The sequence below is a fragment of the Glutamicibacter sp. V16R2B1 genome (genome assembly GCF_005774635.1).
GTDB classification, from domain to species: domain Bacteria; phylum Actinomycetota; class Actinomycetes; order Actinomycetales; family Micrococcaceae; genus Glutamicibacter; species Glutamicibacter creatinolyticus.
This window is the reverse complement of record NZ_VATX01000001.1, coordinates 57672-114940: the sequence shown is the minus strand read 5'-3', so window position 1 is coordinate 114940 and position 57269 is coordinate 57672. Positions and strand designations below refer to the sequence as shown.

At 66.2% G+C, this 57269-nt stretch carries 51 protein-coding genes, 1 tRNA gene and 1 pseudogene (2 of these 53 cut by a window edge); 14 read left to right on the top strand and 39 right to left on the bottom strand.

The annotated features are described in order from the left end of the window. Both FDN03_RS00515 and FDN03_RS00510 read left to right on the top strand, forming a co-directional pair. Positions 1-1104, top strand: partial view of a nicotinate phosphoribosyltransferase gene (locus FDN03_RS00515; protein ID WP_281283958.1) — the 3' portion only. The gene continues 222 nt to the left of window position 1, outside the view; 1104 of the gene's 1326 nt are visible here — the last part of the coding sequence; its start codon lies beyond the left edge, outside the window; its stop codon occupies positions 1102-1104. An 8-nt stretch (positions 1105-1112) separates the two neighbouring features. Next, positions 1113-1706, top strand: coding sequence for an isochorismatase family protein (locus FDN03_RS00510; protein WP_138173058.1), 594 nt, complete (start codon positions 1113-1115; stop codon positions 1704-1706). Between the two features lie 113 nt (positions 1707-1819). Here FDN03_RS00510 and FDN03_RS00505 read toward each other — a convergent pair whose 3' ends face one another. From FDN03_RS00505 to FDN03_RS00490, 4 genes are all read right to left on the bottom strand, one after another. Next, positions 1820-3586, bottom strand: coding sequence for a DEAD/DEAH box helicase (locus tag FDN03_RS00505; RefSeq protein ID WP_138173056.1), 1767 nt, complete (start codon positions 3584-3586; stop codon positions 1820-1822). 74 nt (positions 3587-3660) lie between these two features. Beyond that, positions 3661-3915, bottom strand: a complete 255-nt coding sequence (locus tag FDN03_RS00500; protein ID WP_054821750.1) for a DUF3039 domain-containing protein — start codon at positions 3913-3915, stop codon at positions 3661-3663. 261 nt (positions 3916-4176) lie between these two features. Beyond that, on the bottom strand, positions 4177-5739 hold the full coding sequence (locus FDN03_RS00495) for a transporter (protein ID WP_138173054.1): 1563 nt from the start codon (positions 5737-5739) through the stop codon (positions 4177-4179). Next, complete coding sequence (locus FDN03_RS00490; protein ID WP_138173052.1) at positions 5715-6479, bottom strand: ABC transporter ATP-binding protein; 765 nt, start codon at positions 6477-6479, stop codon at positions 5715-5717. The genes FDN03_RS00495 and FDN03_RS00490 overlap by 25 nt, the downstream gene beginning before the upstream one ends. A gap of 466 nt (positions 6480-6945) precedes the next feature. On the opposite strand from FDN03_RS00490, the gene FDN03_RS00485 reads away from it, so the two are divergent. Genes FDN03_RS00485 through FDN03_RS00475 form a run of 3 tightly spaced genes read left to right on the top strand, consistent with a single transcriptional unit; the run spans position 6946 to position 11118 of the window. Continuing rightward, complete coding sequence (locus tag FDN03_RS00485) at positions 6946-8439, top strand: sodium:solute symporter family protein (RefSeq protein ID WP_212743846.1); 1494 nt, start codon at positions 6946-6948, stop codon at positions 8437-8439. Positions 8440-8491: 52 nt separating this feature from the next. After that, positions 8492-10171, top strand: coding sequence for an amidohydrolase (locus FDN03_RS00480; protein WP_138173048.1), 1680 nt, complete (start codon positions 8492-8494; stop codon positions 10169-10171). Next, positions 10168-11118, top strand: a complete 951-nt coding sequence (locus FDN03_RS00475) for a GTP-binding protein (RefSeq protein WP_138173046.1) — start codon at positions 10168-10170, stop codon at positions 11116-11118. The genes FDN03_RS00480 and FDN03_RS00475 overlap by 4 nt, the downstream gene beginning before the upstream one ends. Positions 11119-11296: 178 nt before the next feature. On the opposite strand, the gene FDN03_RS00470 is transcribed toward FDN03_RS00475, so the two are convergent. Both FDN03_RS00470 and FDN03_RS00465 read right to left on the bottom strand, forming a co-directional pair. Next, positions 11297-12205: a tetratricopeptide repeat protein gene (locus FDN03_RS00470; RefSeq protein ID WP_138173044.1), complete on the bottom strand. Its 909-nt coding sequence runs from the start codon at positions 12203-12205 to the stop codon at positions 11297-11299. Beyond that, the gene (locus FDN03_RS00465) at positions 12205-13923 is read right to left on the bottom strand and encodes a hypothetical protein (RefSeq protein ID WP_138173042.1); all 1719 of its coding nucleotides are present in this window, start codon (positions 13921-13923) and stop codon (positions 12205-12207) included. Before FDN03_RS00465 ends, FDN03_RS00470 begins: the two co-directional genes overlap by 1 nt. 152 nt (positions 13924-14075) lie before the next feature. On the opposite strand from FDN03_RS00465, the gene FDN03_RS00460 reads away from it, so the two are divergent. After that, a complete protein-coding gene (locus FDN03_RS00460; RefSeq protein WP_138173040.1) occupies positions 14076-15317 on the top strand; it encodes an AI-2E family transporter in 1242 nt (413 codons plus the stop codon). 4 nt (positions 15318-15321) lie between these two features. Here FDN03_RS00460 and crcB read toward each other — a convergent pair whose 3' ends face one another. From crcB to FDN03_RS00445, 3 genes are all read right to left on the bottom strand, one after another. Further along, on the bottom strand, positions 15322-15699 hold the full coding sequence (crcB, locus tag FDN03_RS00455; RefSeq protein ID WP_138173038.1) for a fluoride efflux transporter CrcB: 378 nt from the start codon (positions 15697-15699) through the stop codon (positions 15322-15324). 1 nt (position 15700) lies between these two features. Further along, a complete protein-coding gene (locus FDN03_RS00450; RefSeq protein ID WP_138173036.1) occupies positions 15701-16201 on the bottom strand; it encodes a CrcB family protein in 501 nt (166 codons plus the stop codon). Between the two features lie 257 nt (positions 16202-16458). Beyond that, a complete protein-coding gene (locus FDN03_RS00445; RefSeq protein ID WP_138173034.1) occupies positions 16459-16800 on the bottom strand; it encodes an ATP/GTP-binding protein in 342 nt (113 codons plus the stop codon). Between the two features lie 126 nt (positions 16801-16926). On the opposite strand from FDN03_RS00445, the gene nucS reads away from it, so the two are divergent. Then, on the top strand, positions 16927-17622 hold the full coding sequence (gene nucS, locus FDN03_RS00440; protein ID WP_138173032.1) for an endonuclease NucS: 696 nt from the start codon (positions 16927-16929) through the stop codon (positions 17620-17622). An 18-nt stretch (positions 17623-17640) separates the two neighbouring features. Here the strand turns inward: nucS and FDN03_RS00435 are convergent, their stop codons facing one another. Continuing rightward, positions 17641-18003: a hypothetical protein gene (locus FDN03_RS00435; protein WP_138173030.1), complete on the bottom strand. Its 363-nt coding sequence runs from the start codon at positions 18001-18003 to the stop codon at positions 17641-17643. Between the two features lie 240 nt (positions 18004-18243). Here FDN03_RS00435 and FDN03_RS00430 point away from each other — a divergent pair, with 240 nt between their 5' ends. Next, the gene (locus FDN03_RS00430) at positions 18244-19464 is read left to right on the top strand and encodes an amidohydrolase family protein (RefSeq protein ID WP_138173028.1); all 1221 of its coding nucleotides are present in this window, start codon (positions 18244-18246) and stop codon (positions 19462-19464) included. 113 nt (positions 19465-19577) lie between these two features. Here the strand turns inward: FDN03_RS00430 and FDN03_RS00425 are convergent, their stop codons facing one another. The 20 genes from FDN03_RS00425 to argS all read right to left on the bottom strand — a co-directional run bounded on the left by FDN03_RS00425 (position 19578) and on the right by argS (position 41198). After that, on the bottom strand, positions 19578-20006 hold the full coding sequence (locus FDN03_RS00425; RefSeq protein ID WP_138173026.1) for a DUF2550 domain-containing protein: 429 nt from the start codon (positions 20004-20006) through the stop codon (positions 19578-19580). Between the two features lie 6 nt (positions 20007-20012). Next, on the bottom strand, positions 20013-20279 hold the full coding sequence (locus FDN03_RS00420; RefSeq protein WP_054821357.1) for a F0F1 ATP synthase subunit epsilon: 267 nt from the start codon (positions 20277-20279) through the stop codon (positions 20013-20015). 1 nt (position 20280) lies between these two features. Beyond that, entirely contained in the window at positions 20281-21729 is a 1449-nt protein-coding gene (gene atpD / locus FDN03_RS00415) for a F0F1 ATP synthase subunit beta (protein WP_138173024.1), read from the bottom strand. 36 nt (positions 21730-21765) lie between these two features. Beyond that, positions 21766-22659 (bottom strand): F0F1 ATP synthase subunit gamma, encoded by an 894-nt coding sequence (locus FDN03_RS00410; RefSeq protein ID WP_054821356.1) that lies wholly within the window; start codon positions 22657-22659, stop codon positions 21766-21768. Positions 22660-22732: 73 nt separating this feature from the next. Next, on the bottom strand, positions 22733-24370 hold the full coding sequence (gene atpA, locus FDN03_RS00405; RefSeq protein WP_138173022.1) for a F0F1 ATP synthase subunit alpha: 1638 nt from the start codon (positions 24368-24370) through the stop codon (positions 22733-22735). 109 nt (positions 24371-24479) lie between these two features. Beyond that, positions 24480-25292, bottom strand: a complete 813-nt coding sequence (locus tag FDN03_RS00400) for a F0F1 ATP synthase subunit delta (protein ID WP_138173020.1) — start codon at positions 25290-25292, stop codon at positions 24480-24482. Continuing rightward, positions 25292-25846: a F0F1 ATP synthase subunit B gene (locus FDN03_RS00395; RefSeq protein ID WP_138173018.1), complete on the bottom strand. Its 555-nt coding sequence runs from the start codon at positions 25844-25846 to the stop codon at positions 25292-25294. The genes FDN03_RS00400 and FDN03_RS00395 overlap by 1 nt, the downstream gene beginning before the upstream one ends. Positions 25847-25927: 81 nt before the next feature. Continuing rightward, positions 25928-26137 carry an ATP synthase subunit C gene (locus tag FDN03_RS00390; protein WP_054821307.1) on the bottom strand — a complete coding sequence of 70 codons (210 nt, stop codon included), beginning with the start codon at positions 26135-26137 and terminating at the stop codon, positions 25928-25930. 100 nt (positions 26138-26237) lie between these two features. After that, complete coding sequence (gene atpB / locus FDN03_RS00385; protein ID WP_054821306.1) at positions 26238-27050, bottom strand: F0F1 ATP synthase subunit A; 813 nt, start codon at positions 27048-27050, stop codon at positions 26238-26240. A 268-nt stretch (positions 27051-27318) separates the two neighbouring features. Further along, complete coding sequence (locus tag FDN03_RS00380; protein ID WP_138173014.1) at positions 27319-27759, bottom strand: hypothetical protein; 441 nt, start codon at positions 27757-27759, stop codon at positions 27319-27321. A 155-nt stretch (positions 27760-27914) separates the two neighbouring features. Next, entirely contained in the window at positions 27915-29036 is a 1122-nt protein-coding gene (locus FDN03_RS00375; protein ID WP_054821304.1) for an MraY family glycosyltransferase, read from the bottom strand. Continuing rightward, entirely contained in the window at positions 29033-29722 is a 690-nt protein-coding gene (locus FDN03_RS00370; protein ID WP_342773590.1) for an L-threonylcarbamoyladenylate synthase, read from the bottom strand. The genes FDN03_RS00375 and FDN03_RS00370 overlap by 4 nt, the downstream gene beginning before the upstream one ends. Positions 29723-29736: 14 nt before the next feature. Beyond that, on the bottom strand, positions 29737-30594 hold the full coding sequence (gene prmC, locus FDN03_RS00365; protein WP_138173010.1) for a peptide chain release factor N(5)-glutamine methyltransferase: 858 nt from the start codon (positions 30592-30594) through the stop codon (positions 29737-29739). A gap of 4 nt (positions 30595-30598) precedes the next feature. Further along, positions 30599-31675 carry a peptide chain release factor 1 gene (prfA, locus tag FDN03_RS00360; RefSeq protein ID WP_138173008.1) on the bottom strand — a complete coding sequence of 359 codons (1077 nt, stop codon included), beginning with the start codon at positions 31673-31675 and terminating at the stop codon, positions 30599-30601. Between the two features lie 143 nt (positions 31676-31818). Then, positions 31819-34275: a transcription termination factor Rho gene (gene rho, locus FDN03_RS00355; protein ID WP_138173006.1), complete on the bottom strand. Its 2457-nt coding sequence runs from the start codon at positions 34273-34275 to the stop codon at positions 31819-31821. Positions 34276-34620: 345 nt separating this feature from the next. Continuing rightward, positions 34621-35553, bottom strand: coding sequence for a homoserine kinase (thrB, locus tag FDN03_RS00350; protein ID WP_138173004.1), 933 nt, complete (start codon positions 35551-35553; stop codon positions 34621-34623). Between the two features lie 131 nt (positions 35554-35684). Then, complete coding sequence (gene thrC, locus FDN03_RS00345; protein WP_138173002.1) at positions 35685-36785, bottom strand: threonine synthase; 1101 nt, start codon at positions 36783-36785, stop codon at positions 35685-35687. Position 36786: 1 nt separating this feature from the next. Next, a complete protein-coding gene (locus tag FDN03_RS00340; RefSeq protein ID WP_246049866.1) occupies positions 36787-38055 on the bottom strand; it encodes a homoserine dehydrogenase in 1269 nt (422 codons plus the stop codon). Positions 38056-38127: 72 nt separating this feature from the next. Further along, the gene (lysA, locus tag FDN03_RS00335; RefSeq protein ID WP_138172998.1) at positions 38128-39549 is read right to left on the bottom strand and encodes a diaminopimelate decarboxylase; all 1422 of its coding nucleotides are present in this window, start codon (positions 39547-39549) and stop codon (positions 38128-38130) included. 2 nt (positions 39550-39551) lie between these two features. After that, positions 39552-41198, bottom strand: a complete 1647-nt coding sequence (argS, locus tag FDN03_RS00330; RefSeq protein WP_138172996.1) for an arginine--tRNA ligase — start codon at positions 41196-41198, stop codon at positions 39552-39554. 159 nt (positions 41199-41357) lie between these two features. Here argS and FDN03_RS00325 point away from each other — a divergent pair. Together FDN03_RS00325 and FDN03_RS16680 are read left to right on the top strand one after the other, a co-directional pair. Next, a tRNA-Arg gene (locus FDN03_RS00325) sits at positions 41358-41433 on the top strand. Between the two features lie 225 nt (positions 41434-41658). Continuing rightward, positions 41659-41781: pseudogene (locus FDN03_RS16680) on the top strand (sugar O-acetyltransferase); the annotation flags it as partial. Positions 41782-41875: 94 nt separating this feature from the next. Here FDN03_RS16680 and FDN03_RS00315 read toward each other — a convergent pair. The 3 genes from FDN03_RS00315 to FDN03_RS00305 all read right to left on the bottom strand — a co-directional run bounded on the left by FDN03_RS00315 (position 41876) and on the right by FDN03_RS00305 (position 44681). Beyond that, positions 41876-42667, bottom strand: coding sequence for an ABC transporter ATP-binding protein (locus tag FDN03_RS00315; RefSeq protein ID WP_138172994.1), 792 nt, complete (start codon positions 42665-42667; stop codon positions 41876-41878). Continuing rightward, entirely contained in the window at positions 42660-43589 is a 930-nt protein-coding gene (locus tag FDN03_RS00310; RefSeq protein WP_138172992.1) for an ABC transporter permease, read from the bottom strand. The genes FDN03_RS00315 and FDN03_RS00310 overlap by 8 nt, the downstream gene beginning before the upstream one ends. 93 nt (positions 43590-43682) lie before the next feature. Then, complete coding sequence (locus FDN03_RS00305; RefSeq protein ID WP_138172990.1) at positions 43683-44681, bottom strand: ABC transporter substrate-binding protein; 999 nt, start codon at positions 44679-44681, stop codon at positions 43683-43685. 420 nt (positions 44682-45101) lie between these two features. On the opposite strand from FDN03_RS00305, the gene hrpA reads away from it, so the two are divergent. From hrpA to FDN03_RS00290, 3 genes are all read left to right on the top strand, one after another. Continuing rightward, the gene (gene hrpA, locus FDN03_RS00300; protein WP_138172988.1) at positions 45102-49061 is read left to right on the top strand and encodes an ATP-dependent RNA helicase HrpA; all 3960 of its coding nucleotides are present in this window, start codon (positions 45102-45104) and stop codon (positions 49059-49061) included. Between the two features lie 225 nt (positions 49062-49286). Next, positions 49287-51548 carry an HNH endonuclease signature motif containing protein gene (locus FDN03_RS00295; RefSeq protein WP_138172986.1) on the top strand — a complete coding sequence of 754 codons (2262 nt, stop codon included), beginning with the start codon at positions 49287-49289 and terminating at the stop codon, positions 51546-51548. 15 nt (positions 51549-51563) lie between these two features. Further along, positions 51564-52217 (top strand): class I SAM-dependent methyltransferase, encoded by a 654-nt coding sequence (locus FDN03_RS00290; protein WP_246049786.1) that lies wholly within the window; start codon positions 51564-51566, stop codon positions 52215-52217. A gap of 193 nt (positions 52218-52410) precedes the next feature. On the opposite strand, the gene FDN03_RS00285 is transcribed toward FDN03_RS00290, so the two are convergent. From FDN03_RS00285 to FDN03_RS00275, 3 genes are all read right to left on the bottom strand, one after another. Continuing rightward, complete coding sequence (locus FDN03_RS00285) at positions 52411-52836, bottom strand: HIT family protein (protein ID WP_138172984.1); 426 nt, start codon at positions 52834-52836, stop codon at positions 52411-52413. Between the two features lie 75 nt (positions 52837-52911). Next, on the bottom strand, positions 52912-53751 hold the full coding sequence (locus FDN03_RS00280; protein WP_138172982.1) for a sulfurtransferase: 840 nt from the start codon (positions 53749-53751) through the stop codon (positions 52912-52914). Next, positions 53748-54437 carry an MBL fold metallo-hydrolase gene (locus FDN03_RS00275; protein WP_138172980.1) on the bottom strand — a complete coding sequence of 230 codons (690 nt, stop codon included), beginning with the start codon at positions 54435-54437 and terminating at the stop codon, positions 53748-53750. Before FDN03_RS00275 ends, FDN03_RS00280 begins: the two co-directional genes overlap by 4 nt. Before the next feature lie 136 nt (positions 54438-54573). Here FDN03_RS00275 and FDN03_RS00270 point away from each other — a divergent pair, with 136 nt between their 5' ends. Further along, positions 54574-55023, top strand: a complete 450-nt coding sequence (locus FDN03_RS00270; RefSeq protein ID WP_138172978.1) for a Fur family transcriptional regulator — start codon at positions 54574-54576, stop codon at positions 55021-55023. Between the two features lie 65 nt (positions 55024-55088). On the opposite strand, the gene FDN03_RS00265 is transcribed toward FDN03_RS00270, so the two are convergent. From FDN03_RS00265 to FDN03_RS00255, 3 genes are all read right to left on the bottom strand, one after another. Then, positions 55089-55946: a metal ABC transporter permease gene (locus FDN03_RS00265; RefSeq protein WP_138172976.1), complete on the bottom strand. Its 858-nt coding sequence runs from the start codon at positions 55944-55946 to the stop codon at positions 55089-55091. A gap of 2 nt (positions 55947-55948) precedes the next feature. Beyond that, on the bottom strand, positions 55949-56824 hold the full coding sequence (locus FDN03_RS00260; protein ID WP_138172974.1) for a metal ABC transporter ATP-binding protein: 876 nt from the start codon (positions 56822-56824) through the stop codon (positions 55949-55951). 148 nt (positions 56825-56972) lie between these two features. Continuing rightward, on the bottom strand, positions 56973-57269 hold the end of the coding sequence (locus tag FDN03_RS00255) for a hemolysin family protein (RefSeq protein WP_054821503.1). Its footprint extends 798 nt past the window's final position; only the last 297 of its 1095 coding nucleotides appear in the window; its start codon lies off the right edge, out of view; its stop codon occupies positions 56973-56975.

The window sequence follows — 57269 nt, the reverse complement described above, 5'->3', positions numbered from 1 at the left end:
CTGAAGTTCCTGTCCGACAACAAGGTCGTGAACAAGGAGACCCTGGACTACCTGGAGAACTTCAAGTTCACCGGCAACATCACCGGCTACGCCGAAGGTGAGCTCTATTTCCCGAACTCGCCGCTGCTGACCGTGGAGTCCACGTTCGCCGAGGCCTGCGTCATCGAGACCTTCGTGCTCTCCACGCTGAACCACGATTCGGCCATCGCCTCCGCCGCCTCTCGCATGATCGCCGCCGCCGGCGAGCGCCCCTGCATTGAGATGGGCTCGCGGCGCACCCACGAGGAGGCCGCCGTGGCCGCGGCCCGCGCCGCCGCCATCGCCGGGTTCGACTCCACCTCCAACCTGGAGGCCGGGGCCCGCTACGACATCCCGACCGTGGGCACCAGCGCCCACTCCTTCACACTGCTGCATGAAAGCGAACGCGAGGCGTTCCAGGCACAGGTCGATGCCCTGGGCGTGGACACCACGTTGCTGGTGGACACCTACGACGTCGAGCAGGGCGTGCGCACCGCGGTGGAGGTCGCCGGCGCCGAACTGGGTGCGGTCCGGCTGGACTCCGGGGACCTGGTCCAGCAGGCCACCTGGGTGCGCGAGCTGCTCGATGACCTGGGCAACTGGAACACCAAGATCACCGTCACCAGCGACCTGGACGAGTACGCGATCGCCGCCCTGGCCAGCGCCCCGGTGGACTCCTACGGGGTGGGCACCGCACTGGTCACCGGTTCCGGGCACCCCACCGCCTCCATGGTCTACAAGCTGGTGGCCCGTCAGGACACCTCCGGCGAATGGATCCCGGTGGCCAAGGCCGCCACCAACAAGGCCAGCACCGGCGGACGCAAGAGCGGCGTGCGCCAGCTCAATGAGCGGAACCGTGCGGTCAACGAGATCGTTGTACTGGGTGAACACACCACCGAAGGCCCGGAACGCTTGCTAACCGTCCCGCTGGTCACGCATGGTGAGATTGACGAAAAGTATGTCTCAGCCTCCGGCGTGCAGCTGGCCCGCCAGCGGCACCACGCCTCGATCCAGGAGATGCCAGGCATCGCCCGCAAACTGCAGCGCGGTGAACCGGTGATCCCCACGATCCTCGTGAATGAATAGGAAGCACTATGTCCCGCGCACTGCTGATCATTGACGTACAACCGGACTTCTGCGAAGGCGGCCCGCTGGGCGTGCAGGGCGGCAATGCCGTTGCCTCGGCCATTGCCGCGGATGTGGCCGAACGCCGCGACTCCTACACCGCGGTCGCCACCACCCAGGACTGGCATATCGATCCGGGCCGGCATTTCTCTAAGAACCCGAACTATGTGGATACCTGGCCGGTGCACTGCGTGGCCGGAACACCCGGCGCGGCCCTGCATCCGCAGATCGCCGACCTGGAGGTGGACGGCCACTTCGCCAAGGGCCGGTATTCGGATGGCTATTCGGGCTTCGAGGCCCGGCTGCTGAATCCGGCCGCGGACCTGGAGGACGAATCCGGTCCGCTGCTGGAGGACTGGCTGAAGCAGCGGCAGGTGACCGCAGTGGACGTGGTGGGTATCGCCACCGACCACTGCGTGCGCGCCACCGCGCTGGATGCGGCCAAGGCCGGCTTCGCCACCACCGTGATCACCCCGCTGACCGCGGCGGTCTCCCCCGAGAACCTGCCAAGCCTTTACAGCGAACTGCGTGAATCAGGGGTCACCGTCCTGACCCTGGGCTAGAAACCGGGTCGGAACACGGGCATTGACAAAGAGGAAGAGGCCGCCGTGGCGGCCTCTTCCTCTCTGGTTTGGGTGCGGCGTCCCGCTCCTACCGGGACTGCGGTCACCGCTGGCTACTTGCGCCCGACGAACCAGTCCTGCAGCTTCTCAATGCGGGCGCGCAGCTGGTCCGCGTTGGCCTGCGGCACGGCCGGTCCACCGCACACGCTGCGCAGCTTCGTGTGGATCTGCGCGTGCGGGGTGCCGGTGCGCGCCGCCCACGCCGAAACGTTCTTGGACAGCTGGCTGCGCAGGTCCATCAGCTGGCGGTGGTCGGAAACCGGGGCGGGTTTGGAGGCCCCGCCCTTGATCTGCTTGCTCTGCTGTTCGCGCAGCAGCGCCGAGACCTGTTCGGGCTCCAGCAGCCCGGGGATCCCCAGGAAGCCGAGCTCCTCATCGCTGCCAATGTCCGCGCCGGTGCCGAACTCGCCGCCGTCAAAGAGCACGCGATCGAATGAGGCCTGGGAGTTCAGCGCCTCAAACTTGTTGCGCACCAGCTCGTCGCTGGCCTTCTCCTCACGGTTGGCTTCCTCCAGGGCCGCGTCATCCAGCCCGTCCTCCACCTTGGAGCCTTCGCGGTCCAGCGCGTGGTCGCGTTCGACCTCCATCTCGTTGGCCAGAGCCATCAGGATCGGCACGGAGGGCAGGAACACGCTGGCCACTTCACCGCGCTTGCGGCTTCGCACGAAGCGGCCGACAGCCTGGGCGAAGAACAGCGGGGTCGAGGTCGAGGTGGCGTACACGCCCACGCACAGCCGGGGCACGTCCACGCCCTCGGACACCATGCGCACCGCCACCATCCAGCGTGAATCTCCTTCGGAGAACTCATCGATCTTCTGCGAGGCGGTAGGGTCATCGGAGAGGATCGTGGTGACCTTCTGCCCGCAGATTGCCTCCAGCTGCTGGGCGTAGGCCTTGGCGTCATCGATGTCGGTGGCGATCACCAGCCCGCCGGCGTCCTTCACGGTGCGCCGTACCTCGGACAGGCGGCGGTCGGCGGCGCGCAGCACCGAGGGGATCCAGTCCCCCGCCGGGTCCAGCGCCGTGCGCCAGGCGTGGGCGGTGATGTCCTTGGTGGCCCCGGCACCGAGCTGGGCCTCCATTTCCTCGCCGGCGGCGGTGCGCCAGCGCATGTTGCCCGAGTAGGCCATGAACAGCACCGGGCGCACCACGTGGTCGGTCAGCGCGTTGCCGTAGCCGTAGGTGTAGTCGGCCTTGGAGCGGCGGATCCCATCCCCCTCGTCGGTGTACTGCACGAACGGGATCGGGGCGGTGTCCGAACGGAACGGGGTGCCGGTCAGCGCCAGCCGGCGGGTGGCCGGTTCGAAGGCCTCGCGGATACCATCGCCCCAGGACAGCGCGTCACCGGCGTGGTGGACCTCGTCCATGATCACCAAGGTGCGCGCGTCCTCGGTCTTGGCCCGGTGCACGGCCGGCTTCTGGGCGACCTGTGCGTAGGTGACCACGACCCCGAGGTAGTGATCGCCATGGCGGCCATCGGAGTTCTTGTAGTTCGGGTCCAGCGCCAGCCCGACACGGCCGGCCGCGTCGGCCCACTGCTTCTTCAGGTGGTCGGTGGGCGCGACCACGATCATCCGGTTGATCTTCTTGGAGTCCACCAGCACCTTGGCCAGGCGCAGTGCGAACGTGGTCTTACCGGCACCGGGGGTCGCCACCGCCAGGAAGTCCTTGGGTTCGGTGTCGAAGTAGAGGGCAAGCGCCTCGGCCTGCCAGGCACGCAGCTTCGGCCCGGTGCCCCAGGCCGCGCGTTCCGGATATGCCACCGGCAGCTTGTCTTCCAGCGGAAGCTTGTCACCAATGTCGAAAAGTGTGTCGGTCATCTATCCTCTCCCGGCGCGGACCACGAATCTATGCCCAGCAGCCGTGCGGCTGCCGGGCGTGAAGGCAGGGTCGGTTAGTCGCCCTGCATGGATTCGTAGATTTCCTTGCACTCCGGGCAGACCGGGAACTTCTTGGGGTCACGGCCGGGAGTCCAGACCTTGCCGCACAGGGCGATCACCGGTTCCCCGGACAGGGCCGATTCCATGATCTTTTCCTTGCGCACATAGTGTGCGAAGCGCTCGTGATCGCCGGCCTCAACGTTCTGCTGCGTCTCGGTCCGCTCGATTGTTGCTGTTCCGCCGCGGGTTTCTTGTGACTCTTCAACCATGGCATCCAGTCTAGTACTTTTCGCGCTCCACCCAAGCCCCCACAGCACGCCCAACCAGCCCGCCGCAGCCCCGGAAATCCGCTCGATTACCGGGCTGACCTGCCGACTTGCCGCGCACCGCGGATGGCTTTGAACACCGTGTGAAGTTCCGGGCACCGGCAGGGGGTTGCGGACATGGCAAAGCCCCGGTAGCCGGGTGCTGGAGGTGATCCAGCACCGGCACACCGGGGCTTGGGTGGGGCGCCATGGCCGTCGAGGCCGCTACTTGTTCAGCAGCACCGCCTGCATCAGCTCCGGCAGGCGGGCATCCATCCACTTGCCGCCCACCCGCACACCGATCAACAGCAGGATCCCGCCGTAGACGAATGCGCCGGCCAGGGTCACCCAACCCAGCGGCTGGATACGGCCGAAGATCGCAAACAGGTACGGGATCACCAGCGGCAGCAAGAGCAGCCCCATCCCGCCAAAGGTCAGCAGCTGGGTCAGCGCCACGCGCACCCCGTTGCCCGGCGGGGTCTTCATCGGGTTCTCCCCCGGCAGGGGGACCGCGTAGGTGTAGCGGGCCGAGACCACCGAGGAGATCGCCAGGGCCACCAGCAGCGCACCGAGCGAGAGGCCCACATCGGCCGGGATGCGCCAGTACTGGCTGGTCAGCGCGCCGGGCAGAATCGCCCCGAGCAGCACCGGCACCAGGCCCACCAGCAGGCAGGCGAGCATGCGCCCGATCCGGTCATCGCGGCCCCGCACCCCGGTGAGCACGTGCAGGGAGAACGCGGTGTTGTCGTAGGAGACGTCGGCGGAGATGGAAAAGCCCATCAGGATCCCGAAGATCGGGCCGAGCAGGAACATCATCGCGTAGCTGCCGGACTGCGAGCCGGCGAAGTAGAAGATCACCGGCAGCACCGGGACCATCAGCACGCCAATCGCGTAGCGCGGGTCCTTCAGCCAATACACCAGCGCCCGGGCGGCGACCGCACCCCACGGGGTGGACGGCATCCACTTGAAGGGGCCCAGCCCCTTGGCCGAGGCCGCGCGTTGCGGGGCCGGCGCGGTGACCACGGCGTTCGCGGTGGCCCGCAGCAGCAGCCAGTAGAGCACCGCCAGGCACACCAGGCCGTAGAGCAGGTGGCCGATCGCGGCCAACCACGCGCCCTCGGCGGCAGCCGGGGCGACCGCGCCCAGGGTGCCGAACGGGGTGTAGGCCAACACCGTGGCGACCGGGTCGATCCAGTCAAGGGCGCTGGTCGCCGCCTCGGTGAGCATCCCGATGATCGGCCCCAGGCTCACCAGCAGCAGGAAGAAGATCAGGAACGTGGCCTCGCGGAAGCGGCGCTTGGAGCGCAGCGCGGTGGCCTGGATGGTCAGGTACTGGCAGCCGAGCACCGCCAGCACCGCGGTGCCCAGGTTCGCCACCAGCGCCAGCAGCAGCACGCCCGGATCCAGGCGCCACAGCACGCTGAACCCGGCCATCGCCAACACCGTGATCAGCGCCGGGATGGAGACGAACCCGGCCAGCACCAGCGCCCGGCCCAGCGTCTTGGGCTCAATGCCGAAGTGCACGAAGCGCTGCGGCTCCAGGGTCAGGTCCACGCCGGTCAGTAGCGGCGGGACAATCGCCCAGCCGATCACCACCAGCGAGCTGGCCAGGATGGAAATGTAGCTCAGCCACTGCAGGTCCGCGGAGAACCAGGCGGCCAGGATCAGCATCGCCACCACGCCCAGGGCGTAGAGCGTACCGATGATCACCCCGACCAGCTGCCAGGTGCTGCGCCGGAAACCGTTGCGCAGCAGGGTCAGCTTTAGTTTGAGGATGTGCGCAACCACGACAGCCCTCCGCCCTGTGCCCGTCCGCCGACCAGGTCCACGAAGCGCTCCTCCAGGCTCATCCCGCCGCGCACCTCATCCACGGTGCCCGAGGCGCGCAGCACCCCGTCGGCGATCACGGCCACGTGCGAGCACATGCGCTGCACCAGGTCCATCACGTGGGAGGAGACGATCACGGTGCCGCCGAACTTCACGTACTCGTTCAGGATGTCCCGGATGTTTGCCGCCGAGACCGGGTCCACCGCCTCGAAGGGCTCATCGAGCACCAGCAGCTTCGGAGAGTGGATCATCGCGGTGGCCAGCGAGATCTTCTTGGTCATCCCCGCGGAGTAGTCCACCACCAGCTTGTCCCCGTCATTGACCAGATCCATGACCCGCAGCAGGTCCTCGGTGCGGGTGGTGACCTCCTCGCGCTCCATCCCGCGCAGCAGCCCCGAGTAGGTGACCAGCTGGCGTCCGGTGAGCCGGTCGAATTGGCGCACCCCGTCGGCCAGCACCCCCATCATCGACTTCGCCTCGCGCGGTTGGGCCCATACGTCCACCCCGTGCACGGCCGCGCTGCCGGCATCAGGGCGCAGCAGCCCGGTGGCCATGGACAGCATGGTGGTCTTGCCGGCGCCGTTCGGGCCGACCAGGCCAAAGAAGGAACCGGCCGGGACGTCCAGGCTGACGTCGTTGACCGCCACCTTGGGGCCAAACTGCTTGGCCAGCGATCTGATGCTCAGTGCGGGGATACTCATGTACCCGAGATTATCAATGGCCCCACCCCGGGCGGATCATCCTTTGGAGTTAAACTTGCGCCCCAATTCCCAAGTGAAAACGAGATTTGATCTTTAAACCCATCCCGCCTTTCCCGTTGGCTTCCACCCGAAATTGACTTACAGAGCAGGCCGGTTTTCCATCGCTGGGACTTACTGGCCCCCAAAAAAGCCCTCCTGACTGGCTCTTTGCATCAATTCAAAACCCAGTAATGGTGATGTAAAGCACACCTGAGGTCAGGAGTGTAAAGCACTCCAAAAGGCTCAAGACCTCAGTAGCTCTAAAGGGCTTATGTACCAGGTGCACATATTTGAAAAGTTTCGACCCATTTAGAACGGCGGTACGACCTTGAACTGGTACCTAGTATGGATCATAGGTTTTTTGGTCCTCCTATTCGCTGTCAGCATCAGATCTTCAAAGACGGTAAAGACAGCCGACGACTATGCGATGGCGGACTTCAAGCTTGGCTTCTTCCCAATCTGCGGCTCTGTTATCGCGACAGTTACGGGTTCAGCAGCGCTGATTGGCGGCTCGGGTAAAGGGTTCGAGATGGGAGTCTCTTACTTCATCACAAGCATCAGCATGATGCTTTTTACTGTGGTAGCGATGCTCGCGCTTGGCCCGGTGATCCGAAAACTTCGCCTGTACACCATCCCCGAGCTGTTCGCTCGGCGTTTCGGTAAGCTCGCCGCGCTGATCCCTGCGCTGATCATCGGTTTCCTCTACATGACTCCAACGTTCGGCATGCAGCTTGTCGGCATGAGTTCAATTTTGAGCTCCATCACTGACCTGCCCGCATTCTGGGGAATCATTATCGGCTTTGCCGTGACCCTCGTGTTCACCCTCATCGGTGGTATGCCCAGTGTCGCGTGGACCGACGCGATCCAGACCATCGTCATATTGGCGGGTGTCGTCATCACTCTCGTAGTCGGTGTTTCATACGCTGGCGGTCCATCAGTCGTCGTGCGCGAAGCCCCGGAAAAATTGCTCAGTTTCGGTAGCATCGGCGGCATAGAACTGATGAACTGGTTCTTGGTTTTCGGGCCCTTCTACATAGTCTGGCAGACCACCTGGCAGCGCTTGACGGCTGCAAAATCCACAAAAGTCGGGATTTCGGGTGTCGTGATCGGTTTTGTTATTTCCGCATTGATCGGTCTCGTCGCAATTTTCATCGGGATCACTGCGGTACAGGTCTTCCCGGAGGGAACTGATCCAGACGCGATCTACACCTCGTTCATCGCGCAGCTGTTCCCTGGCTCTATCGGCGGCCTACTCATGGTCTCCTTGCTTGCCGCACTCTTGACCGGTGCGACTTCATTCCTGCTCAGCGGCGCAATCAACGTCTCCAAGGACATCTACGAGGGTTGGGTCAACCCTAAGGCTGGCGACGCTCAGATCTTGAAGGTCTCCAGGCTATCCGTAGCTTTCATGGCGGTGCTCGGGCTCGTGATAGCTCTTTGGGTGAAGGACGTAATCGGCATTTACCAGGTCGCACTGTCTTTCACTGCCTCGGCTCTCGTAGCACCGGTGCTCGCTGCCATGTTTTGGAAGCGCGCGACCAAGGCGGGCGTCATGGCCAGCACCATTGGGGCGCTGGTAGTTTCCTTGGCATGGCGAATAGCAGGTACGCCATTTGGACTCCACGAAATCGCGCCCGGCCTTCTGGCATCTGGGACGCTGCTGATTGTTGTCAGCCTGATGACTAAACACTCTGAGGATGAGACCGTTATTGCTTACTTCCAAGCGTTCCGACGCGGACTCCCACTGAGCAGCAAGACTCCCGTCAAGGGTGAAGTGACTTCAGCTGCAGAGGCGATACTCAGCGAAAGCGAGCAGTCCCATGCTATGGATCCTACAGAGAGCGGCACCTCAGGTTCCCTGAACTCCGACCCGACTCATGATTCCCCGGCCAAGTCGCCATCAAAGTTGAACGAGCGATGAACCAGACTACGAAGTAGCAATCCCGATCAGTTCCCCACCGGAAAGGAACACAATGGAACGTACAGTAATCTACCCAGCTCGAATCGTCCGTACTATGGACCCCGCACGGCCAGTAGCCGAAGCTGTCGCTATACGTGGCGACCGAATTCGTGCAGTGGGAACAGTGACAGAACTGAAAGAGTACCCCGGGGCCGTCGTAGATGAACGTTACTCAGATTCGGCTCTCCTACCTGGCTTTGTGGAGGCGCATAGTCACGCGGGCTCGGGAAACGTCTGGGCCAACACCTACGTGGGATACATGGATCGGATCGACCCTGATGGACGACGCTGGCCCGGGTGTCGGACCGTCGATGAGATTCTAGAACGGCTTAGAGAGGCCGAGGCAGAATTGCACGCTCCCGACGAATTACTCATGGCTTGGGGACTCGACCCCATTTACTTCCCGGACCAGCCGCTGGCGGCTGAACAACTCGATATGGTGTCATCCAACCGGCCTATTTACGTTTCTCACACAAACGGGCACGTCTGCGCGGTCAATAGCGTAGTCCTCGAACGTTTCGGCATAAATCAGTCGACGAGGGTTGATGGCGTGGTCAAGAATGAGAATGGTGATCCGACAGGCGAACTGCAAGAGTTCGCAGCGATGGGTCTCGTTGCAGAATTAACTGAGGGTCGCGGCGTTCTCAATACCAACACTGAGGCACTAATCCGATTCGCGCAGGAAGGGGTGAACACCGGAACGACGACGCTCACAGACCTGGGCACGACAGCGCTAATGGACGATGAGGGTGTCGACCTGTATGAGTCGGTAGTTCGCGACGATTACCCTGCAAGGCTCAATGTCTTCCACTTTGGCGCCGGAATCGGTCAACCTACCCTCTCTTTGCAGGAGGCTGCGGACCGGCTTGTGCATCTTCGCGACGAATCGACAGGAAAACTTCGCTTCGGAAACGTCAAACTCATGCTGGACGGATCCATTCAAGGTTTCACTGCACGGCTACTCGCGCCTGGCTACTATCGAGATCAGCCTAACGGGATCTGGAACATTAGCCCGGAAGAATTCAAGGCAGCGTTCGAGACATTCCACCGCGCAGGCCTGCTGGTTCACGTTCACTGCAACGGCGACCAGACAACTCAGCTGTTCCTTGACATACTCGAAGAGATTCTCACGAGCTACCCGCGGCCCGACCATCGTCATACCTGCACCCATTCTCAGATGACCACGGCGGCGCAGTATCGGCGGATGGCAGCGCTTGGAGCCTGCGCGAACATCTTTGCCAATCACATCTGGGCGTGGGGTGATCAGCATATTGATGTGACTGTTGGTCCCGACAGAGCGGCACGAATGAATGCAGCAGCGACCGCGCTGCGAACCGGGGTGCCGATTTCCTTGCATTCGGATACACCAGTAACGCCTTTGGGACCACTGCAAGCCGTAAAACATGCCGTTACACGAAAAACCGTCTCGGGACGTGTAATGGGCGAATTCGAGAAGATCGGAGTGCAAGAAGCACTCGAAGCCGTGACCATCGGTGGCGCCTACATGCTGAAGATGGACCACGAAGTAGGTTCCATTGAATCCGGTAAGTTTGCGGATCTAGCGGTCTTGGCGGAGGATCCCTTTGATGTTGAGGCGGAACGCATAGGTGACATCCGGGTCCTGGGAACTGTAGTCGGTGGGCAACACTTCAAGACGAAGGTTGCAGCACCGGCAGAAGCACTGGCACCATGACGGCAAAGTTGGCGATCATCAGTGGTTATCTAGGATCTGGAAAATCGACGCTCGTGAATCGCTTGTTAGGCGGTGTTCTGCCCGGGCGTACTGCCGTCGTAGTAAACGATTTTGGTTCAATCAATATCGATGCCGATCTCATTTCGTCCGCGGACGAGGACACGATTGAGCTAACGAACGGCTGCATCTGTTGCCAGATAAATGACGATGCTTCGCGCGTTATGTCCAAACTTGCTGAACGCGCGGATCTTGACAACGTTCTGTGCGAAGTCAGCGGTGTCGGTGACCCTAGGCAAATTGCCCAATGGCGCACCTTTCCCGGCTTCACACGCGGGCCTCTCGTCGTCTGCGCAGACGCCACGGCTCTCCCGCGCTTATTGAAAAACGAATACGTCGGCGATACGGTCTCACGGCAGCTTGCGCGCGCCGAAACGGTCTTGATCACCAAGACGGATGTCGCTCTGCCCCGTGACATCAGCAAGACGGAGGAAGCCTGTCGTCGAGCTGCACCCAACGCGCTTATTTTCATACAGGAAAGTACTGATCCTGGGAAAACGGCACTCGAGGTATTTGGTCCTGCACAGAATGACGCCTCTGCCCGCTACACGGACGAAAGCCCGAAGCAAAACAAGGGTGCTGAGGCCTTAGCCCATCAAACACGACATGCTTCTGTCACTGTCGATCTCCCGAAGCCCCTCGACATTGATGTTCTAGTCAGCTTTTTGTCATCACAGTCCGCGCTCCTTATGCGGGCTAAAGGGATTGCCCTCGACAAGGCGGGCAGCTGGCAGGAAGTCCAATTAGCCGGGCGCCAAGTTACAGTGAGGCCACATGGCTCACAGAAGCGACGGCCAGAATCCTCGGCGATGGTGATGATCGCTGCAGGACCGAACGCCGAGGGGATAGTGCACGAAGCCGAGGCAGAGCTGAAACAACTTAACAGATAGTGGCAGCTACTTCTAGTTGGGATTGCCAGCCTCTAGACCAATGCTTCGACTTCTGGGAGCGTTCTCGCGTGACCAAAACAAGCATTAGTGGTGAGTGTCTGGTTCCATCGCTTACGGAAAGCAAGAACCGCGAGTGCAGATGTCGCACTCGCGGTTCTTACTTTGCCGACGAGGTGGTTTAGAAGAGCACGCGGGCCAGCTTCTGGCGGGAGGCGGCGACCCGCGGGTCGCTGTTGCCCACCACGGCGTACAGCTCGATCAGCCGGCGCCGGACCCGTTCGCGGTCCTCGTCATGCAGCCGGGAGATCAGGTTCACCAGCCGGGAGAAGGCGTCCTCCACGTGCCCGCCGGCCACATCCATGTCCGCCACCTCCAGCTGGGCGTTGATGTCATCCGGGGACTGGGCCGCGGCCTGGCGCACCTGGTTCAGGTCCTTGCCCTGGGTGCGCGAGAGCAGGCGCACCTGGTACAAACCCACCTGCGCCTCGTGGTCGTTGGGCTTCTCGTTCAGCGCCTGGGTGTAGGCGGCCTCCGCGGCGGCGAAGTCCCCCGCATCGATCGCGTCCATGGCCTTCTGGTGCAGCGGCGGCAGCGCCGGCTCCTCTGTGCCCGCGGCGCCAAACGGCGGCACGGTCCCGCCCATCCCCTGCTGCGCGGCCAGCTCCAGCAGCTGGGCCAGGACCTGCTCGATCTGCTCGGCCGGGGCGGTGCCCTGGAACAGCGGGACCGGCTGGCCCTTGACCAGCGCGACCACCATCGGGATCTGCTGGACCTGGAAGGCCTGGGCGATCTGCGGGTGCGCCTCCGCATCCACCACGCCCAGCACCATCTTCCCGCCCTGGCGGTCGACCAGGGTGCCCAGGATCTTGTCCAGCTCCACCGAGGCGGCCAGGCGCGCGGCGCCCAGCGACACCAGCGCCGGGACCTGCTGGGACAGGCCCACGAACTGCTGGAACCCGGCCTCATCGAGCTGGGTGGTCCAGCTGCCGGCGGCGGCGGCCGGGATCTGCTCGGCCTGCTGGGCCGCAGCGGCCAGGTCGGTCAAATCCACGGCCCCGCGGGCCGAGGGGATATTCTGTTCGCTCATTAGCTCTCCTTCACCTGCTTGACATCCAGCAGTACGACTTCGCCGGCGATCAGGGAAATCTTGTCCTTCGAATCCCCGGCAGGAATGTAGAACATCACGGGTTCAGCGTAGCGGATCTGCACGTCCCCGGTGCTGGAGCTGCTGCCCAGCAGCTTGCGGGTCAGCTCATCGGCGCCCTTGAGCGGGTCGCTGTCCTCGGTGCGCTTGAACGTGGTGGTCGAGTTGATCAGCCCGGTCACGATCGCCCCGCCGTCCGGGGTGGAGAGCACCATGGTGTCCTTGGCGCTGGGCTTGCGCTCGTACTTCACGTCGGCCTCGTTGGCCTTGTCCTTCTCCGACTTCTGTCCGGCGTGCACCGCCTTGATGAACTCGGATTCGGCGAACTTCCCGGCCTGCTTGGACTTCGGGTTGGTCAGCACGTCGGCCAGCTGGTTCATGGCGTCCTGCGGCTTGGTGTTCAGCCCCTCGGCGTCCGCGCCCAGCTGCTTCACCGACGGGTCGCCCACCGCGATGCCCGGGAAGGAGGCGCCGGGCAGCATCTGCGAGGCGAAGACGACCTTGTAGTTATCCCGCGCGTTCTCCTGGCGCAGGGTGATGGCGATCGGCAGCGTGTTCGGGTCCTGGTCCTTGGCGGTGACCACGTTGATCACGCGCGGGAACTTGGCCTCGGAGGTGTTGGGCACCGCGGCGGAGCGGCTGACGTCGGTGGCCAGCTTCGTCGGCTCGGCGACCTTCACGTCCTTCTTCAGGATCTCGTAGCGGCTGGAGCGGATGGACTTGAAGGCCCCGGCGGTGCGGGCGTCCAGATCCTTGGCGTTGTGCGAGTCATCGGCCTTGCCGACCTGCTTCTTCACATCCTCCAGGATGCGGTTCAGCTGTTCCTCGGTGACCACGGGGAAGGTGGTGGCGGTCTGCTCCTCGGGCGTGGCCGAGGCGGACTGCTCGGCGGCCGCGTCGCTGGCCTGTTCGCTGGGGGTTGCGCTTTCGGCGTCCTGGGGGCTGGCGGACTCATCGCTCGGGGCGGCCGGGATCAGCACCCCGGACAGGCCCAGGGACAGGGCGGCAACCAGGGCCAGCGAGTTGTGGGTGTTCACCCGGCGCGCCGGGCGCTTGGCGGCGGGGCGCACCAGCAGGAAGGCCAGGCCCACCACGATCAGCAGCGAACCGATGATGATCAGCGGCAGCGCCCAGGGCATGGTGGCGGTGTTCGCGTAGGTGACCGAGATCTTCGCCGGGGCGGCCTGCTTGCCGTCGGCGGCCAGCAGCAGCGACCAGGAGCCGCTATCCGGCGCGGTCCAGCGGTAGGTCATCTTCCCGTCGGCCTGCTGGGAGTCAAAGAAGATGTCCCCGCCGGCCGGGTTGGGCACCTCGGCCTTGCCGTCGACCAGCTCGGCCTGCAGGCGGTGGTTCACCCGGTCGATGCCGGTCAGTGAGACGTGTTTGGCATCGCCCACCCAGGCCTCCACGTCATAGCTGCGGCCCAGCGAGGCGGTGAACTCCCCCTCGGATTCGATCTGCAGCTCCACCGGGGCGATGTCCGCGTCGTTGATCGACGGCTCGATCACCGTCAACGGCGCGCTGCCGTCGAATTCGGGCATGGAGGCAGTCACCGTTTCGGGCGGCGCCCAAAACGTCTTCTGTCCGATGCCGATGAACAGGGCCACGGCCCCGATCAGCATCGCGATCACCGGTAGTATTTTTCGCACGGCTTCACCCATTCGCATCACGGTCACAAGGTCTTCGACTCAAGTCTAACGAGTGGATCGTGGACTTGGTTCCTGACGCGGATTGTGAGGATGCTCAAACCGCGTGCGGGCTCGGACCCGCAACATCCATCCTGACCGCCCCGGCTGGGGGTAAGCTCAAAGCCATGAACCCGCAGCCTGATTCCGAGCCGCACCAGGACGAGCCGGCGCCGCGTCCGGCCACCGAGGTGTCTGCCCGCGAGGTCGTCGCCGGCGGCAGCCGGATGCGCCACTTTGGCCGCCGAATCACCCAATTGCTCAGCGCCCCGGCACGCAATCCCGCGTTGGGTGACGAACCCGACGTGGACGGCGAGCAGCAAAGCGAATCGCTGGAGGTCATGCATCCGGTTGCCCTTGGCTTCCTAGCCACCCTCGGTGTGGGGTTGGCGCTGCTGGGATACTACCTGCTGACCAACGTGGGTTCGCTGATCACCTGGATCGTGATCGCGATGTTCATCGCACTGGGCCTGGATCCTATCGTCCGTTTCCTGGTGCGCCACGGCTTCACCCGCCCGCTGGCGGTGCTGAGCACCATGGTGGGGATCTTTGCGGTCTTTGGCGGCTTCATGGCGGTGATCATCCCGACCCTGGTCACCCAGATCACGCAGTTCATCGAAAGTGCACCACAGATCATCGATGATTTTCTGAACAGTGACTTGGTCTCCCAGCTGGACCGGCAGTACCAGGTCACGGAGCGAATCAACGATGAGGTGGACAAGTTCTTCGGGGATTCCGGGGCGGTAACCAACGTCTTCGGTGGGGTGCTCGGCGTTTCCCAAACCGTGGCCCAGTCCATGTTCGGGATCCTAATCGTGCTCGTGCTGGCCGTCTACTTCCTGGCCTCCATGCCCGGGATCATGGCCTTCTCCCTGCGCCTGGCCCCACGCTCCAAGCGCCAGAGGGTGGGCGAGCTGATGAACCGGATCACCCGCAGCGTCGGCAATTACGTGATCGGCCAAGCCTCGGTGGCGATCCTGAACTCGCTGGTGGCGCTGACCCTGATGACCATCCTGGGTGTGCCCTTCGCCGCGTTGCTGACCCTCGTGGTGGCGATGCTGGCGTTCATCCCGCTGGTCGGGGCCGTCATCGCTGGGGTGCTGGTCACCACACTGACCCTCACCCTGGGCTGGCAGAGCGCGTTGATCTACGGCATCTGCTACTTCGGCTACCTGCAGATCGAGGCGTACATCGTCTCCCCGCGCATCATGCACAAGGCGGTGGCGGTGCCCGGCGCGGTGGCGGTGATCTCGGTGATCGCCGGCGGTTCACTGGCCGGGATCACCGGCGCGCTGATGGCCATTCCCACCGCCGCGGCGGCCATGATCCTGCTGCGCGAGGTGTTCATCGCGCGCCAGGACAGGCTTTAAAACTCTAGAGCGCCAGGCCCAGCCACAATCCGAGTCCGGCCGCGAGCACCGTGGCCAGCAGCGTGCCCAACGCGTTGCCAAGCGTGGCCAGCACCCGGCCCTGACGCAGCAGGCGCACCGTTTCCACGCTGGCGGTGGAGAAAGTCGTATAGCCGCCAAGGAACCCGGTGCCCAGGATCAGCCGCCAGGTCTCGGGCAGCAGGTGGCCCATTGCCAGCCCGGTGATGAGGCCCAGCACCAGGGATCCGCTCAGATTAATCAGGATCGTGCCCCACGGCAGCGTGCCGCGCCAGCGCACGGCGATCCACTCCACCAGCACAAAGCGGCTGACCGCCCCCAGTCCCCCGGCCAGGGCCAAGAGCACAAACTGGATCACATCCATCTCACTGCCCCCGTTCCGGATCGGCGGCCCCGTCCGGTTCCCCACTGGCCGATCGTCCATGCCGGGTGCTGGAGCGGCGGATCGTGGCGGAAAGGATGATCCCGGCGGCCGCCGCCAGGAAGCCGAGCACCACGGAGCCCAGCGCGTAGGCCAGACCGGCCAGCGGGCTGTTACCGCCCAGCAGCAGGGCCGTGTCCACGGCCAGGGCACTGTAGGTTGTGAACCCGCCCATGAAGCCGGTTCCCACCAGCAGCCGCCAGACCCGGTGCCGGCGTTGTTCGCTGCTGTGCTGCGCGAGGAACTCAAGCAGCAACCCGAGCAGGAAGGCGCCGAGCACGTTGATGGCAAGGATGGTGTACGGCACCGAATCCACCGGCGGGAAGAGCAGGGCAAGGCCCTGCCGGCTGGCGGTACCGAGCGCCCCGCCAAGAAAAACCAACAACAGCGGGACCAGGCGGGCCGAGTGTGGTGTACGTACAGGCTTCGGCGTCGTGGAATTCATGCCTTCTCCCCCACTGGGTGGACGCACGGTGCATGGCGCGCGGATAACCGCCACCCGGCAGCCGTGGCACATTCGGGGCTGCAAAGTGTGACGCTCATCGTGGATCTCCTACCTTTCGGGCACAGTGGTGCTGCTGAGGTAGGGACCGTTGTCGCAACGGGTGCGAGGTTGGGTACGGCGGGCCCCACCGCCGTGATGCCGGGCATCGCTTTCATTCTGGCACAAGGCCATGGTGCGCAGGAACTCCACTAACACCATCAGTAACGGTAGGAGCGGATCTCCCAGCACCGTTCATGCCAGTGCCGCCGCGCCGCCGCCGAGGCCTCGTCACCGGACCAGTGATCGGCTCGCCAGGCCACCAGGTGCGAGACCCCCACGCCGATCACGCGGTGGCAGCCCGGGCAGGTGTAGGTCTTGGACGCGGACAGCGGGCTGATCTTGCGCACATGCCACTGCCCATCCGGGGCATCCTGCAGGCGCACCACCCCGTAGCGGGCCCGTTCGACCCAGTCCTCCTCATACTGCGGCGGCCCGGAAGGCTGGCGCGACGTGGTGTTGCGCGACCTTCCATTGCGGCGGGGACGGTTAGAACGGGGCATGGCTCCATCATGCCGCATGGCAGCAAGCCGGTTCCAGCCGAGCGCTCACACCACCGGCGGACACCACCGGATACCTGCGTCACACGCTGCCTGCATCCGGCGCGGCCAGCAGGTAGTGTTGTGTGGGTGCGTTTAGTTGTTGCAAAGTGTTCCGTGGATTATGCCGGGCGTCTGCGTGCCCACCTGCCCCTGGCCAAGCGCCTGATCATGGTCAAGGCCGACGGATCGGTGTTGATCCACTCGGACGGCGGCAGCTACAAGCCGCTGAACTGGATGAACCCGCCGCTGACCATGCACGTGCAGGAGCCGGCCCCCGAACTGGCCGAGGAAGGCGTCACCGAGGTGTGGCGCCTGGCCGCGGCGAAGAGCGATGACACGCTGACCATCCACTTCCACCAGATCGAGCACGACTCGGCCCACGAGCTGGGCACCGACCCGGGCCTGATCAAGGACGGGGTGGAAGCCGACCTGCAGCGCCTGCTGGCCGAACAGATCGACCTGCTCGGCGACGGGCACACCCTGATCCGCCGCGAGTACATGACCGCGATCGGCCCGGTGGACATCCTGGCGCGCGACGGCGCCGGGGCCACGGTGGCCGTGGAGCTCAAGCGCCGCGGGGACATCGACGGGGTCGAACAGCTCACCCGCTACCTGGAACTGCTCAACCGCGACCCGCTGCTCAAGCCGGTCACCGGCATTTTCGCCGCCCAACAGATCAAGCCGCAGGCCCGCACGTTGGCCGAGGACCGGGGCATCCGCTGCCTGGTGCTCGACTACGACGCGATGCGCGGCGTGGACGACTCGGCCGGGCGGCTGTTCTAGGTTCAAGGCAAGTCCCGTCTACCCGCCCGGCCACCAAAGCCCGGCAACCATTGCCACAACGGCAATTCCCAGACATGCCAGCCCGGCAGCGAAGAGCATCGCCAGCGATCTGCGGTCACGGCGCGGATCAATTATTTGAAAGCTTGCCTCGGTTTGCTCGACCCTTCGCATGGTCATTCGAAGATCCTCATCGGCTTCCTGGGCCATGAGATAGGCACATCCAAGGCCCAGCACGGCAAGGACGACAGACGTAATGGACAGCGATGTCACCTGCCACGGAGCGTGCGACAAGCGTGTCCCGCCCAACCCCAGAACCACCAACAAGCCACCAGAAAGACTGATCAGGCTCGTGCAGATCTTCTTCTGGCGTTCGTACTGCATCAGTCTGGCGTATACCCATTCGGGGTGGTTTACGGTCACTACCCGCTCCAGTCCTTTGTGAAAGAACGCTCCAGCTATCCCGCGATGGATCGCAGCGATAAACTGCTGCGGTCCAGCCATCGAAACTGGCGCACGGTAGCCAGCGTACTCAGCAATCTCGGGGCTATTCGCTGGGGTACCAGGGCTGGAATTATTCGCGAATTTGAGACAAGCTCGAACAAATGTGCCTAAGCTGGGGTCATGAGCACCGAACAGCGCACCGTAATGTTCGCCCGGCTGGTCTCCGACGGCCTGCAGGTTACCGATGGAGCGCTTGCCATCGAGGGCGACCGGATCGTCTTCGCGGGCAACCGCGATGACTTCCTGGCCACCGAAGACGCAGACAGCTTCACCGAGCATCCCCTGGCCGAGGACGCCACCCTGGTTCCCGGGCTGATCGACATCCACTGCCACGGGGCGAACGGCGCCGACTTCTCCGATCCGGAGCACGCCGGAGTCACCGACGCCATCGACTTTTTGCACCGCTCGGGCACCACCACGGTGATCGCCTCCCTGGTCTCCTCCGACCACGAACAGATGCTCAACGCCACCGAGCTGCTGGCCGAGTTCGCCGAGGCCGGGCTGATTGCCGGGATCCACGCCGAGGGCCCGTTCCTCTCCGCCGAACGCTGCGGCGCCCAATACCCGGGATTCCTCACCGACCCGGATCCGGACTTCGTCGCGGATCTGGTGATGGCCAGCCACGGGCAGCTGCGCACCATGACCTTCGCCCCGGAACTGGAGGGCACCGAGGATTTGATAGAGGCGCTGGTCTCCCAGGGCATCGTCCCGGCCATCGGTCACACCGCGGCCAGCGCGTCGGTGACCCGCAAGGCCCTGCAGGAGATCGCCGAGCAGCTGGAAAGCGCCGGGGTGGACGGCTTCACCGAGCGCCCGCTGGTCACCCACCTGTTCAATGCGATGCCGCCGATCCACCACCGCGATCCCGGCCCGGCCGCCGCCGCGCTGGAAATGGCGGCCAAGGGCAATGCGGTGCTGGAACTGATCGCCGATGGCGTGCACCTGTCCCCCGACACCGTGCGCATGGTGTTCGCACTGGTGGGAGCCAAGTCCATTGCACTGGTCACCGATTCGATGGCCGCCACCGGGCTGACCGACGGCGAATACACGGTGGGCCCGGCCAAGGTGCGGGTCGAGGACGGCGAGGCGCACCTGGCCGAGGGCGATCGGCAGCGCCTGGCCGGGGGCACCTGCACCCTGCTGGAGGTGGTGCGCCGCACCGTGGCCGCCGGAGTGCCGCTGGTGCGCGCGATCATCTCCGCCACCAAGGTGCCGGCCTACCTGATCGGGCTGGCCGATGAGGCCGGGCGGCTGCACCAGGGCTTCGTGGCCGACCTGCTGGTGCTTGGCCCGAACCTGGAGCTGCGCCAGGTGTTCAGCAACGGGCAGCTGCTGGACTGAACCCGCATTCCGGGCTCGGTCCGCCCGCCATCCCGTCGTGTCGTTAAACGGCTGACCCCCAACCCTTCACGGGTTGGGGGTCAGCTGTTGTCTCAGCCAGGAGACGGTGTCGACTAGATTTGCCAGGAGCCGGCGATCGGGCCGGCCTCGAGCCAGGCGGAGAACCCGGTGTAGTCCCGGTAGTCCATCGCCATCTCGATCAGTTCATCGCCGCGCTTGAGGCTAACGATGATGAACCCCGGCGGGATCTTGCCCCGTTCATCGTCCTTGGGCCGCCGCCACCCGGAAATGTCCAGGCCCCGGCGTTCCAGCACGAACGCCGGGATTGGCGAGACCGAGAAGAACCGCAGCAGGTCCACATGGGCCGTGCCGTAGCGTCCAATGCACATCACCCACTTGCCCGCGGGCGTGTGGTAGGAGGCATCGAAGGTTCCGAGCGTGCGCCGCAACTGGAAGCGGCGCACGCCCATGGCACCAAAGAACGCCATGATGCCGGCCAAGACCAGCAAGGCGATCAGAACTGGTGCGCTAATCTCAATCAATGGCGCCTACGCTGCGTTAACCACTGCGTTGTCGGCGACGATAACCACCCGGTCGTGGTCGACGGAGAAGAATCCCCCATCGATGCGCACCGAGAAGCGGGCCTCGGAAACCGGGTCGATTTCCAGATCCCCTGCGGCAAGCACGGTCAGGGTCGGCACGTGACCGGGCAGAACTCCGATCTCACCGTCCACCGAACGCGCCTTGACCAGCTTCGCGGGGCCGGCCCACACGAAGTGGTCGGCCGCCACGATTTCGACCTGAAGCTCGGCCATGCTACTTGCTGGCCTTCTGGATCTCGGCCCACTGGCGCTCGACGTCGTCCAGACCACCGACGTTGAAGAACGCCTGTTCTGCGATGTGGTCCAGGTCGCCGTTGCAGATGGCCTCGAAGCCCTCGATGGTGTCCTTCAGCGCCACGGTCGAACCCTCGACACCGGTGAACTGCTTCGCGGTGTAGGTGTTCTGCGACAGGAACTGCTGGATACGGCGGGCACGGGCCACGACGATCTTGTCCTCTTCGGACAGTTCGTCCACACCCAGGATCGCGATGATGTCCTGCAGTTCCTTGTTCTTCTGCAGGATCGACTTCACGCGGATCGCCACATCGTAGTGCTTCTGGCCCACGTACTGCGGATCCAGGATGCGCGAGGTCGAAGTCAGCGGGTCGATCGCCGGGTACAGGCCGCGCGAGGCAATCTCACGGGACAGTTCGGTGGTCGCATCCAGGTGGGCGAAGGTGGTCGCCGGGGCCGGGTCGGTGTAGTCATCGGCCGGCACGTAGATCGCCTGCATCGAGGTGATCGAGTGGCCCTTGGTGGAGGTGATGCGTTCCTGCAGCAGACCCATTTCGTCAGCCAGGTTCGGCTGGTAGCCCACGGCCGAAGGCATGCGGCCCAGCAGGGTCGACACCTCGGAACCGGCCTGGGTGAAACGGAAGATGTTGTCGATGAACAGCAGCACGTCCTGGTTCTGCACATCGCGGAAGTACTCCGCCATGGTCAGGGCCGAGAGGGCCACGCGCAGACGGGTGCCTGGCGGCTCGTCCATCTGGCCGAACACCAGGGCGGTGTCCTTCAGCACGTTGGCTTCTTCCATTTCGACCCACAGGTCGTTGCCTTCGCGGGTGCGCTCACCCACGCCGGCAAACACCGAGGTACCGCCGAAGTTGCGGGCCACACGGGTGATCATTTCCTGGATCAGCACGGTCTTGCCCACGCCGGCACCGCCGAACAGGCCGATCTTGCCGCCCTGGATGTACGGGGTGAGCAGGTCGATCGACTTGATGCCGGTTTCCAGCATCTCGGTGGAGCCTTCGAGGTCCGAGAACTTCGGGGCCTTGCGGTGGATCGGCCAGCGCTCGGTGACCTGGATCTCCGAGTTGTCAACGTCCAGGGCGTCGCCCAGCACGTTGAAGATGTGGCCCTTCACGCCGTCGCCGACGGGCACGGAAATCGGTGCCCCGGTGTCGGTGACCTGCGCGCCGCGCACCAGGCCGTCGGTGGCCTGCAGCGAGATGGCGCGAACCATGTTGTCGCCCAGGTGCTGGCTGGTTTCGAAGGTGATCTTCTTGGTTTCGCCGTTGATCGTCAGATCAGCGGTCAGTGCGTTGTAGATTGCAGGCAGTGCATCGGCTGGGAACTCGACGTCCACGACCGGGCCAGTCACGCGGGCAATGCGACCGGTGGCCCCTGCGGTAACCTGCTCGTTGAGTTGGGCAGTCATCTTTCTCACTTCTTGTCTGGTAGGAACTTTGCGGACTTAGCTGCTCAGCGCGTCTGCGCCGCCGATAATTTCCGTGAGTTCCTGGGTGATTTCAGCCTGACGGGCGTTGTTACGCAGTCGCGTGTACTTCTTGATCAGCTCCTGGGCGTTGTCGCCGGCGGACTTCATGGCGCGCTGGCGGGCAGCGAGCTCGGAAGCGGCGGCTTGCAACTGGCAGTTGAAGATGCGCGATTCGATGTACCGCGGCAGCAGTGCATCGAGCACTTCCTCAGCGGTCGGCTCGAATTCGTACAGCGGCAGCAACTCGTCGGCGGGAGTCTCGGAGTCACCCTCGACAACCTCCAACGGCAGCAGACGGATAACCGTCGGTTCCTGCGTGACCATCGACTTGAACTGGGTGTAGACCACGTGGATCTCATCCACGCCGTCCTGTTCGAAGTCATTGGCGAAATCCTCAAGCAGGACTTCGCGCAGCTCACGTGCGGTGTCAAACAGCGGGGCGTCAGTTCCCCCGGTCCATACCTTGGCGTACTCGCGCGAGCGGAAGTCGAAGTAAGCCTGGGCCTTGCGCCCGACCAGGTAGGTCTTGACTTCCTTGCCTTCCTCCCGCAGGAGTTCCATCAGATGCTCAGCCTGCTTCAGAACGCTGGCGGAGTAGGACCCGGCGAGTCCACGGTCCGAGGTCATCACCAGCACCGCGGCCCGGCGCACCTGCGTCGGCTCGGTGGTCAGCGGGTGATCGATGTCGGACTGCGACGCGACGGCGGTAACTGCACGGGTGATCGCATTGGCGTACGGCAGCGAGGCCGCGACACGGCTGCGTGCCTTGCCGATGCGGGATGTAGCGATCAGTTCCATCGCCTTGAAGATCTTGGCCATCGACGAGGTCGATGCGATCTTCTGGCGGTAGACCCGAATCTGGGCTCCCATGTGTGTCCTTTCCTTATCCCCTGGGTGGGGTGCGGCGCCGCCTGCGCGGCGCCCCACCTACCCAAGGAGATTGTCAGCGCTTCTGCTTGACGATCTGTTCCTGGTCGACGGCCTCGGAATCCAGGGCGTCGTGCTCTTCGTGGCCGGCGTTGACCAGGCGGTCCGCGCCATCCCCGAAGAAGCCGGCCTTGAAGTCCGCCACGGCGGCCTTCATGGCCTCGACGGTCTCGTCCTCCAGCTTGCCGGTCTGGGCGATCACGTTCAGCACCTCAGTGCGGTGACGCAGGTAGTCGATGAACTCCTGCTCGAAGCGGCGCACATCGGCGACCGGCACATCGTCCAGGTGGCCGTTGGTGCCGGCCCAGATGGACACGACCTGGTCGGCGACCGGGTACGGGGTGTACTGGCCCTGCTTGAGCAGTTCCATCAGGCGCGCACCACGGGTCAGCTGCTGCTTGGAGGCGGCATCCAGGTCCGAGGCGAACATGGCGAAGGCCTGCATGTCGCGGTACTGGGCCAGTTCCAGCTTCAGGGTACCGGAGACCTTCTTCATGGCCTTGACCTGCGCGGCACCACCCACGCGGGACACCGAGATGCCCACGTCGACGGCCGGACGCTGGTTGGCGTTGAACAGGTCCGACTGCAGGAAGATCTGGCCGTCGGTGATCGAGATGACGTTGGTCGGGATGTACGCCGAGACGTCGTTGGCCTTGGTCTCGATGATCGGCAGACCGGTCATCGAACCGCCGCCGAGCTCGTCGGAGAGCTTCGCGCAACGCTCCAGCAGGCGCGAGTGCAGGTAGAACACGTCGCCCGGGTAGGCTTCGCGTCCCGGCGGGCGGCGCAGCAGCAGCGACACGGCGCGGTAGGCTTCGGCCTGCTTGGACAGGTCATCGAAGATGATCAGAACGTGCTTGCCACCGTACATCCAGTGCTGGCCGATGGCCGAGCCGGCGTAGGGTGCCAGGTACTTGAAGCCAGCCGGGTCCGAGGCCGGGGAGGCCACGATGGTGGTGTACTCCAGGGCGCCCTGCTCTTCCAGGGTCTGGCGCACGGCTGCGATGGTCGAGGCCTTCTGACCCACGGCCACGTAGATGCAGCGCACCTGCTTGGTCGCATCGCCACTGGCCCAGTTGGCCTTCTGGTTCAGGATGGTGTCCACGGCGATGGCGGTCTTGCCGGTCTGGCGGTCACCAATGATCAGCTGGCGCTGGCCGCGGCCGATCGGGATCATCGCGTCGATGGCCTTCATGCCGGTCTGCAGCGGCTCGTCAACGCTCTTGCGCTGGGTCACGCCCGGGGCCTGCAGCTCCAGGGCGCGGCGGCCCTCGGCCGCGATCGGGCCCAGGTTGTCCAGCGGCTCGCCCAGCGGGTCCACCACGCGGCCCAGGAAGGCGTCGCCCACCGGAACCGAGAGGATCTCCCCGGTGCGCTCGACCTTCTGGCCTTCTTCGATCCCGGTGAAGTCACCGAGCACGACCACGCCGATTTCACGGGTGTCGAGGTTCTGGGCCAGGCCCAGGGTGCCGTCTTCGAAACGAAGCAGCTCGTTGGCCATGACGGAGGGAAGACCCTCCACCTTGGCAATGCCGTCGCTAGCTGTAATGACGCGTCCGACTTCGGTACGCTCTGCCTTGCCCGGTTCGTAGGACGCTGCGAACTCGTTTAGGGCATTGCGGACGTCATCAGCGTTGATGGTCAAATCGGCCATCTGCAGTCCCTGCTCTCCTAATTTGTGATCCGAAGGCTGGGCAACGGATCGAATGTGTTTGAAGTCTGAAGTGGTCCTGGCCGGCAGGACTCCACCTGGTGGTGAAGCCCTACCCTGCCAGGGCGCGGCGCAGTTCGGCCACGCGCGATGCCACGGAGGCGTCGACGATGTCGTCGCCCACCTTGATCACCAGGCCGCCGACCAAAGTCGGATCGACCGAGACGTTGATCTTCAGCGCACGGCCGTACAGCTTGTTCAGGCTGGCTTCCAGTCGCTGGACCTGCACGTCGGTCAGGGCCCGCGAGCTGACGATGTGGGCGATCCAGCGCTGCTGGCGCTTGGCCACCAGCTCCATGAAACGCTCCACCAGGCGGACCGGCTTCATCCCGCGCGGGGCGGTCACGGCCTGGCGCAGCAGCAGCTGCGCGGCCGAGCAGGCACCCGGAACCAGCTTCAGGGCCAGATTGGCCTTCGCCTCGGCCGGAGCCTGGGCGTCGTCCAGCGCGGCCTGCAGCTGGTGGTTGCCCGACACGACTTCGGTGAAGTCGAACAGGTCCTTTTGCAGCTTGTCCAATCCCGCAGCGTTCGCCTGCTGTTCTGCCACGGCAGCCACCGCGGTGACCGCCAGGGTTTCCAACGCATCGCTAATGTCGCGTTCCGAGCTCCAGCGGGTGGAAGCCAGCTGCTTGACGGTGTCCTCGGCGTCGGCCGAGACCTTCCCGCGCAGCAGCGAGGCCAGCAGCCCCGCCTTGTCGGCGGCTTCACGGGCCGGATCAGTCAATGCGCGGCGAAGGCCGGAATTCGTATCCAGCACCTGAAGAACCGCAAACAGTTCCTTGGGAAGCTCAACGGTCGCCAGGGCCAGCTTGGGCTCCAAGGCCTCCAAGGCCTTTGCCAATGACTCGCTCGATACACTTGCCATTAGTTCGATGCACCTGCGTTCTGCTGATTTTCCAAGTCGGCCAGGAACTGGTCAACCACGCGCTGGGAACGGGCATCGTCCTGCAGCGCTTCGTCAACAATCTTGCTTGCCAGCTCGGTGGCCAGCGTTCCCACGTCGCTGCGCAGCGAGGTCAGGGCGGAGTTGCGCTCCGCCTCGATCTGACGCTGAGCCTGCTCGGTGATGCGGGTGGCCTCATCGGTGGCCTTGGCCTTCAGATCGGCAAGGATCTGGGCACCTTCGCTACGTGCTTCCTCACGAATGCGGTTGGCTTCGGTGCGAGCCTCCAGAAGCTGGGCCTGGTACTGGGCCAGGGTCTCCTCTGCTTCCTTCTGGGCCGCCTCGGCCTTTTCCAGTCCGCCTTCGATCGCGGTCACGCGGTCTTCATAGGCCTGCTCAAACTTCGGGGCAATGACCTTGATGACGATGAAGAGCAGAACCGCGAAGCCGACACCCGTGACGAGAATCTCCCACGGGTTGGGCAGCAGCGGGTTTGCACCTTCGCCCGCAGCGAGGATGAAGTCTGTGCTGTTCATTCTCACTTTTCCTTATCTACTAGTTTCCGCTTGTGTATGGGCCCCGCGATAGTGGCAGGGCCACTACAAATCGCGGAAAGACTAGGCGCCGATTACGAAAGCGAAAACCAGGCCCAGGATGGCCAGTGCTTCAGTCAGCGCGAAGCCGAGCAGGGCGATCGGCTGCAGGATGCGCTGGGCTTCCGGCTGGCGGGCCACACCGTTGATGTAGGCGGCGAAGATCAGACCCACGCCGATTGCCGAACCGATAGCAGCCAGGCCGTAGCCGATCATATTCAAGGAGCCGTGCATTTGTTTATTCCTTTCAAGATACCGAGTTGGTCATCGGTAGGTTGTGAGGTATTCCCTTGGGAGCGAGGGAAAATCTGTTTTTGATTCTAGAAGTAATGACCTAGTGCGCGTCAGCTTCGATGGCGCCCTGGACGTAGATCGCGGTCAGCAGGGCGAACACGAATGCCTGCAGGGCCATGATCAGCAGTTCAAGGAAGTACATCGCAACCGAACCCAGGATCACCGCAACGCCCAGGCCGCTGTAGGCCAGGCCTTCCTGGACGGTGATCAGGTAACGGGCACCGGAAGCAGCCAGCATCACAATGATGTGTCCTGCCAACATCGTCGCCATCAGACGCAGCGAGTGCGTCAGCGGACGGACGATGAAGTTCGAAATGATCTCCAGCGGAATCATCAGCGGCAGGATCCAACCGGGGACCCCCGCCGGGGTTACGGCCAGCTTGAAGTAGCGCAGGCCGTGGTTCTTCAGGCCCACCCCGATCCAGGTGCCGTAGATGATGATGGCCATCGCGTATGCAGAACCGGCGTGTGAGAACGACGGGAGCTGCAGGAACGGGATCGCGCCGAAGAGGTTGTTCAGCAAGATGAAGAAGAACGTTGCAAAGAGCAACGGGGTCCAGGGACGGAAGTTCTTCTCGCCGATGATGTCGCGGCTGATGCCGTTGCGCACGAAAGCGTAGCCGCTCTCGGCCAGGTACTGCATCTTGCCGGGAACCAGCTTCGGATTCCTGATGGCTGCGGTGAAGAACCAGGTGATGAGGATGATCGACAGCACGATCATGATCATCTGCTTGCCGACACCGGTGCCGTACTCAGCAAACCAGGGGAAAATATCTGGCAGGTGGGTATCGGACACGGTTGGCGGGACGAATCCGCCCTCATTTGAGGCCATTGGGAGCGCAAACGCGATCAACGCGCTGTCCTCTCTGCAGTAGCGGTCACGGGCAAAGGCGGTGACTGGCGTAACTGCCTCTCACCGTGTAGAAAAAGATCGATCGGGTACGCAGGTCGGCATCGAAAACACTCGCGCATCGACGCTGACGCGATCATGCCTCCCGGTCACCCGGAAGCGCAAAATTTTGTCGGCTACCGCAGTTGCTGCGGCCACCTCGAAAATGACCCGAAGACAGCCTATCAAACTCACAGCTTTTCAATGACATTTGCGGCCACTGATCACTGCGTTAGGACTCGTTGTAAATCGGCATCCGGGCCTTGGAGAAGGCCCGGATTTCCCCGACCTGCCAGGCCACCAAAACGATGGCCGCGGCAAGCACGAATCCCTGTCGGTTGGCCCAGCCGGGCAACCCCAGGTTCAACAGCACGAACGCCAACCCGAAGACCTTGATCGCGAAGACCGCCAGGAATGCGGGCATGGCCCAGTTCCTGCGGATCCGCCCGGCCAGCTCGGCCACGAGCAGACCCGTGGCGAAGAAACCGATCACCAGCGCGGCAGCCAGCATCCCCGAGAGCGCATACCACCAGTCGGCCACGAGCCATGAAATCAGGAAAAAGGCCGCGGTGCCGATCAGCGCATACACCAGGGAACTGACCAACACCGGCATCCAGATGGAGTCGGGGGCCTTGGATGCCGGGACGCGGCCGGAGCCTGGAGTCTGGGGCATTCAAAGTCCTTAGCTTGCAAAGTCTTGAGCGTGGACTTCCGCGGGATTGCTTCCGCCGAAGAACGTGCCGTGCAAAACTGTCTATTCGCCGCTGACCCGAAGGCCGACCGCGAACGATCCAGAGTAAATTCTACACGAGATAGAATGCTTCTCCGTCACCGATGACGAAGTCTTTCAGTTAGCGAAGCGTAACGCTTGGAGACCAGCGGCCACCAGGTCAGCAACCCGGCGCCGATCAGCAGCAGGGCGAACAGCGGGATCATCACCTGCAGCGGGATGAAGGCGATCAGCACCACACCGGCGGCCACCAGCAGCGCCCACAGGTAGAGCAGCAGCACGCTCTTGCGCACCGAGTGGCCCTGGGCCAGCATCCGGTGGTGGATGTGCATCGAGTCCGGGGCGAAGGGAGAGCGCCGCTTGGACAGGCGCCGGATCACCGAGAGCAGCAGGTCCAGGGCCGGGAAGAAGATGATCACCAGCGGCAGTGCCATGGGCATGTAGGCCGGCACGTTGCGGAAGCGGTAGGCCTCAAGGCCCTGCACGTCGCCGGTGACCACCACGGTGGACACCGACAGGATCAGCCCCAGCGCCAGCACCCCGGTCTCCCCCATGAAGATGTTCGCCGGGTTGAAGTTGTGCGGCAAAAAGCCCAGGCACGCCCCGAGCAGGATGGCGCACAGCAGCGCCGCCAGGTTCGCGTAGTCCGCGGCGCTCACGTGGGTGGCCAGCACGTAGGAGTAGAGGAAGAAGGTCGCCGCGCCGATCGCGGTCAGCCCCGCGGCGAGCCCGTCCAGCCCGTCGGAGAAGTTGATGGCGTTCATCGTCAACACGATCAGCCCGATGGTCACCAGGTACTGCATGACCGGGGAATCAATGGACCAGGTGCCCACCGGCAGCGCCTTGATCACGATCCCGCTTTGGGCGATGATCGCCCCGATCCCCAGCTGCCCGATGAACTTCACGTACCACTTCAGGTCGTAGAGGTCATCGGCGATCCCCAGCACCACGATCACCACCAGGGCGAAGACGATGCCCATGATCGGTGAATCGTTGCGGAAGATTGCGTCGAAGAACTCCAGCCGGCTGGCCACCCAGAGCCCGGCCAGCAGCGCCCCGATCATCGCCAGTCCCCCGAACTTTACGATCGGGTTGCTGTGCTGGTCGCGGTCGCGCAGCTTCTGGGAGGAGACGAAGCGTGCCCCGAAGCTGCGCACCACGGGGGTGAGCAGGTAGGAGGTGACGAAGCTGAAGGCGATCAGCAGGACGTACTGTCTCATGCGTCCTGGCTCGGTGCGCTCTCACCCAGGCCGAGGACCTCCGGGACCACCTCGCGCAGCGCCTGCAGGGAAATCGCGCCCTGGCGCACCACGAAGAGGTGCTCCCCGGTGGCATCCACAATGGTGGAGGGTTGTGCCTCGCCGAGCAGGCCGCGCTGGCCGCCGTCGAGGTACACGTCCACGCTGGCGCCCAGCTGCGCTTCGGCCTCATCACAGGTGGTGGCGGCCGGCTGTCCGGTGCGGTTGGCGGAGGAGACCGCCAGCGGCCCGGTGTGCCCCAGCAGTTCCAGGGCGTCCGCGTCGTCGGGCACCCGCAGCCCCACGGTGCCCTTGGTCTCCCCCAGGTCCCAGGTCAGTGACGGCTGGGCTTGGAGGATCAGGGTGAGGGCGCCGGGCCAGAATGCCTCGGCCAACGCCCGGGCGGCGGGCGGCACGTCGATGGCCAGCCCGTCCATGGTTCCGATCTGGGAGATCAGCACCGGAGGCGGCATGGTGCGGGCCCGCCCCTTGGCGGCCAGCAGCATCGCCACGCCCTGGGCGCTGAACGCGTCCGCGCCGATCCCGTAGACGGTGTCGGTGGGCAGTACGATGCAGCGCTGGGCCTGCAGGGCCTGGCGGGCGGCGGCCAGGCCCTCCTCGCGCTGCGTGTCCTCGCTGATGTCGAATCGTGAACTCACGGTGCCCATTCTTTCATGGTTGGTTATTTTTCCGGTGCCACGCCACTGGTGGCGCGCGGCCGTCCGTTCAGGTCACGGTGCCCGGTGACCTCGGTGAACCCGGTGGCGCGCAGCATGCTGGCGGCGGTGGCGGCCTGCACCTCGGCGTGTTCCATCACGAACAATCCGCCCGGGCGCAGCAGCGTCAGCGCCTGGGCGCTGACCGCCCGCGGCACCTGCAACCCGTCCTCCCCCAGCCCGTACAGGGCCATCTGCGGGTCGTGTTCGCGCACTTCCTGCTCGCGCGGCACGGCGCTGGGTGGGATGTAGGGCGGGTTGCTGACCACGGCGTCGATGCCACCTTCCGGGAGCAGCCCGGCCGGCAGGTTTCCGGCATCCGCGTGCAGCACGCTGATGCCCAGCGGTTCGCAGTTCTGCCGGGTGTAGCCGATCGCCTGGTCGGAGAGCTCCACGGCCCAGACCCGGGGTGCGGACAGTTCGGTGGCCAGCGCCGCGGCGATCGCCCCGGAACCGGAACACAGATCCACAAGGCGGGCGCCTTGTTGCTCGCCGATGAAGTCCAGGGCCAGCTGCACCACGGACTCGGTTTCCGGGCGCGGGATGAACACCCCGGGCCCGACCTTCAGCTGCAGGTGGCGGAAGTAGGCGGTGCCGGTCAGGTGCTGCAGCGGGATGCGCCGGGCGCGCCGGGCGACCAGCTCCTGGTAGGCCTGGTGCTGCGCGGGCTGCAGTTCACGGCCCAGCAGCACCCCCAGCTGCACGTCCGAGCGGCTGGCCCCGATCACGTGGGCCAGCAGCAGCTCGGCGTCCACCTTGGGGCTGGGCACCGCGGCGGCCGCCAGGTCCGCCTCGGCCTGGTTGCGGGCGGCGCTGAACAGCATCCGGCTACTGCTCGCCCAGGTGGGCCAGGCGCTCTTCCTCGTCCATGGTGATGCACGAATCGATCACCGGCCCCAGGTCCCCGTCCATGACCGCGTCCAGGTTGTAGGCCTTGTAGCCGGTGCGGTGGTCGGCGATCCGGTTTTCCGGGAAGTTGTAGGTGCGGATGCGCTCGGAGCGGTCCATGGTGCGCACCTGGGAGGCGCGCTGGGCGGAGTTCTCCGCGTCCAGCTGCTCCTGCTGGTGGGCCAGCAGGCGCGAGCGCAGCACGCGCATGGCCGCCTCACGGTTCTGGATCTGGGACTTCTCGTTCTGCATGGCCACCACGATGCCGGTGGGCAGGTGGGTGATGCGCACGGCCGAGTCGGTGGTGTTCACGCTCTGCCCGCCGGGGCCGGAGGAACGGTACACGTCGATCTTCAGGTCGTTCTGGTGGATGTCGATTTCCTCGGGCTCATCGACTTCCGGGAACACCAGCACGCCGGCGGCGGAGGTGTGGATGCGGCCCTGGGATTCGGTGACCGGCACGCGCTGCACGCGGTGCACCCCGCCCTCGAACTTCAGGTGCGCGTACACGCCCTCGGCCGGGTCGTTCGAGCTGCCCTTGATCGCCACCTGGGCGTCCTTGTAGCCGCCCAGGTCGGACTCGTTGTAGGAGATCATTTCGACCTTCCAGCCCTTGTGCTCGGCAAAGCGGGTGTACATGCGCAGCAGGTCGGCGGCGAACAGGGCCGCCTCGTCCCCGCCTTCCCCGCCCTTGACCTCAAGGATCACGTTGCGCGAGTCGTTTTCGTCGCGCGGGATCAGCAGCCGGCGCAGCTTCTCCTCCAGTTCGGGCAGCGCGGCGGTCAGCTCCTCGACCTCGGCGGCGAAGTCCGGGTCCTCATCGGCCATTTCCTTGGCTGCCTCCAGGTCCTCGCTCGCCTGCTTCCAGCGGTTGTAGGCCTCCACGATGCCATTGAGCTGTGCGGAACGGCGCCCGAGCTTGCGGGCCCGGGCCTGGTCGGCGTACACGGCGGGATCGGACAGCTGCGCCTGGATCTCGGCGTGCTCCTCCAGCAGGGTCTTGACGGATTCGAACATGGTGGCAGAACTTCTTTCGATGCGTGGATCGGTGGCGCGCTGGCGGGCAGCGGGCCTTCACAAGAGATTGTAGGGGCAAAGCACCGGTGGCGTCCGGGCGACGGGTTGACCGTGCGCCCTGGACGCCACCGGGGAAAAGCGCGCTAGTTGTGCTGCGGCGTGGTCTTGTTGACCAGCATCAGGAACTCCGCGTTGGATTCGGTGTCCCGGATCTTCTTGGTCAGCAGCTCCAGCGCCTGCTGGGTGTCCAGCCCGGCCAGCATGCGGCGCAGGCGCCACATGATGCGCACCTCGTCGCCGGAGAGCAGCGACTCCTCGCGGCGGGTGGAGGACGCGTTGACGTCCACCGCCGGGAAGATGCGCTTCTCGGCCAGCTGGCGTGAAAGGCGCAGCTCCATGTTGCCGGTGCCCTTGAACTCCTCGAAGATCACTTCATCCATCTTCGACCCGGTTTCCACCAGGGCAGTGGCCAGGATGGTCAGCGAGCCGCCGTTTTCGATGTTGCGCGCGGCGCCGAAGAAGCGCTTGGGCGGGTAGAGGGCGGCGGAGTCCACACCACCGGAGAGGATGCGGCCCGAGGCCGGGGCGGCCAGGTTGTAGGCGCGGCCCAGGCGGGTCATCGAGTCCAGCAGCACGACCACGTCCATGCCCATCTCCACCAGGCGCTTGGCGCGCTCGATGGCCAGTTCGGCCACGGTGGTGTGGTCATCGGCCGGGCGATCGAAGGTCGAGGCGATGACCTCGCCCTTCACCGTGCGCTGCATGTCGGTGACTTCCTCGGGACGTTCGTCCACGAGCACCATCATCAGGTGCACTTCCGGGTTGTTGGTGGTGATCGCCTGCGCGATGGACTGCAGGATCAGGGTCTTGCCGGCCTTGGGCGGGGAGACGATCAGGCCACGCTGGCCCTTGCCGATCGGGGCGACCAGGTCGATCACGCGCGGACCGATCTGCTTGGCCCCGGTTTCCAGGCGCAGGCGCTCGGTCGGGTACAGCGGCACGAGCTTGTTGAACTCGACGCGCTCCTTGTTGTCTTCCGGCTTCTTGCCGTTCACGGACGTCAGCTGCACCAGGGCGTTGAACTTCTGGCGCGGGTTGGGGGTCTCGCCCTCGCGCGGCTGGCGGATCGCGCCAACAATCGCGTCGCCCTTGCGCAGGTTGTACTTCTTGACCTGGCCCAGGGTGACGTACACGTCGTTCGGGCCGGGCAGGTAGCCCGAGGTGCGCACGAACGCGTAGTTCTCCAGCACGTCCAGGATGCCGGCGATCGGCAGCAGGACGTCGTCCTCGCTCAGCTGCGGCTCGTCGTTGTCCCCGCGGCGGTTGCGGCGGTTGCGGTCCTGGTTGCGCTCATTGCGGTCCCGGTTGCGCTCATTGCGGTCGCGGTTGCGTTCGCGGCGGTTGCGGCCCCGCTCGTTGCGATCATTGCGGTCGTTGCGGTCCCCGCGGTCGTTGCGATCGTTTCGGTCCGAACGCTCGTGGCGCTCACCGCGCTCCTGGCCTTCCTCGCCCTCGGAGCTATCGTCCTGGGAGGAGTCCTGCTGGTCGCGGCGGTTGCGGCCCCGCTCGTTGCGATCATTACGTTCATTGCGCTCCGAACGGTCCTGGCGCTCACCGCGCTCCTGGCCTTCCTCGCCCTCGGAGCTATCGTCCTGGGAGGAGTCCTGCTGGTCGCGGCGGTTGCGGCCCCGGCCATTGCGGTCATTACGTTCATTGCGCTCATTGCGCTCCGAACGGTCCTGGCGCTCACCGCGCTCCTGGCCTTCCTCGCCCTCGGAGCTATCGTCCTGGGAGGAGTCCTGCTGGTCGCGGCGGTTTCGGCCCCGGCCATTGCGGTCGTTGCGGTCATTGCGGTCCGCGCGCTCGGAACGGTCCTGGCGCTCACCGCGCTCCTGGCCCTCGTCGCTGGCCTCGCTGCCCTGCTCGGCGTCCTGGCTGGCATCGCGGCGGTTGCGCGAACGGGTGTTGCGTCCGCGGCCGCGCTCCTCGCGCTGGGTCGAGTCCTTCTCGGCGTCCTGGGTTTCGCCCTTCTCCCCGCCCTCGGCCTTGGCCGGGGTTTCGGAGGTCTCGGCCGGAGCCTGGGCCTTGGATGAGGCGCGGCGGGTGTTCTTCTTGCGCGGCTCGCCTTCCTCGGCCTTGGCCTCGCCCTGCGGCTCGGGCTGGGCCGCGGTGTCCTGTGCCGGGGCGTCGGCGGTCTCGGAGACCTTGCCCGAGTCGGTGACCCGGCGGGAGCCGCGGCGGGTGGCCGGCTTCTTCTCGGCCGGGGCCTCGGCGCTCTCGGCGGCGGCCTCGGCATCGGCGGCGGGCTTGGTGCTGCGGCGGGCGCGGGTGGCCTTTGCCAGCTGCTGCGCGGCCTCATCGGTCCCGGTCTCGGGGGCCGACTTCGCCGACTCCTTGGCTTCGCGGTCGGCGACCGCGCCGCCGCGCTGGTGCGAGCTGATCGCGGCAACAAGTTCGGCCTTGCGCATGCGCGAACCGCCGGTAATGCCCAACTGGGAGGCCAGCTGCTGCAGCTGAACCATCTTCAGGGATGCCAGTCCGGCGCTCTTGGTGGAAGTCTGGTTGTCCACGCCTTCGGTGAGGCTCGTGGTTTCGGTCACGAATGTTCCTTCTGACTGGTAGGGCGGGTCGGTCTCACCGACCCACTGTGCCTAAATCCGGTGCAGCGCCCCAGACGGGGCCATCTGCTGCACCTGTCAGTCGCGTCACCTTGGCGATGAAACTTTTAAGGTGGGGCGCGATTGATATGGAAAGAGAGATATCACCTCGGCACCAAATGCGGGCGCGCTGGGGGATATCAAACTCGGTTGCCGTAAGACAGCAGTAAAGAAACCGGAATGTTTGCGCGAAAACCGCCAGATCGTGCTTCTGGCGTCCTCCGCAACACGGTGGCCACAGGGTCTTCCCTTGGTGAAGGTGTCTAAACTCCCGGCCTGCTATGAGTGCTACAGCACCTCTACTGTAACACCCGTTGACGCAATGGCGGGAATTTCGCAACGCCAGGAGCCGGTGGATGTGGCATTAAACGCCTCGATCAGCTGTGCGGCCTGCCCCAGCTGGGTGTTGTCGGCCACCAGCACCAGCACGGTCGGACCGGCCCCGGAGATCACCGCGGCGAGCCCCTCCCCGCGCAGCCGGGCCAGCAGCGCGCTGCTTTCGGGCATCGCCTCGGCCCGGTAGTGCTGGTGCAGGAAGTCCTCGGTGCCGGCCAGCAGCTGGGCCGGGTCGGTGGCCAGGGCGTGCACCAGCAGGGCGGCGCGCGCCGAGTTCGCGGCGGCCACCGCGTGCGGGACGGCCTGGGGCAGCACCCCGCGGGCCACCTCGGTGGACAGCCCGGCGTCGGGCACCGCCAGGACCGCGCGCACCGAGCAGTGCACCGGCACCCGGTGCGCGGTGAAGCTGCCCTCGGGGTTGGTCAGCGAGATCGACAGCCCGCCGTAGACGGCCGGGGCCACGTTGTCCGGGTGCCCCTCCCACGCGGCCGCGGCCTGGAACACCGCCTCGGTGCCCCCGCGCAGCTCGACCGGCAGCAGGGCGTCGGCGGCGGCGTAGGCGGCGACGATCGCCGCGGCGGAGGACCCCATCCCGCGGGCGTGCGGGATCCGGTTGACCGCCTCCAGTTCGATTCCCACCGGTTGCGCGCCGCGCGCCTCCCAATATTCGCGGATCTTGCGCACGATCAGGTGGGATTCGTCGCGCGGCAGCTGCCCGGCGCCCTCCCCGGCCAGGGTGACCCGGGTGTGCTTGGCGGTGCGCACCCGCAGTTCGTCACGGAACTCCAGGGCCAGGCCAAAGGAGTCGAAGCCGGGGCCGAGGTTCGCGGAGGTGGCCGGTGGGGCCACGCGCAGGTGCTGGCCCAGGGCGATCGGTGCTGTCATGTGTCCTGCCAGGTCAATGAGCACCACAGGCCGCCGGGGGGCCGACGGCCTGCGGGACTGCAGATGGGTGGGTGCGGGTGGTGCCCGCAGGGGTTGGCGCGGGGCGCGGTGCCCGCGGGCGGCGTGCCGGGCTAGGCCAGGCCCAGGGTCGCGGCGACCTCGACCACGTCGTAGCCGACCTTGGTGGGGGCCACGCCGGAGCCGTCCTGGTTCTTCAGTGCCCAGTCCGGGTCCTTCAGCCCGTGCCCGGTCACCGTGATCACGATGCTCTTGCCGGTCGGGGCGTTGCCGGCCGCGTGGTGCTTGAGCAGCCCGGCCACCCCGGCGGCGGAGGCCGGTTCGACGAACACGCCCTCCCGGGAGGAGAGCCAGCGGTGCGCGGCCAGGATCTGTTCATCGCTCACCGAGTCGATCAGCCCGCCGGATTCGTCGCGGGCCGCCTCGGCCTGCTGCCAGGAGGCGGGGTTGCCGATGCGGATCGCGGTGGCGATGGTGTCCGGTTCGGTCACCGGGTGGCCCTTGACGATCGGTGCCGCGCCCTCGGCCTGGAAGCCCCACATGATTGGGCGCTTGGTGGCCACCGCCGGCAGCACCTGACCGGCCGGGTTGGTGTACTCGGCCGCGTATTCGGTGTAGCCCTTCCAGTACGCGGTGATGTTTCCGGCGTTGCCCACCGGCAGCAGGTGGTAGTCCGGGGCGTCGCCCAGGAAGTCCACGACCTCAAAGGCGCCGGTCTTCTGCCCCTCGATGCGCGCCGGGTTCACCGAATTGACCAGGAACACCGGGTAGTTTTCGCTCAGCTTGCGGGCCACGTCCAGGCAGTTGTCGAAGTTGCCGTTCACCTGCAGGATCTGCGCCCCGTGGGCGACGGCCTGGGAGAGCTTGCCCATGGCGATCTTCCCGTCGGGCACCAGCACCGCGCACTTCAGCCCGGCCTGGGTGGCGTAGGCGGCGGCGGAGGCCGAGGTGTTGCCGGTGGAGGCGCACACCACGGCCTTCGCCCCGGCGGCAACGGCGGCGGTGATCGCCATGGTCATCCCGCGGTCCTTGAAGGAGCCGGTGGGGTTCATCCCCTCCACCTTCAGGTACACCTGGTTGCCGGTGTGCTCGCTCAGGGCCGGGGCGTGCACCAGCGGGGTGCCGCCCTCGCCCAGGGTGATCACCCGGGTCGCTTCGGTCACCGGCAGGCGGTCGGCGTATTCGCGGATCACTCCGCGCCACTGATGGGCCACGTTAGTTTCCTTCAACTCTCAAAACGGATGTTACGGATGCCACGGTGTCCAGCGCCCCCAGGGCCTGGACGGTGGAGCTCAGCGCCGCCTCGGCGCCCCGGTGGGTGAGGATGCGCAGGTGCGCGCTGCCGTCGTCGGCGGCGGACTGGTTCATCGCCTCGATCGAGACCCCGTGCTCGGCGAACACGGTGGCGATCCTGGCCAGCATCCCGGGCTGGTCGCTGACCGACAGGCCAATCCAGTAGCGGGTGTCGATGTGCGCGAAGTCCACCAGCGTGGCGGGGCTGGTGTGCGAGCTCAGCGGCAGCGGCCCGCCGGCGGCCAGGCGCCGGGCCACGGAGACCACGTCGCCCATGACGGCGCTGGCGGTGGGCGCTCCCCCGGCCCCGGCGCCGTAGAACATCAGGTCCCCGGCGTTCTCGGCCTCGACGAACACCGCGTTGAACGCCCCGCGCACGCTGGCCAGCGGGTGGCTGCGCTCCAGCAGGGCCGGATGCACGCGGGCGGAGATGCCCGCTGCGGTGCGTTCGGCAATCGCCAGCAACTTGATCACGTAGCCCGAGGCCTTCGCGTCGGCCACGTCCTGCGCGGTGATCTGGGTGATGCCCTGGCAGTGCACCTGGTCCATGGCCACCTCGGTGTGGAAGGCCAGGGAGGCCAGGATCGCGGCCTTGGCCGCCGCATCGTGCCCCTCCACGTCCGCGGTCGGGTCCGCCTCCGCGTAGCCCAGCTGCTGCGCCTCGGCGAGCACGTCGCCAAACGCGGCGCCGGTGGAATCCATGGCGTCCAGGATGAAGTTCGTGGTGCCGTTCACGATGCCCAGCACCTTGGTGATGTGGTCCCCGGCCAGCGAGTCGGCGATCGGGCGCAGGATCGGGATCGCCCCGGCCACCGCGGCCTCGTAGCGCAGCTGCGCGCCGTTCTCGGCGGCCAGCGCGCCCAGCCCGGCCCCCTCGGCGGCGATCAGCGCCTTGTTCCCGGTGATCACCGACGCCCCGCGGCGCAGCGCCCGCTGGATGTAGGTCCCGGCCGGGTCCAGCCCGCCCAGCAGCTCGATGACCACATCGGCCTGGTCGATCAGCGAAGCCGCGTCGGTGGTGAACAGCTCGGCCGGCAGCTGCACGTCGCGCCGGGTCGCGGTGTTGCGCACCGCGATGCCGATCAGTTCCAGCTGCGCACCGCTGCGTGCGGCCAGCTCGGCCGCGTCCTGAAGCAGAATCCGCGCCACCTGGGCGCCGACGGTGCCGCACCCCAGCAGGGCGACCTTCAGGCGCCGGGGGCCGGCGCCGCTGTGTGCAGCGTTCGGGCTGGGCTTGTCGCTCGGGCTGTCCTTAGCGCTCAATTACACTCCCATGTCACGGGCCAACAAATCGGATTCGGTCTCCCTGCGGATGATCAGGCGCGGCGTGCCGTCCTTGATCGCCACCACGGCCGGGCGGGTGAGGTAGTTGTAGTTGCTCGACAGCGCCCAGCAGTACGCCCCGGTGGCCGGCACGGCCAGCAGATCACCGTAGGACACATCCTCGGGCAGGTAGACGTCTCGTACGACTATGTCACCTGACTCGCAGTGTTTCCCAACTACGCGAGAAATAATTGCGTCGCTTTGCGTCACACGGTTGGCCAGCGCCGCGGTGTAGTCCGCGTCGTAGAGCACCGGGCGGGCGTTGTCGCTCATCCCCCCGTTGACCGAGATGTAGCGCCGGGTGGCGGTGCCGCCCTCGGGCAGGTCCACGCTCACGTCCTTGCGCACCCCGGTCTCGTACAGCGTGAAGGTCGAGGGCCCGGCGATCGCCCGGCCCGGCTCGATGGAGATCCGCGGCACCTGGAGCCCCAGTTCCTCCGCCGCCTGGCCGACCACCACGGCCAGCTCATCGGCGATCTGCTGCGGGGTGGAGGGGTCATCGGCCTGGGTGTAGGCGATCCCGTAGCCGCCGCCCAAATCCAGTTCCGGCAGCACCACGTCGTAGCGCGCCTTCGCCTCGGCGATCACCGCCAGCATCGTGCGCGCGGCCACCGCGAAGCCCTCGGCCTCGAAGATCTGCGACCCGATGTGGGCGTGCAGGCCCAGCAGGTTGATCCACTCGTGCTTGGCCGCGTACCCGATCGCGGTCAGCGCCGCGGAGGTGCCCGAGGCGCCGGGCTGGATCGACAGGCCGAACTTCTGGTCCTCGTGGGCGGTGGCAATGTATTCGTGGGTGGAGGCGTGCACCCCGGGGGTCAGGCGCAGCATCACGTTGGCCCTGGTGCCCGAGTTCAGCGCCAGCGCGGCCACCCGCTCCAGCTCGTCGAGCGAATCCACCACGATGCGCCCCACGCCCAGTTCGATGGCCCGGGCGATCTCCCCCACCGACTTGTTGTTCCCGTGCAGCGACAGGTTCTGCGCCGGCACCCCGGCGTGCTGGGCGACCAGCAGTTCCCCGCCGGAGCAGGTGTCCAGGCGCAGGCCCTCCTCGGTCACCCAGCGGGCCACCTCGGTGCACAGGAACGCCTTGCCGGCGTAGTAGACGTCCACCCCGCCGCACAGCCGGTCAAACGCGTTGTCAAAGGCGCGCTTGAACTCGGCCGCACGGGCGCGGAAGTCCTCCTCGTCCAGCACGAACAGCGGGGTGCCGAACTCGCGGGCCAGCTCGGTGACCTTCACCCCCTGCACGGTCAGCTCGCCGTCCGAGTCGCGGCCCACCCCGTGCGGCCATTCGCGCTCACGCAGCTGGTTGACGTCCTGGGGGTAGCCCAGCCATTCGGGGGCCAGTGGGGATTGGCTCATTGCTACATCCTTTCGGGGGCGGTCACGCCCAGCAGGCGCAGGCCGTTGGCCAGCACCGTGGTGGTCGCATCGTTCAGCCACACGCGGGTGGTGTGCACCGGCTCGATCGCGCCGTCGCCGATCGGGGTGACGCGGCAGGCGCCGTACCAGGAGTGGTAGGCCCCGGCCACCTGCTCCAGGTAGCGGGCGATGCGGTGCGGTTCGCGCAGCTGCGCGGCGGAGGCGACCACGGAGGGGAACTGCCCCAGCAGCGCCAGCAGCTCGTTTTCGCTTCGGTGGGTCAGCAGGGAGGCGTCAAAGCCCTGCGCGGTGCGCTCCACGCCCTTTTCCGCGGCGGTGCGCGCCGCGGCGCGGGAGCGGGCGTGGGCGTACTGCACGTAGAACACCGGGTTGTCGTTCGTGTTCTTCTTCAGCTGCTCCGGGTCCAGCGCGATCGGCGAATCGGCCGGGTAGCGGGCCAGCGAGTAGCGCAGCGCGTCGGCGCCCAGCCAGTTGATCAGGTCGCGCAGCTCGATGATGTTCCCGGCGCGCTTGGACAGCTTCGCCCCGTTGACGCTGATCAGCTGCCCGATCAGCACCTCAATGTTCTTCTCCTTGTCGTCGCCCGCGCAGGCGGCGATGGCCTTCAGGCGGTTCACGTACCCGTGGTGGTCGGCGCCCAGCAGGTAGATCTTCTCGATGAACCCGCGGTCCTTCTTGGACAGGTAGTAGGCGGCGTCGGCCGCGAAGTAGGTCGGCTCCCCGTTCGCGCGGATCAGCACGCGGTCCTTGTCGTCCCCGAAGTCGGTGGTGCGCAGCCACACCGCACCGTCCTGGTCGAAGATGTGCCCCTGTTCGCGCAGCCGGGCCACCGCGTCGGCCACCGCCCCGGCCTCATGCAGCTTCGCCTCGGAGAAGAACACGTCGAAGCTGACCCCGAAGTCCTGCAGGGTGGACTTGATGTCGGCCATCTGCGCGGCGTAGGCCAGTTCGCGGATCTGCGGCAGCGCCGCACCCAGTTCGGCCTCGGCCAGTTCCGGGGCCTGGGCCAGCACGACGTCGGCCAGCTCCTTGATGTATTGCCCCGGGTAGCCGCCCTCGGGCACCGGCAGGCCGTGCATCCGGTTGTAGACGCTGGTGGCGAACACGTTCATCTGGTTGCCGGCGTCGTTGATGTAGTACTCGCTGGTCACCTGCGCCCCCGAGGCGCGCAGCACGCGGGCGATCGCATCGCCCAGCGCCGCCCAGCGGGTGTGCCCGATGTGCAGCGGGCCGGTGGGGTTCGCCGAGACGAACTCCATGTTGACCACGTGCCCGGTCAGCGCCTGGTTCTGCCCGTAGGCTTCGCCCGCCTGCACGATGGAGCGGGCCAGCTCCCCGGCGGCGGCCGCATCCAGGGTGATGTTCAAGAAGCCGGGGCCCGCGATGTCCACCGCCCCGATCCCGGGAACCTGGCGCAGCCGCTCGGCCAGGATGGTGGCGAAGTCACGCGGGGCCATGCCGGCCTTCTTGCCCAGCTGCAGGGCAATGTTCGTCGCCCAGTCGCCGTGCTCGCGGCTCTTGGGTCGGTCAACACGCACGGTGTCGGGGATATCGACCGAAATGTCCCCATCGGCGACGGCCTGGGTCAGGCATGCGGATATGGCAGCGGAGAGTTCTTCTGGAGTCACCCTTAAACAATAACGGTTCGGCCACGCTTGGCGCCCGCTCGTGACATGCCCGGACACCGGAAGACCGGTGCCGGGGCTGTTCGGTTGATCACCGCGGGTGTCGATTTGCGCAACCGGTGCCCCAACCTGATAAGCTCAACCCTGTCGCCAACGCGATTCGCCCTCGTAGCTCAGTGGATAGAGCGTCTGTCTCCGGAACAGAAGGCCGAAGGTTCGATTCCTTTCGAGGGCACCAACGGCAAGACCCGCACCAGTTCTGGTGCGGGTCTTGTTTTTTCTTCCCGCCCCCGGTTTCGCACCCAGCCGCGGGCTGAAGCATCCAATGGCGGCAGGCTAACCCGAGAATCGACGCTGCCTTTTGGATCGATGCTGCCCCTAGATTCGAAGGCAGCACAGCCCCGGCCGGATACCAGCTGGCACCGCACCAGCACCGGAAGGGTTGCCCCCATGGACCTGCAGGGTGAGCATCGGGCAGAACGCGGTCATCGCCGCCGGGGCCGTGCTCACCGCCGACGTGCCGGAAAACGCGGTGGCGGCCGGGGTCCCGGCCCGGGTGGTACGCCACCCGCACGAGGATGCCTAGCCTCACGGCTTAACCACCACAGGCCGCGGCCCCGCCCAAGAAAGGGTGGGACCGCGGCCTACGGGGTTGGTGCGGCTAGGGCAGCACGCGCCGGCTACTGCAGCATAGTGCGGTCATCGAGCTGGGCGCCCTTGATCTTCTCGAACTCGCCGAGCAGGTCCTTGACGGTCATCGCCGACTTTTCCTGCTGGTTCAAATCCAGGATGATCTGCCCGTCGTGCATCATGATCAGCCGGGTGCCCAGCTGCAGCGCCTGCTCCATGTTGTGGGTGACCATCAGCGTGGTCAGCCGGTGGCGCTGGACGATGTCGTTGGTCAGCCGGGAGACCAGCGCCGCGCGCTGCGGATCCAGCGCCGCGGTGTGCTCATCGAGCAGCAGGATCTTCGGTTCGGAGAACGTGGCCATCAGCAGGCTCAGCGCCTGGCGCTGCCCGCCGGAAAGCAGGCCCACCTTCGCCTTCAGCCGGTGCTCCAGCCCCAGTTCCAGGCTCGCCAGCTCACGGGCGAACAGTTCGCGCTTCTTCGGGGTCACCCCCAGGCCCAGCCCGCGGAACTTCCCGCGCGCCCAGGCCAGGGACATGTTCTCCTCGATCGTCATGGTCGGGGCGGTGCCGGCCATCGGGTCCTGGAAGACCCGCCCGATGTACCGGGCGCGGGCGAAGTCGGCCATCCGGGTGACGTTCTTCCCGTCGATGCTCACCGTGCCCACATCGGGCTGCAGCTTGCCGGCGACCATGTTCAGCACCGTGGACTTGCCGGCGCCGTTCGAGCCGATCACGGTCACGAACTCCCCGGCGTCCAGGCTCAGGTTGATGTTGCGCAGCGCCTTGCGTTCATTCACGGTACCCGGGAAGAACGTGCGCGACAGGTTGGTGATCTCAAGCATTGGCGCTGACCTCTTCTTCCTTGGAGGATTCGACCATCTGGTCGCGTTCGGGGCGCTTGACGGCCTTGACCAGCTTCTGGAAGCCCTTCCACTTGGGCAGCAGCAGCGCGGCCACCACCAGCACCGCGGAGATCAGCTTCATGTCGTTGACCTCCATGCCGGCGCTGAGCGCCAGCTGGATCACCAGGCGGTAGATCACCGCGCCGAAGACGACGGCCAGCGCCGCCAGCCAGATCCAGCGCTGGGAGAAGATCGCCTGGCCCACGATCACCGAGGCCAGGCCGATCAGGATCAACCCGATGCCCATGCCGATGTCGGCGAAGCCCTGGAACTGGGCGATCAGTGCACCGGAGAGCCCGACCATGCCGTTGGAGAGCGCCAGGCCCAGGATCTTCTGGTTGTCGGTGCTCACCCCGAAGGAGCGGATCATTTCCTCGTTGTCACCCGTGGCGCGCATCGCCATGCCCATCTGGGTGTGCAGGAACCACACCACGATCGCGACCGCGACCAGGCAGCCGGCGAACATCAGCGCCACCGAGGTCCAGGTGCCCAGGATCCCGGCCTGGCGCAGCGGGCTGATCAGGGTGTCCTGCCCCAGCAGCGGCACATTCGCCTTGCCCATGATGCGCAGGTTGATCGAATACAGGGCGATCATCGTGAGGATACCGGCCAGCAGCCCGTCGATCTTGCCCTTGGTGTGCAGCAGGCCGGTGATGACCCCGGCCACGGCCCCGGCCAGGAACGCCAGCGCGGTGGCCAGCAGCGGGTTCATCCCGTTGACGATGCCGATCGAGGCCGTCGCGGCCCCGGTGGTGAATGACCCGTCGACCGTCAGGTCCGGGAAATCCAGGATGCGGAAGGTGAGGTAGACCCCGAGTGCCATCACGGCATATATCAGGCCAAGTTCAACCGCTGTGATCATTTTTGGATCCTTGAGTTATGAGAAGTTGGTGCCCATGACGAAGGCGAGGCAACACCTGCCCTCGCCTCGCCTTCGCCCTGGTTGGTTGCCGGTTTAGTAGACTTCAGCGGCCTTGTCGACCAGTTCCTGCGGGAACTGCATGTCGATCTTCTTCGCCGCCTCTTCGTTCAGGTAGAGGTCCACGTCCTGCAGGGTTTCCACCGGCAGGGTCTTGGCCTCGGCCTCACCCTTGAGCAGCTTCACGGCCATGGCCGCGGTCTGCTCGCCCAGCTTCTCGTAGTTGATGCCGTAGGTGGCGGTCGCGCCGCGCTTGACCGATTCGCCGTCTGCGGCGATGACCGGGACCTTCTTGTTGTTCGCGGTCTGCAGCAGGCCCTCCAGCGCGGAAACCACCGCGTTGTCGGTCGGCACGTAGAAGGCGTCAACGTCCAGCGAGTTCGCCGACTGCTGCACCTCGCTGGAGGCGGAGATCGCCGACTCCTTGATCTCCAGGCCCAGCTTCTGCGCCGCTTCCTTCGCCCACTTCACCTGGACCACGGAGTTCGCCTCACCCGAGGAGTAGACGATGCCCACGGTCTTGGCGTCCGGGGCCAGTTCCTTCAGCAGCGCCAGCTGCTCGTCGACCGGGTTCTTGTCCGAGGTGCCGGTCACGTTCGCGCCCGGTTCCTCATTGGACTGCACCAGCTTGGCATCCACCGGGTCGGTGACCGCGGAGAAGACCACCGGGATGTTGGTGACCGCCTGGGCGGCGGCCTGCGCGGTCGGGGTGGCTACGGCCAGCACCAGGTCCATGTCCGAATCCGAGGCGAACTTGCCCACGATCGAGGTGTTGGTGGCCTGGTCGCCCTGCGCGTTGTTGTCGTCGTACTGGACCTTATCGCCCTCGTAGCCGGCGTCGGCCATGCCCTTCTTGAAGCCGCTGACCACCGCGTCCAGGGACGGGTGCGAGGTAATCTGCGAGATGCCGATCTTGACGGTTTCGCCCTCGGCGGGCGCGTCGCCGCTGCCTCCCCCATTGCTGCCGCAGGCGGTCAGCGCGAGCGCACCGGTTGCCGCCAGCGCGGCGAATTTCATGGCCGTGAAGCGTTTCATCGTCTTCCTTTCGAAGTCCCCTATGCGAGTGAGTGCTCCCCACCACGAGCTGGCACGGGTGGCGCCGGGGTCCGGGACCGCTACCGCCGGCGTCCTTGCCACGTGATGACGATTACCCATGATCTTACATGTGAAAGAACTCACTTTGCCCACGGCTTTACGCCTGTCGTAGACACTTTTTATTCGATGCACCGGATTTCGTCGAACTTTTCCGTCCATTCCCGCTCCCGCTGGCCGATGCGTACATCCGCCCCGGGCGCGGACGGGGCACCCGTGGACGAAATGCATACTTGACTTTGCCGCACTGTGATTTGGCGCAACACCGCGCAGGTCCGGTCCCGGCACCGATCCCGCAGGCGCAGCCCGCAAAACCGGCGGCTTCGCGGTTTACCGGGCCGCCACCCTAGAATTGGCAGTACCATGGCGCTACAGATCTCATATCCCGACGCACTGCCCGTCTCGGCCCGCCGCGAGGACATCCTCGACGCGGTGCGCAACAACCAGGTCGTGATCATCGCCGGCGAAACCGGTTCGGGAAAAACCACCCAGCTGCCCAAGATGCTGCTGGAGCTGGGCCTGGCCGAACGCGGGATGATCGGGCACACCCAGCCCCGCCGCCTGGCAGCACGCACCGTGGCCGAACGCATCGCCGAGGAGCTGGGCACCAAGATCGGCGACGAGGTCGGCTTCCACGTGCGCTTCACCGGCGAGGTGTCCCGGCGCACCCAGCTGAAGGTGATGACCGACGGCATCCTGCTGGCCGAGATCCAGCGCGACAAGCTGCTGAAGAAATACTCGGCGATCATCATCGACGAGGCGCACGAACGCAGCCTGAACATCGACTTCCTGCTCGGGTACCTGAAGCAGATCATGCCCCGGCGTCCGGATCTGAAGATCATCATCACCTCGGCGACCATCGACCCCGAACGCTTCGCCGCCCACTTTGGGCGCACCCTGCCCGACGGGCAGACCGAACCGGCCCCGATCCTGGAGGTCTCCGGACGCACCTACCCCGTGGAGATCCGCTACCGGCCGCTGGACGAGCCGCTCGGGGACGAGGCGGAGGAGGACGCCAACGGCGACTCGCTGGAAGATGACCGCGACCCGCTGGACGCGGTCACCGAGGCGGTGCGCGAACTGTCCCGGGAGGAACCCGGGGACATCCTGATCTTCTTCTCCGGCGAACGCGAAATCCGCGACGCCGCCGACGCGCTGCGCACCCTGGTGGCCGGCAACCGGCGCCTGCCGCGCTATGAGATCCTGCCGCTGTTCGCCCGCCTGTCCCTGGCCGAGCAGCACAAGGTCTTCCACCCCGGCCCGGCCCCGCGCCTCATCCTGGCCACGAACGTGGCCGAAACCTCGCTGACCGTGCCGGGCATCAAGTACGTGATCGACACCGGCACCGCGCGCATCTCCCGCTACTCGCACCGCACCAAGGTCCAGCGCCTGCCCATCGAACGGGTCTCCCAGGCCAGCGCGAACCAGCGCTCGGGGCGCTGCGGGCGCGTCTCGGAGGGCATCGCCATCCGGCTCTACTCCCAGCAGGACTACGAGGCACGCCCCGAATTCACCGACCCGGAGATCCGGCGCACCAACCTGGCCAGCGTGATCCTGCAGATGATCTCCCTGGGCGTGGTGGACTCCGCCGGCCAGGTGGCCAGCTTCCCGTTCGTCCAGCCCCCGGAAATGCGTGCCATCACCGACGGGGTGAACCTGCTGCGCGAACTGGGCGCCCTGTCCAGCGACAAGGCCGCCCAGGTCACCGACGTCGGGCGCCAGCTGGCCCAGCTGCCGCTGGATGTGCGCCTGGGGCGGATGATCGTGGAGGGGGCCCGGCGCGGGGTCGCCAAGGAGCTGATGGTGCTCACCGCGGCGCTGAGCATCCAGGACCCGCGCGAACGGCCCAGCCAGGAAACCGGGCAGCGCGAACGCGCCGCGGAACTGCACCGGCGCTTCACCGACGAGAAGTCCGACTTCATCGCCCTGCTGAACCTGTGGGCCTACCTGCAGGAAAAGCAGAAGGAGCTCTCCTCCTCCGCGTTCCGCCGGCTGTGCAAGGCCGAGCACATCAACTACCTGCGGGTGCGCGAATGGCAGGACCTGTTCACCCAGCTACGCCAGCTGGCCAAGCCGCTGGGGATCAGCGTGGCCGCCGAACCGATCAACCCGGCCGCCAACGAGAACACCGTGCACATGAGCCTGCTGGCCGGGCTGCTCTCCCACATCGGGATGTACGACGAACGCAAGCGCGACTACACCGGGGCGCGCGGCACCCGTTTTGCGATCTTCCCCGGCTCCGGGCTGTTCAAGAAGTCCCCCAGCTGGGTGATGGCCGCCGAGCTGGTGGAAACCTCCCGGCTCTGGGCCCGGGTCAACGCGGCGATCAACCCCGAATGGGTGGAGCAGGTCGCCCCGCACCTGCTCAAGCACAGCTACTCCGAACCGCACTGGTCCAAGCGCAACGGCGCGGTGCTCGGCTATGAGAAGGTCACCCTGTTCGGGCTGCCGGTCATCGCCCAGCGCCGCATCCAATACTGGCGGGTGGACGCCGAGCTGGCCCGGGACCTGTTCATCCGCCACGCCCTGGTGGAGGGCGACTGGCGCACCCACCACAAGTTCTTCGCCCGCAACCGCCAGGTGCTCCAGGAGATCGACGAACTGGAAACCCGCCTGCGCCGGCGCGACCTGCGGGTCTCGGACGAGGACCTGTTCGACTTCTACGACGCGCGCATCCCCGCCTCGGTCGTCTCCGAGCGCCACTTCGACCGCTGGTGGAAGAAGGCCCGCACCACCGACCCGACACTGCTGGACTTCGATCCCGAGGCGCTGATCGAGGCCGACGCCGAGCAGCTGGATGACGCCGCCTTCCCCACCACCTGGCGCCACGGATCCATCGAGCTGCCGCTGAAGTACGAGTACAACCCGGCCGCCCGGGCCGGCGAGGGCGACGGGGTGAGCCTGCAGGTGCCGGTGGTGTTCCTGAACCAGCTGGACCCGGCCCGCTTCCAGTGGCTGATCCCGGGGCTGCGCCACGAGCTGATCACCGCGCTGATCCGCTCCATGCCCAAGAACGTGCGCAAGAACTTCGTGCCCGCCCCCGACGTCGCCGGCCAGGCGCTGGAAAGGCTGGATGCCGAGTTCGATCCGGCACACGATGACCTGGCCACCTCCCTGGCCCTGGTGCTGCGCCGGCTGCGCGGGGTCGTGGTGGATCCGGCCGTGTTCGACTTCGCCGCGCTGCCCGAGCACCTGCGCTTCGGCTTTGAGGTGCTGGACGCCAACGGCAAGGTCCTGGGCCAGGGCGATGACCTGCCCGCCCTGCAGCACCGGCTGGCCGCCGCCAACCGCCAGGCCCTGGCCGCCCAGGTCAACTCCCCCACCCCGGCCCCGACCCCGGGCAAGCCCGGCACCCCGGCCGCCGGCCCGCGCTCCGGCGCGAAGAAGGGCAAGGGCCCGGCCAAGGCCGACCAGCAGTCCGCCGCGGGCGGCGGCTGGGAGCAGGCCGGGCTGAAGACCTGGCCGAACCTGCCCGGCGAGCACACCGCGCTGCCGCAGCAGGTAAGCACCACCGTGATGGGGCAGCAGATCACCGCCTACCCGGGACTGGCCGACGAGGGCAGCTCCGTGCGCCTGGGCGTGTTCCGCACCGCCGCCGAACGCGACGCCGCCCACCGCGGCGGAGTCATCCGGCTGCTGATGCTGCGCCTGCCCCCGGCCACCAAATTCGTGCTCGGGCACCTGAACAACACCGAGAAACTGGTGTTCACCCAAAGCCCGCACGGCTCCATCGAGGAACTGATCGCCGACTGCACCATGGCCGCCGTGGACAAGCTCGTCCCCGAACAGCTGCCGATGGACGCCGCTGCCTTCGAAGCGCTCTTCCACAGTGTGCGCGCCGAACAGATCGACACCGTCTTTTCGATCACCGCGGTCATCGCCAAGGTCTTCACCAGCTACACCCGGATCACCAAGCAGCTCAAATCCAGCAACTCACTGGCGCTCTACCAGGCCGTCAGCGACATCCGCTCCCAGCTGGAGCAGCTGATCTACCCCGGCTTCATCGCGGTGACCGGGGCGATGAACCTGCTGCGCCTGCCGCGCTACCTGCAGGGCATCGAACGCCGGCTGGAGAAGCTCACCTCCGGCGCCGTGCAGCGCGACGCCCAGGCGATCACGGTGATCCAGAAACTGGAGGACGAGTACGACGCGGCCCTGGAAAAGGTCCCCGCCGGTGCTGCGGTCCCCCACACCCTGCGCCAGGTGAAGTGGATGCTGGAGGAAATGCGCATTTCGCTGTTCGCCCAGGAACTGGGCACCGCCTACTCGGTCAGCGAAAAGCGCATCCGCAAGGCCATCGCCGAAGGACTTGCCGCGCTCTAACCGCATTCCCGCACTCGATCCGGGTTTGGCCCGCAGGGCGGGTCCCGGGGTGGGGTGTGGTGGGCCAGCCACCGGTGGTGGCTGGCCCACTGGTGTTTCCGGCCGGTGTTTCCCGGTGGGTGTTTCCCGCCGGTGGTCCCCGAAAGAATTTTGGGGTTCGTGGGTTATCCCCATCCCGCCGGGCCTGGGTGGGGTGCCCAAGTTTGGTGGGTGATGGTAGGTGGCATGAATCAGGTTTCCCTGGCCACGGCCCTTGAGGTGGTACGCCACCGGGTGCGGCACAACGGTGCGGCACTAGAGGGCACGGTGCTGCGTGAAATCCAGGAACTGTGTACCGGCCTGTTCACCGACCTGGCCGGGCTGGTGGGGGCCACCCACCGGGCACCTGTCGCGTTGGGTGGGGCCAGCTGGGTGGAAGAGCACTACCGGGCGGTGATCCGCGCTCAACTGGCCGCGATCGCCGCGTTGGAAGCCACCGGGGCCCACCGGTTGGAAGTGGGCGAGTATGACCGGTTGCGGCAGGACCCGGCCGGCACCCAGGGCCCGGTGTTGTACGCGACCGGGCGGCCGGTGTACAAGGACACCACCGCGTTGCTGGAGTCCTGGGTCGGGATCAACTATTTCGAGGCCCGCACCCGGGTGGAGGACACCCACCGGGTCCAGGCCCGACGCAACAGTGCCGGGCAAGGCGCTGGCCCACGGTTTGAGCGGCTGGCTGGTTTGTTCAAGGATCCGGGTCGGGACCCGCGCCCGGTGCGGGATGCGGCCCGCCGGTTGGAGGCGTTGGAACCATCCACGGTGGGGCAGGAACTATCCGGGGTGCTGCCAGGAGTCGCAGCCAGGGCCGGGGATGGGCGGTTGTTGGAGGAGCACGCCACCGAGATCCTGGTGGAGCATGACCCGGTGACCGCGGCGAAGCGGTTGACGGGGTTGTGTACCGGGTATCGGAAGGCGAACGAGTCGGTGGCTAAACCGGAGGTCGGGATTTTCCGTCGGGCGACCGTGTTGGGGGTGGATCAGTATTTGATCCGGGTGGAGGGGGTGGATGCGGAGTTGCTGCGTTCAGCGATCGCGCAGGCCGATAATCCACGTACCCAGGCCGGGGCCGCGGCCCGGAGCCTGTCCCGGTCCGGCAGGCCCGGCCCCCAGGACAACACCCAGGCCAGCCCCCAGGACAACACCCAGGCCAGCCCCCAGGACAGCACCCTCTCTGGGGAAACAACCGGTCCTGGCCGTGGTGGGGACCAGGGCTGTGCTGGTGAAGAGAGTGGGCAGGTTCCGGCATGGCTGGTCACGGATCAGCCGCCACCACCCTGGGCGATCGACCCCGACACGGAACCAGGGGTTGCCGACACGGAATCAGGGAATGCTGCTGAAGCCGTCCCGGCTGTCGATTCAGACGTCGGGTCAGGGGCTGCCGGTTCCGGGACTGTGTCACCGCACGACAGTGGGTTGGCCCCCGGCACAGCTGCCGATCAGCCACCTATGACAGGGCCGGAGCGAGCAGGGGCCGCAGCCGATCGGCCGGGTGCCGGTGCTGGTCGTGGGACGGCGTGTCCTGCCAGCACCCCGGCCCCGCAGGGATTCACCCAGCCCCTGGCCGAGCAGGACGAAGCCGACCCAGACCCGACCGGGACAGGCGCGGCTCAGCAAGACAGCGCTGAGGGTCCTGGCCCGGATCGTGTTGAGGGGGTGGAGGCTGCGGTGCCGCGGCGCAGGCTGCAGGCCCTACTGGATTTGATGCGGGCCCGGGTCACCGGGGCCGGGGCGTTGAAGACCATCACCCCGCAGGTCGTGGTGTACATGCAGTTGCAGGACCTGATGGACCTGGCCGAAGGTCATGGCATCACCAGCCGCGGGGTCACCGCCCACGGGGTGGAGCTCGACGCCGGCCAGCTGCGTCAGGCGTTGAGCCGGGCACGGATCATCCCGGTCGTGCTGGGCGGGGATAGCCAGGTCTTGGATGTGGGCCGGGCCCGCCGGGACTTCAACGTGCCGATGTGTACCGGGTTGCAGGCCAGGGACCGGGGGTGCATCATGCCCGGGTGCACCTACCCTCCAGAAATGTGCGAGGCCCACCATTGGAAGAACGGGGGCTGGGCCGGAGGATGTGGCACCAGTGTGGGTGAAGGTGGCCTCTTATGTCCCAGGGAGCATGATGACTATCATGCCGGGAAATTCAAGATCGTTGATGTGAACGGGTTGCCGCATGTGGTGTTGCCCAAGCATCTGGATCCTTCCCAGACCCCGCGGCGTAACCGGTACTGGTTCGCCAGCTGGGAAGACCCTTCCAAACCAGGGCAGCAAGCAGCCCGGCAAAAGCCACCGGAACAAAAACCGGCCCCGGGCCAGACGAACCCGCCAAAGCCAGACGGCCCGCCACCGGATGCCACCAAACGCCGCAGTCGACGTCGGCGGTCGAGGACCGGGCCGGGCCCTGGGCAGGACCCGCCAGCGGCCACCCCACCTAAAGCAGCCGACAGCTAGAGTATTCGGCAACGCTTGCAAAACGACGCGCTCACCGTGCACGGCGATGATATTTTGAAAGCCATGCAAATCAATGATGTCCGGCGGGCCTATGCGGCACGGGCAGCCGAATACTCCGAGGTGCTCGGCTCAATGAGTCAGATGGCGCCGCAGGATCAGGAAGACATCGCCGGCTGGGCACGGAGCATTGTGGGGCCGATCGCCGATGTTGGTTGCGGCCCGGGTCATTGGACGCAGTTTCTGTCGGATCGGGGTGCCGACGTGATCGGTGTGGATTTCGTCGACGAGTTCCTGGACATCGCCCGATCGCGTTTTCCTCAGCAACGCTTCATGAACGCGGATCTGGCCTCGTTGGGTTTCATGGATGGCTCGATGGCAGGGCTGCTCTCGTGGTATTCCACGATCCACTGCGCCCCTGACACTGTACCGGCGATACTGCGGGAATTCGCGCGCGTCCTGCGGCCGCAGGGAACGCTCATGCTGGGGTTCTTCGACGGCGATCGCATTGAGGCCTTCCCCCATCAGGTCATCCGGGCCTACCGCTGGCCCGCGGACTGCATGATCGACGTGCTGGCCGATGCCGGTTTCTCGGTAATAGACCTGAGCACGCGCACCGACCCCGGGGTGCGTCCGCATGCCGCCATCACCGCAAAGCTCGTTCGGCGCTAGGTCTTCCCTCCCCCGGATTGGAAAGACCAGGGCGAATACGCGATGCCGGCATCACTCACCGTCGCTCACGACCTCCTGCTGTGCTGGAGAGAGTGGCGCAGCACCGAATGCGCAACGGCGCGCACCCGGTTCCGTCCGGCTCGGGCGGGGCCGCGGAAATCAGGTGCGCGCCGTGGTCGCTGCGATCGAATAATCAGGCGTCGGGAATGTGGGTGTGTCCGTCTTCCTTCAGTGCCGCGCGCAGCTTCTGCGCATTCGCGTCCATCTTGGCCGGATCCGGGTTCTCATTCACCCGGCCCAGGTCGAAGTCAGCCAACGAGTTCGTCGGCCACACGTGAACGTGCAGGTGCGGCACCTCGAACCCCGCGATCATGATCCCGGCGCGGGCGGAATTGAAGACGCGTTTCTGGGCCCGGCCGATGTTCCCGGCGACCTTCATCAGGTGCGCCATCAGCTCGTCGGAGGCGTCGGTGAACTCGTCGATCTCCTCGCGCGGAACCACCAGGGTGTGGCCGTCGGTGATCGGCCCAATGGTCAGGAAGGCGACGCACTGCTCGTCCTTCCAGATGAAGCGGCCGGGGATCTCGCCTTCGATGATCTTGGTAAACAGGGTGCTCATGTGCGCCTTTCAGTGTTCGACCGGCAGCGGCCGGGGTTGTGCGGTGTGGCGGGGTCAGCTGCGCGCCGTGCCGCGCTAGTGGCGGTGGGTTTCGTCGCTGGTGGCCACGTCGTTTTGCGGGTAGGAGCTGTACTGCGACCAGGACCCCGGGTAGAGCGCCGCGTCGATCCCGGCTTCGTGCAGGGCCAGGATCTGGTGCGCGGCGGTGATCCCGGAACCGCAGTAGGCGGCCGCTGCCCGGCCGGAGGGTTCCAGCCCGAGCTTGGCAAAGCCCGCGCGCAGCTGCTCGGGCTGGCGGAAGCGGGCGGCATCGTCCAGGTTCTCGGTGGTGGGACGGTTCAGCGCCCCGGGGATGTGCCCGGCCACCGGGTCCAGGGGTTCTTCCACCCCCAGGTAGCGGGCGGTGGCGCGCGAATCGATCAGCACGCCGTCGAACCCGGCCAGCTCCTGCATTTCCAGCACCGGCATCTGATTCCAGGACAGGCTCACGGTGCCCGGCTCCACCTTGGGCACCTCGGAGGAGAGGATGCACTTCGCGTCCCGCCAGGCCTGCAGTCCCCCGTCGAGCACCGCGACCTTCGTGAAGCCGGCGTGGCGCAGCAGCCACCAGGCGCGGGCGGCGGCCATCGCCCCGGCGTCGTCGTACACCACCACGCAGCTCTCGTCGTTGATGCCCCAGCCGCGGGCGGCCTGCTGGAACGCGTCGGCGGTGGGCAGCGGGTGGCGCCCGGTGTGCTCCCCGACCGGGCCGGACAGCTCGGTTTCCAGATCCACGAAACGGGCGGCCGGGATGTGCCCGGCCTGGTACTGCTCGCGGTTGTTGGTGGCGCCCAGCTTCCAGCGCACGTCGAGCAGCACCAGGTTGGGGTCTTGCAGTTTCGCGGCCAGGTCGCTGGCCCGGATTAAGGCGCTCATGCGTTTGGCTCCCGGGAGATCAGGTCGTTGATGTCGTAGCTGGTGCCCTGCTCCCAGCGCTGGTAATTGCGCCCCTGGGCCGTGGCGGCGTTGCCCAGCAGCCGGTCGAACAGCCCCAGGCCGTTTTCGTTCAGCAGCCCGTCGTGGATCGGCAGCCACAGCGGCGCGTCGACCTCGGTGGCGAAGTCGATGGTCTGCCCCACCCGCGACCAGGGCGCCATGGCCGGCACCAGCAGCACGTCGGGGTGCAGCCCCACGGGCACCTGCAGGCTGTCGCCGGGGTGGAAGATCCGCTCCCCCAGCAGGTAGCCGATGTTCGCGACCACCGGGATGGAGTGGTGGATGGTGGCGTGGGTGCCGCCAAAGGCGCGCACCTGGATGCCGCCGACGGTGACCTGGGCGCCGGGCTGGATCGGGTCGACCCGCGAGCGGGCGACGGCCGGCAGCAGCTCGTGCAGGGTTTGGACCACCGTCTGCGGGGCGTACACCTGCAGGGTGGGGTTCGCGGTGACTGCCTCGGCGACGACCTCGGGCAGCACATGGTCGGGGTGCTCGTGGGTGATCAGCACGGCCTGCTGCTGCTCGAACGCCCCCTCCAGGTCCGAAAAGCCGCCCGGATCGACCAGGATCGACCCGTCGATGGTGGATACCTCAACACATGAATGACCACGGGATACGATGCGCATACCCCCACACTAGGCGTCCAGCCACACCCGAGGCCAGTCATCGGGCGCATTGCCGGGCGAAGTTGGCTAAAATTGTGGGTGTACCGGCGCCGCCGTTTCGCGCGCCCGTGGCAACTAATAGGAGTGGTGTCCGCATATGACGCAGCCGTCAACCACGCGTGCCGGGGAAACCCGGGTTACCAAGCAGCGTGTGGCATTGAACGAGGCGTTAGTCCAGGTCAACGATTTCGCCACCGCCCAGCAGCTGCACCGCTGGCTGCAGGAGCAGAACCACAAGGTCTCGCTGGCCACCGTGTACCGGCTGCTGCAGTCGATGGCGGACGACGGGCTGGTCGATGTGCTGCATTCGGGCGACGGTGAGGCCCGCTACCGCCAGTGCGTGACCGAGGTGCACCACCATCACCTGGTGTGCCGGGTGTGCGCCAAGACCGTTGAGGTGCTGGCCCCGTCGGTGGAGCGCTGGGCGGCCCGGGTGGCCGAGGAGCACGGCTTCAGCGAGCCGGAGCACACCGTGGAGATCTATGGGCTGTGCGCCGAATGCCGACGGCAGAACCGCGCCGACCAGCCCCGCATCGACGCCAAGTAACCCCCACGCCCGCCACGCCGGCCGCGCCGGGGCGGCGGATCCGGCGACCGGAGCGCCCGGTTCCGCTAGACCTGGTGGCGGCTGGGTGAACGCACGGCCTCGATGAGCCGGCACACCAGGTAGATCACGAACGAAATCGTGGTCACGTACGGGCTGATCGGCAGCGCCCCGCCCAGCGCCAGCAGAATCCCGCCCACCACGCTGGTCAGCGCGAACAGCACCGAGAGCAGCACGGTGACTGCCGGGTTGCTGCTCACCCGCAGGGCGGCGGCGCTGGGGGTGATCAGCAGCGCCAGCACCAGCAGCGCGCCGACCACCTGGATCGACATGGCCACCGCCAGGGCCAGCACCACCATGAACACGATCGACAGCCCGGAGGTGCGCACCCCGCGGGCGCGCGCCAGCACCGGGTCGACGCTGGCATAGGTCAACGGGCGCCACATGATGATCAGGGCGAGGATCACCACGGCGCTGATCACCAGCGTGCCGCCCAGCTGCGCCTCGTCCACGGCGACGATCTGCCCGGTCAGCAGCCCGAACTTGTTCGCGCTGCGCCCCTCGTAGAGGGAGAGGAACAAGATCCCCAGGCCCAGCCCGAAGGGCATCAGCACCCCGGTAATGGAATTGCGGTCCTTCGCCCGGGTGCCCAGCACGCCCAGCACCAGCGCGGCGATCAGCGAGCCGAACACCGAGCCGGTGACCACGTCCGCGCCGATCAGCAGCGCGAAGGAGGCCCCCGCGAAGGACAGTTCGGCGATACCGTGCACCGCGAAGGCCATGTCGCGCATCATGATGAAGATGCCGATCAGCCCGCCAACCACCCCGAGCACGGCCCCGGCGATCAGGGAGTTGCTCACCAGCGGCAACAGCTGGGCGTAATCCTCGAAATTGATCACGCGCTCAAGAAAATTATCCAACCCCATGCCTATCGTCCCGCCGTACCCAGTTCGCCCGTTTCCGGTTCACCCTTTGGCGCCGCCTGGCCATCCGGCCCGCCCTCTTCCGGTGTCACCGGATCGGGCACCTGGCGTTCCCCGTCCCCGGTGACCACCACAATCCGTCCGTTGACCCGCAGCACCTCAACGCGCGATCCGTACAGCTCGCTGAGCACCTCGCTTTGCATGACCTCATCCACGGTCCCGATGTGGAACCGCCCGCCGGCCAGGTACAGCACCCGGTCCACGTAGGGCAGGATCGGGTTGATCTCGTGGGTGACGAAGATGACCGCGCTGCCGGCCTGAACGGCCTGGCGGTGGATCACCTCGCTGATCGCCTGCTGGTGGTGCAGGTCCAGGCTCAGCAGCGGCTCGTCGCACAGCAGCACCCGCGGGTTGGAGGCCAACGCCTGCGCGGCCCGCAGCCGCTGCTGCTCCCCTCCGGAGAGTTCGGCGACCGGGCGCTGCCCGTAGTCGCTGGCGCCGACCAGCTCCAGCAGCTCATCGACGCGCTCGGCCACCTTGCGCCGGGCCAGGCGCACCCCGGGGCGGTGCCCGTCCACGCCCAGGGCCACCAGGTCCCGGGCGCGCAGCGGCACGTGATCGGCGATGGGCCGCTGCTGCGGGATCAGCCCGACCAGTTCCGAGCCGCGGCGCACCGGCTTGCCCTCGATGCGCACGGTGCCGGATTCGAGCACCGTGGTGCCCAGCATGGTGTTGATGAAGCTGGTCTTGCCCGAGCCGTTGGGGCCGAGCACCGCCAGGAATTCACCGGGGCGCACGTCCAGGTCCAGGTCCTGCCACAGCACGCGCGGGCCGAAGGCCAGGCGGGCGTGCTGGAAGGAGACAATCGGTTCTGCTGGCATTCTGCGGCTTTCGTGTGGTTGGTGGGGGCCGGCGCGCGGACGGCAAATGGCCGTGGCCCCGCGTCCTGCGCGGCACCACGGCCATTCTATCCTAATTGCGACTGATTCCTATTTGCGCCCGGCGCGGTTTCGCACCGTGCGCGGCGGATTAAGTGGTTGCCGTTCCCGGGGCGTGGCCGTTGCGCGGCGCACGCGGCGGAACGTGGCGTTTCCGGGTGGTGTCGCTAATCTCACCGACCAGCACCTCGATGATGTCCTCCAGGAACACCACCCCGGTCACCTTCCCGTCCGCGTCGATGACGGTGGACAGGTGGTTGCCCTGCTGGCGCATGGCCTCCAGCGCCACCTCGATCTCATCGGTGTGCGCCACCTGGCCCAGCGGGTGCAGCGGCAGGTTCAGCAGCGGCTGGGTCGAATGCTCGTCGTCGATGAGCATCACGTCCTT

Coding starts and splice junctions, on each gene's coding strand:
- FDN03_RS00500 (WP_054821750.1), bottom strand. CDS start 3,915: ATGGTTGAAGAGTCACAAGAAACCCGCGGCGGAACAGCAACAATCGAG.
- FDN03_RS00280 (WP_138172982.1), bottom strand. CDS start 53,751: ATGAGCGCCTTAATCCGGGCCAGCGACCTGGCCGCGAAACTGCAAGAC.
- FDN03_RS00275 (WP_138172980.1), bottom strand. CDS start 54,437: ATGCGCATCGTATCCCGTGGTCATTCATGTGTTGAGGTATCCACCATC.
- FDN03_RS00305 (WP_138172990.1), bottom strand. CDS start 44,681: ATGAAACGCTTCACGGCCATGAAATTCGCCGCGCTGGCGGCAACCGGT.
- FDN03_RS00485 (WP_212743846.1), top strand. CDS start 6,946: ATGGCGGACTTCAAGCTTGGCTTCTTCCCAATCTGCGGCTCTGTTATC.
- FDN03_RS00435 (WP_138173030.1), bottom strand. CDS start 18,003: ATGCAGTACGAACGCCAGAAGAAGATCTGCACGAGCCTGATCAGTCTT.
- FDN03_RS00410 (WP_054821356.1), bottom strand. CDS start 22,659: ATGGGAGCCCAGATTCGGGTCTACCGCCAGAAGATCGCATCGACCTCG.
- lysA (WP_138172998.1), bottom strand. CDS start 39,549: ATGAGCCAATCCCCACTGGCCCCCGAATGGCTGGGCTACCCCCAGGAC.
- FDN03_RS00265 (WP_138172976.1), bottom strand. CDS start 55,946: ATGGGGTTGGATAATTTTCTTGAGCGCGTGATCAATTTCGAGGATTAC.
- FDN03_RS00510 (WP_138173058.1), top strand. CDS start 1,113: ATGTCCCGCGCACTGCTGATCATTGACGTACAACCGGACTTCTGCGAA.
- atpD (WP_138173024.1), bottom strand. CDS start 21,729: ATGACTGCCCAACTCAACGAGCAGGTTACCGCAGGGGCCACCGGTCGC.
- FDN03_RS00475 (WP_138173046.1), top strand. CDS start 10,168: ATGACGGCAAAGTTGGCGATCATCAGTGGTTATCTAGGATCTGGAAAA.
- FDN03_RS00260 (WP_138172974.1), bottom strand. CDS start 56,824: ATGCCAGCAGAACCGATTGTCTCCTTCCAGCACGCCCGCCTGGCCTTC.
- FDN03_RS00465 (WP_138173042.1), bottom strand. CDS start 13,923: ATGGGTGAAGCCGTGCGAAAAATACTACCGGTGATCGCGATGCTGATC.
- FDN03_RS00310 (WP_138172992.1), bottom strand. CDS start 43,589: ATGATCACAGCGGTTGAACTTGGCCTGATATATGCCGTGATGGCACTC.
- FDN03_RS00460 (WP_138173040.1), top strand. CDS start 14,076: ATGAACCCGCAGCCTGATTCCGAGCCGCACCAGGACGAGCCGGCGCCG.
- FDN03_RS00285 (WP_138172984.1), bottom strand. CDS start 52,836: ATGAGCACCCTGTTTACCAAGATCATCGAAGGCGAGATCCCCGGCCGC.
- FDN03_RS00480 (WP_138173048.1), top strand. CDS start 8,492: ATGGAACGTACAGTAATCTACCCAGCTCGAATCGTCCGTACTATGGAC.
- FDN03_RS00370 (WP_342773590.1), bottom strand. CDS start 29,722: ATGGGCACCGTGAGTTCACGATTCGACATCAGCGAGGACACGCAGCGC.
- FDN03_RS00315 (WP_138172994.1), bottom strand. CDS start 42,667: ATGCTTGAGATCACCAACCTGTCGCGCACGTTCTTCCCGGGTACCGTG.
- FDN03_RS00470 (WP_138173044.1), bottom strand. CDS start 12,205: ATGAGCGAACAGAATATCCCCTCGGCCCGCGGGGCCGTGGATTTGACC.
- FDN03_RS00420 (WP_054821357.1), bottom strand. CDS start 20,279: ATGGCCGAGCTTCAGGTCGAAATCGTGGCGGCCGACCACTTCGTGTGG.
- FDN03_RS00400 (WP_138173020.1), bottom strand. CDS start 25,292: ATGGCAAGTGTATCGAGCGAGTCATTGGCAAAGGCCTTGGAGGCCTTG.
- FDN03_RS00375 (WP_054821304.1), bottom strand. CDS start 29,036: ATGAGACAGTACGTCCTGCTGATCGCCTTCAGCTTCGTCACCTCCTAC.
- hrpA (WP_138172988.1), top strand. CDS start 45,102: ATGGCGCTACAGATCTCATATCCCGACGCACTGCCCGTCTCGGCCCGC.
- FDN03_RS00395 (WP_138173018.1), bottom strand. CDS start 25,846: ATGAACAGCACAGACTTCATCCTCGCTGCGGGCGAAGGTGCAAACCCG.
- FDN03_RS00490 (WP_138173052.1), bottom strand. CDS start 6,479: ATGAGTATCCCCGCACTGAGCATCAGATCGCTGGCCAAGCAGTTTGGC.
- FDN03_RS00380 (WP_138173014.1), bottom strand. CDS start 27,759: ATGCCCCAGACTCCAGGCTCCGGCCGCGTCCCGGCATCCAAGGCCCCC.
- FDN03_RS00270 (WP_138172978.1), top strand. CDS start 54,574: ATGACGCAGCCGTCAACCACGCGTGCCGGGGAAACCCGGGTTACCAAG.
- atpA (WP_138173022.1), bottom strand. CDS start 24,370: ATGGCCGATTTGACCATCAACGCTGATGACGTCCGCAATGCCCTAAAC.
- FDN03_RS00445 (WP_138173034.1), bottom strand. CDS start 16,800: ATGCCCCGTTCTAACCGTCCCCGCCGCAATGGAAGGTCGCGCAACACC.
- prmC (WP_138173010.1), bottom strand. CDS start 30,594: ATGCTGTTCAGCGCCGCCCGCAACCAGGCCGAGGCGGACCTGGCGGCC.
- FDN03_RS00430 (WP_138173028.1), top strand. CDS start 18,244: ATGAGCACCGAACAGCGCACCGTAATGTTCGCCCGGCTGGTCTCCGAC.
- crcB (WP_138173038.1), bottom strand. CDS start 15,699: ATGGATGTGATCCAGTTTGTGCTCTTGGCCCTGGCCGGGGGACTGGGG.
- prfA (WP_138173008.1), bottom strand. CDS start 31,675: ATGTTCGAATCCGTCAAGACCCTGCTGGAGGAGCACGCCGAGATCCAG.
- FDN03_RS00390 (WP_054821307.1), bottom strand. CDS start 26,137: ATGCACGGCTCCTTGAATATGATCGGCTACGGCCTGGCTGCTATCGGT.
- FDN03_RS00450 (WP_138173036.1), bottom strand. CDS start 16,201: ATGAATTCCACGACGCCGAAGCCTGTACGTACACCACACTCGGCCCGC.
- thrB (WP_138173004.1), bottom strand. CDS start 35,553: ATGACAGCACCGATCGCCCTGGGCCAGCACCTGCGCGTGGCCCCACCG.
- FDN03_RS00295 (WP_138172986.1), top strand. CDS start 49,287: ATGAATCAGGTTTCCCTGGCCACGGCCCTTGAGGTGGTACGCCACCGG.
- FDN03_RS00505 (WP_138173056.1), bottom strand. CDS start 3,586: ATGACCGACACACTTTTCGACATTGGTGACAAGCTTCCGCTGGAAGAC.